Here is a 46411-nt window from a genome sequence, read left to right on the forward strand (position 1 = left end):
GCACTGGTCACCGCGGCAACCGCCAGCGTCGTCCACAGACCTTTGCGACGTGTCGAGTGTGAGTCCACCTGATTCATGGCGACGAACCTACCGTGTTACGGCTGTGAAGCAAGGGGGCCGTGCTGGCGATACGAGCCGGTTTTCGCGATGTTGCCGGAGTGCAACCTTCGGCCTGTCTGCGCAGTTCATCACGCGTCGGAGAGGCGCGGCCCGGTCGGATATAGCGCCACCTCGCGGGCTTTGACGGTGAACCACATCCGCTCTCCTGGAGTCAGCCGCAGGTCGGCAGCGGCGTCGACGGTGATCTCCGCGGCCAGTCCCGGCGAGCCGTCGGCTTGCTCGCGACCGTGGCCCCGCGAACGTCCAGCTCGGCCACGGTGACCTCGACACAGTTGCGGGGACTGCCATGTGGTGGCTCCCGGAATACCGACACCGCCGTCGGCGGGAACACCGCGACCGCGCCCTGCCCGTCGGCCAGCTCGGCACCCGCCTGCGGGGCCGGTGACCCATACCAGTGGGCACCGGAGCCGGTGTGCAGCGCGCCGTCCGGCCCGATCATTCCGCTGACCACGTTGACACCGGCGATCCGAGCCGCGAAAAGACTGCGTGGCGCGGTGAGCACCTCGGCCACCGGCCCGATTTCGGAGATCCGCCCCGACTCGAGAACCAGCACGCGATCGGAGGGAGTGAACACATCCAGCAGGTCATGCCGCGCGGTGCTGCGCGCCAGCACCAAGCCATCGTGACGCCCCCAGCACGCACAACACGGTGCTCGCGCCCGCCGTCTTCAGGCTCAGCCACAACGCCGCCTTCGACGACGAGCCGCTGATCGGCGCCCAGAAGTTCGACCAGTCGACCTTGGCCGCGATGGCCAGCAACGGCAGCACCACGAAGGCGGCCCCGATCGCGGCTGGGACAAACACCCAGTGGGGCAGGTTGGTGGGCTGGCACACAGTGACGGGTCAGGGTTTGACGAAACCCAATTGGGTCAGAACCTGCTGGCCCGCCTCGGAGGTCACCAGGGTCACAACTTGTGCGCCAGCGCCGCCTGCGGCGCGTTCTTCAGCACCCCGATTGGGTACACGTTGACCGCGCCGGCCGCCTCGGAGAAGTCGACAGTTGTCACCGACCCCTTGGCGTTTCTCGCGTCGGTGATGTAGACGAGGGCCGCGTCGGCCTGTCCGGCGGTGACCTTGTTGAGCGCGCGATGACGATCTCCAGGGTGTTGGCGGCGAAGTTGGTCGGGTTCCCGGCCAGCAGCCCGGCTTTGACTATGTTGTCCATCTGCGGTTGTCCATCTGCGCGGTGTCGGCCTAGGCGAAGACGTCGGCCGTCGCACCCTGGGTCAATTGGGGTCGCCAGTTCACCGGACCCGGCGAAGTCGAACTCGACGCCGCTACCGGGATTGTCGGTCTTGAACTGCCAGAATCCTGATCCGGAGCATGGTCAGACCATAGCCTGAGGTGGGTGACACAATGATGGCCAAAACTTTTCGAAATCGTCTGCGCGTCGTGCCCGCGGAAATTCTCCGAATAGCTACTGTCCAGTAACATTGGCTAGATCGACACCATAACACATAACACGCTGAACTCCCCGGCATGGAGCGTCATGGTCGGGAATCAGCGTCGAACGCGAGGTTGAACACGAGGAGGTCATGGCAATGGAGGTGCTGGTCACCGGTGGCGACACGGATCTGGGACGGACCTTAGCCGAGGCCTTCCGCGATGGCGGTCACAGGGTGACCCTGGTGGGCGCTCGTCGCAGCGATCTCGAGGTCAACGCCAAAGAACTCGACGTAGACCCGATCGTGTGCGACACCACCGATCCGGCCAGCCTCGAGGAAGCGCGCCCGACGTTTTCCCACCACCTGGACACCATCGTCAACGTGCCCGTCCCGACCTGGGACGCCGGCGACCCCCGCACCTATTCCATCGCCGACACCGCCAGCGCCTGGCGCAACACGCTGGACTCGACCGTGCTGTCCGCCGTGCTGACGGTGCAGGTGGTCGGCGACCACCTGCACTCCGGCGGCTCGATCATCAGCGTCGTGCCGGAGAACCCGCCGGCGGCGAGCGTCGACGCCGCGATCAAGGCAACGCTGTCGAGTTGGGTGGCCGGACAGGCCGGCATCTTCGGTACCCGCGGTATCACGGTCAACGCCGTGGCGAGTGGGCGTAGCGCGCAGCCCGGCTACGACGGTCTGTCGCGTACGCCGTCGTCTGTCGCCGACAAGGTCGCCCGCCTGGCGTTGTTCCTCACCACTCCTGCCGCCCGCCACATCACCGGTCAGACCCTGCACGTGAGCCACGGCGGCTTCGCGCAGTTTGCGTAGTACCTCGAACGTCGAGTAATCATTTAGCTTCGCGGGGCGTGGGTATACCCCAGGGTGTCATCAGCACCGCAGCCGACGCACTGCGCCCGCTTCTTGGCATGTAACCAAGGTCGCATTCAGCGCTCGACATGACGTGAATCACGTTGGTGTGACCAGGGTTATATAGCCGATGTGGTTGATTACACAGGCTTACTACCTGGGTTTGGCCGCGGCGGGGTGACTAACGTAATAGCTAACTGAAGCCGCGTGACACGAAGCCCCGCCAGGAGCATCCCAGAGCTAATGAGCCCTCAGCCAGAACCCACAGTTAAACCCAAGCGCCGGCACCGCGTTGTCATCATAGGGTCGGGGTTCGGCGGACTCAATGCGGCAAAGAAGCTCAAGCACGCCGACGTTGACATCAAGCTGATCGCGCGCACCACACACCACCTGTTCCAGCCGTTGCTCTACCAGGTCGCCACCGGGATCATCTCGGAAGGCGAAATCGCCCCGCCCACACGGGTTGTGCTGCGCAAACAGCGCAACGTCCAGGTGTTGCTCGGTAACGTCACCCACATCGATCTGGCCAACCAGCGGGTGCACTCGGAGCTGCTCGGCCACGGCTACGACACGGAATTCGACAGCTTGATCGTCGCCGCCGGCGCGGGCCAATCGTACTTCGGCAACGACCACTTCGCCGAGTTCGCCCCCGGTATGAAATCCATCGATGACGCTCTGGAATTGCGTGGCCGCATCCTGAGCGCCTTCGAACAGGCTGAGCGCTCAAGCGATCCCAAGCGCCGCAAGAAGCTGTTGACCTTCACCGTCGTCGGCGCGGGTCCTACCGGTGTCGAAATGGCTGGGCAGATAGCCGAATTGGCCGAATATACCTTGAAAGGCGCGTTCCGGCACATCGATTCGACCAAGGCGCGAGTGATCCTGCTCGACGCAGCGCCGGCGGTGCTGCCCCCGATGGGGGAAAAGCTGGGTGGGCGAGCCCGGGCACGGCTGGAGAAAATGGGCGTGGAGATTCAGCTCGGCGCTATGGTCACCGACGTCGACCGCAATGGGATCACGGTCAAGGACTCCGACGGCACCGTCCGCCGCATCGAGTCCGCGTGCAAGGTCTGGTCCGCGGGTGTGCAGGCCAGCCGGCTGGGCCGCGACATCGCCGAACAGTCGGCGGCCGAACTGGACCGGGCCGGGCGGGTCAAGGTGCTTCCCGACCTGTCGGTCCCCGGCTACTCGAACGTGTTCGTGGTGGGCGACATGGCCGCCGTCGACGGTGTGCCCAAGGTCGCGCAGGGCGCCATCCAGGGCGCGAAGTATGTCGCCAGCACGATCAAAGCCGAACTGGCCGGCGCGGATCCGACCCAGCGCGAGCCGTTCCGGTACTTCGACAAGGGTTCCATGGCCACGGTGTCGCGGTTTTCCGCGGTGGCCAAGATCGGCCCTCTCGAGTTCAGCGGCTTCATTGCCTGGCTGATGTGGCTGGTGCTGCACCTGGTCTACCTGATCGGGTTCAAGACCAAGATCACCACGCTGTTGTCCTGGACGGTGACGTTCCTGAGCACGCGACGTGGTCAGCTCACCATCACCGACCGGCAGGCGTTCGCGCGAACCCGACTCGAACAGCTGACCGAATTTGCCGCCGAAGCCCGCGAGCCGTCGCCGATACGCGCGGCGAGCTAACCGATCAGGCGGTCCGCCTGCCAGGTGCTCAGCATTCCGCCGTCCGCCAACGCCAGCACGGTGGAGTCGGCGGGCATGTCCGTGAATTCCGCTGCCGGATAGCAAAATTCGCTGACGGTGGCGCGTGGTGCCGCGATGCTGTCATCGGCCACCGAGCCCGTACCCAACTCCATGCGGTGCCGCAGCAACGGACGACCATCATGGTCGGCCCGTAGCGAACCCGACCAAAACCCCTCTCGCTCATCGCTTCTGCCGATCTGCACGCGCTCGCGGAACCGAAACCGGCCGTCGCCGCGCAGCATCACGCCCACCTCGGAAACGTGCCGAGCCTGGGCAGCCACGACCGTCGGTTCGAGGTCGACGTCAAGCGTGCCGCTCACCTCGATGACCCAGCGGGCGTGCGACGTGACGGTCGCCAGCCCGGGCAAGGCCAGCGTGCCGGCGGCACTGCGCAGCTTCAGAGCCGCGCCCGCCTCGACGATAACCGTGATGCCGATGCTGTCGCCGCCTAACGGGGTGGCCGCCGCCGACACGAGGTGCACCGTGTCCGGTGTGGTGCACCTCGCCTGGATACCGCCGCGGCATCCGATGCGCGACGAGCGGTTCCGGGCCGCGACCAGGACCACCTCGGAATGCATCAGTTCGCCAGTTGGCTGCGAACCCAGGCGACCACCTCGGTAGCGGCCGGATCTTTGGTCAACGACTGCAGGATCGTCGGCCGGCCACCACGCACGGCGTCGGCGTCGCGGGCCATCACGTCCAGGTCGGCGCCCACCAACGGGGCCAAATCAGTCTTGTTTACCACCAACAGATCTGAGTAAGTGACTCCAGGGCCGCCCTTGCGCGGCACCTTGTCGCCCCCGGCTACGTCGATGACGAAGATCTGCACGTCCACCAGGCCTGAGGAAAACATCGCCGTCAGGTTGTCGCCGCCGGACTCGACGAGAATGAGGTCCAGCGGGTCGTGGGTGCCGATCAGGTCGTCGATCGCGTCCAGGTTCGCGGTGATGTCGTCGCGGATCGCGGTGTGCGGACAGCCGCCGGTCTGCACGGCCGCGATCCGATCCAGCGGCAGCACGGCGTGTTTGCGGAGAAAGTCGGCGTCCTCGGTGGTGTAGATGTCGTTGGTGAGCACCGCCAGCGACAGCTCGTCGCGCAGCTGACGGCACAGCGCGGCCACCAGCGCGGTCTTGCCCGAGCCGACCGGGCCGCCGACACCGATGCGCAGCGGCTCCCCCGGCTGCCGTATCCGCTTCGGCCAGTCGACGGTGGGGTGGCTGTGTGAATGTGCTGGCATGTTGTCTTTCCTGCTCGCTGCGGTCTTCAGCCAGCGTATCCAGCACCGGGTCGGACGCAAGGGCGGCCCCTCGGATGGCACCGCGGCGTCGAGCCCACCGGGCAACAGCAAACCACCGGCGACCGGTAACGGCGCGGCGGGGCGGTGGCCGCGGGGGTACGCTCCGGCAACCTCACCGGCAACTCGCTGGCGTTCGGACGCCGTCCCGCGCCCGCGGTCACCACCAGCAACCAGACCAACCCAGGTCCGCCGAGGCGCTCCTCCGTCGTGTGCCCGACGGCGTAAACGGGCCGCCGCGCAGCAAACGCCCCGGGAACCGAAGCCTCGTCGCTGTGGAGCATCGACTTTTTCGTCAACCTGATGACCGCCGCGGCCATTCGGGCGGCGACGCACGGATTCGCCCTGGCACTGTCGCTAGAATCGTTGCCGCCCAACCTCTCCTACGATGGTACGGTCATCGTTGACCCCACGGCCTACGATGAGGGTCTGCTGGTGCGGGCCCATCTGCGCCGGCGTGCTGGTGGTAACCGTCGGCCGAACGTCGGGACGCCCCACTCGAGATAACCCCCGACGAACGCGGTTTCGGATTCGGCACAGGCGCGGCGGATCGCTGAAGCCGGTCTCCGGCTCCAAGGCGATGACGCTGTTCTGACCAGCACCTGATTACGATCGGTCAGCGACCCCCGGTAGATCGTCGGAAGTTCGTAGGCCCGCAGGCCCACCCAGTGCCCGATCGCATACGGGGTGGTGGGCAGCCCCTCGGAGCGCAGGTAGTCGTTCACCGCGTCATCGATAACCGACACGTTTTTCCGGTGATCCTGGGTGGTGACCATTCCATCGGATTCCCGACGGTGCGGGGGGCTGGCCCCCATATGGACGGCAACGTGGACATCATCCACTTTGATCGGCATGTCGACACCCAGGAGACCGATCTCGACGAGCGGATGCACACCACGCCGTGGTTTCATGCGACCAACATCTAAGAATGCGCCGGCGACGCACCTGGTGCAGATCGGGATCGGGGGTTGACAGGCGCCGCGGGCCTAGGTCCGGGTGGGCCGCCAGCGGGGCAGCACGGTGATCACGGTCGGCGACGTGGAGTGGGTCGGCATTGAGAAGATCGCCGAGATCGCCTTGGAGACGGCGTGGAAAGACGCCAAGTCCGTGTACCTGTCGTTTGACATCGATGTCATCGATGCCGGTTTCGTCTCCAGCACCGGCTGGCCCGAGCCGGGGGTCTGCTGCCCCGGGAGGCGCTCAACCTGATTCGGTTGATCTACGAACCCGGGCTGAACGGCATCGAGGTAGTGGAGTGCTCACCGCCGTATGACTGGCAGACCGTGTTGTTGAGCAGCCTGGTCATCCTGGACAGCCTGGCGGTCATGGTGCGCGCGGGCAAACTCGGCAAAAACCCGCCGCGCTCAAACGGCACGCCTGGGGACCCTACATCGACTGAAGGCACGCCGGTCGCGTGAGCTTTTTCAATTTTACCATCCGTCCGCACGGGTATCGAATTCACCGCCGTTGCAACGGATCTTAGGGAGCCACCGTTCGTCGATACCCCCGCAACAGCGCCCCGGAATGCCGAGGCCGAGGGCTGGATTGCCACCGAGAACGTTGTGCTCGGTGGCAACTCAGCAAACTCTTTAAAGCGGGTGAGGACACTGTTGCCGGCGCACGTAGTCCCGCATGGACCCGTGCGCCGGCAATCGTGCATGAACCGACCGATGCGCGTTGCGCGAATCACGTCAGTAACTAAAATACGTTGTAAACAAGGTAATTAGATGTCTTCTCTGCGCGCCGACCGGTGTCGCGACAAGGGGCGGCAATGCCGTCCGAGTAGTGTACCGCTTCCCCGGTCCGCGCAGTCAAAAGCCACCGTCGCGCGAATTGTCAGTAATTAACCATAGTTATTACAGGCGGACGGGCGGATATTGCTAGTTATGCATAAAGGACTGCCGAATTCGGGCCGGCTACATGGTCATTTGGCGTCGGGGAGACGCGTGACGGGGTGCACTTATGGATTTCGCGGCGCTGCCGCCGAAGGTCAACTCCGGACGGATGTACACTGGCGCGGGAGTCGGGCCCTGCTGGCCGCCACATGTCGGCCTGGAACGCGTTGGCGGCGGAGTTGAGTATTGCCCCGCTACGTCGTGTCGGTCGGTGGTGTCGGAGTTGACGGCTGGGTTATCGCCTGGCCGCCACCGAGTCGTTCGGCGGGCCGAACGGCCTACCCGCGGGGCCGGGGCGATCGAACCGGGCTTCTATGACGGTGTGCCCCTATGGGCCCGGTGGCCAGCGTGGTCAACGCGCCGCGTGGCGACCAGGGCCGACTCCGAACGAGCGCACGCCACGAGGTGATTCCGGCGGCGGGTGTGGAAGCCAACCCGGCCGTGGATCCGGCGGGACGCGGTGTCGAGCCGGCGGCGTTTGCGGACGGCGCCGGCGCGGTCAGCGAGCGCGACGAGCTCATCGCGCTGAGCAAGGCGATGGCTGACGTAACCCGGCAGCGTGACGTCCTCAAACGCACGGCCGCAAACCTGATCAAGGAGGCGACGCACAAGTAACGACAGACCGTCACCCGCGCATCTCGTTTTGACCCTCGACGATTGGAACTCAGAACAGATGTTTTTCACCAAACCGGAAACTCGTGCCGTGGCGCCACCGGTGGCCCCCGACGACGAGGACCAGGCGCAACTCGAAGCCCTGGGCTTCCAGTCCGATTTCAAACGGAACATGAGTCCCTGGGCGAACTTCTCGCTGAGGTTCACCTAATCTGTCGCCGGTGGTCGGGATCTACACGGTGTTCGCCTTCGCGCTGGCGACGGCGGGGCCGCCGATGATGTGGAGCCTGCTGATCGCCGGGGCCGGACAGTTGCTGGTTGCGCTGGTGTTCAGTGAAGTGGTCGCGCAGTTCCCGGTTGCCGGCGGCGTCTATCCCTGGGCCCGGCGGCTTCAAGCCTTCTCCGCACGCCGCCGTGCTATGCGCACTGGTCATGCTGGCGGCCACGACGATCAACATGACCGGCACCAAGATGCTGGGCTACTTCGCCATCTTCGGCTTCAGCGCCGAATTGATCGGCGCCGTGGTCGTCGGGGTCTGGCTGCTGTGCACCCAGCGCCACCACAACCTCGGCGTGCTCTTCCACAGCTTCGGCGCGCAGGGCCCACCACAGCTACACCTACGCCTTCCTGGCCGCCAGCCTGATCGCCCTCTACCAGTTCTTCGGGTTCGAAGCCTGCGGCCATGTCGCCAAGGAAGTCCGCAACCCGGGCGTCCAAATTCCAAAGGCCATGCGCCGCACCATCTACATCGGTGGCTCGGCGGCCACGTTCGTCTGCTTAAGCCTGATCCTCTCGATCCCTGACTTCGGCGCAGTAATCAGCGGTCAAGGATGCCGACCCGATTGACACCATCCTGAAGACGGCGTTCGGCAGCACGGGCGCCAAAGTCCGTTCTCTGCATCGTGCTGATCTCGTTCGTGTCGTGCGCACTGAGCCTGCAAGGAGCCGCCGGCCGGCTGATTTCTACTCCTACGGCTGCGACGACATGATCATCGGCTCGCGGTTGTTGGCGCGCTTCGACCACAAGCGCCACGTGCCGCTGTACTCGCTGCTGGTCGCGGTCATCATTCCGGTGGTGTTGATCATCGGTTCGCTAATCTCCAGCAATGCGCTGACCAAACTCGTCAGCTTCGGTTCGGTGGGAGTCTACATCGCGTTCCAGATGGTCGTGCTCGCCGCCCTGCGCGCCAGGATCAACGGCTGGGTACCCCGCGGGAAATACCGGCTTGGCCTGTGGGGAATGCCGGTCAACATCGGCGCGCTGGTTTACGGTGTGGCGGCGATCGTCAACCTGTGCTGGACACGCGAACCGTGCCGACCCTGGTATGACGACTACATCAGTCTGCTGATGTCGGTCACCATCATCGGGCTCGGCATCCTGTACCTCGCCCTGACCAGAGCGCACACCAAGAGCGATGCGCCGCATGCCGACGCCACTCCGAGCAGCTGACCGCGCCATGAAGAAATTGCGCGGCAACATGATTCACGATACGAACAGTGGCTGTTCGCGCTCAGCGTGCCGCTCGGCCAAGGTGTCGAGCAACGGATCAGACAGATCGGCGAGCCCGGCGGCCGCCTCGGCTGCGGTACTCTCGCACAGCCGTGCCAGCCGAAACGTCAGCGCCGCCACATCGGCGGGGTCGAGGGCCAGCAGTCGCTGTGCCGCTGTCGCCGAACTCGTCATCGTGGTGTAGACGATCCCGAGGGCATTCTGTTGTGGATCCAGCCCGCTCACCGCGCCCACGCGTCCGGACGCGACGGCCAGATGCGGTCGGGCACCGAGATCTGACCAGCAGGCGGTCGGCCACACCCGTCGCGCCAATCGCGTCAGCCCGCGACCCTGACTGCGCGACGCCTTCCGGGCCGCCGGGGCCGGTGTGCGGGCATCGGTTTCCTGATCGGCTTGCTCGAGACTGAGCTCGCCTCGATGGACCGCCGCCGCGATCGATGCGGTCACCAACCCGTGGCTGCGGATCCTGCGCCGTAAGAACGCCTCCAACGTGTCCACGTCGACCACCAGGCCGCCGGCCACGGCCTCCTCGACGCCGCCGGAATGCACGTGGGAACCGGCCGGCAGTCGCGAATCGGCCAGGGTCAGCAGCGTCGCCAGTACGGACATGAGCTTCAGAACAGGAAATAGCGTTGTGCCATGGGCAATTCGGCCGGGGGCTCCTCCTGCCAGACCTCACCGTTGATGCGCACCGTGAAGGTGTCCGGGTCAACCTCAATGTCCGGCAGCGAGTCGTTGAGCGGCAAGGAGGTTTTGCCGATGGCGCTGGTGTCGCGGACCGGAACCAGCCGTCGATGCACGGCCAGTTTCTCGGCCAGGCCGGCCTCGATCGCTTGTGGCGCAACGAAATGGACCGAGGTTGCGGCTGCGGCCGCCGGCGCCGCCCCGAACATCGGCCGCGGCAACACCGGCTGCGGCGTGGGGATGGACGCATTCGCGTCGCCCATCGCCGCCCAGGCGATCATGCCGCCCTTGAGCACCGCGTGCGGGCGGACGCCGAAGAATTGCGGCTCCCACAACACCAGGTCGGCGAGCTTGCCCACCTCCACCGAACCGATCTCGGCGTCGAGGCCATGCGAAATAGCCGGGCAAATGGTGTATTTGGCGATGTAGCGGCGCACTCGCAAGTTGTCCGCGGCTTGCGGACCAGAGCGGTCACCGGGCAAAGCGCCGCGCCGGCGCTTCATCACGTGCGCGGTCTGCCACGTCCGCAGCACCACCTCCCCGATGCGGCCCATCGCCTGTGAGTCGCTGCCGATCATCGAGATCGCGCCGATGTCGTGCAGCAGATCTTCGGCCGCCATGGTCGACGGCCGGATGCGGCTCTCGGCGAACGCCAAATCCTCGGGCACCTGCGGGTTGAGGTGGTGGCAGACCATCAGCATGTCCAGATGCTCGTCGAGGGTGTTGACCGAATGCGGGCGGGTGGGGTTGGTGGAACTGGGCAGCACATTCGGTTGTCCGGCCACCCGAATGATGTCGGGCGCATGGCCGCCTCCGGCACCTTCGGTGTGATACGTGTGAATCGAGCGGCCGGCGATCGCGTTGAGGGTGTCTTCGACGAACCCCATCTCGTTAAGGGTGTCGGTGTGCAGTGCCACCCGCACCCCGGCGGCTGCCGCCACGGTCAAACAGGCGTCGATGGCCGCAGGGGTCGACCCCCAGTCCTCATGCAACTTGAAACCCGAAGCGCCGCCGCGTAACTGCTCCCACAGCCCCTCGCTACTGACCGTGTTGCCCTTGCCCAGGAGCGCCACGTTGATGGGCCAGCCGTCAAGTGCCTCGAGCATCCGGGCCAGGTGCCACGAACCCGGGGTCACGGTGGTGGCCTTGCTGCCCTCGGCGGGACCGGTGCCGCCGCCGACGATCGTGGTGATTCCCGATCCCAGCGCCTCGGGCATGAGCTGCGGGCAGATCAGATGGACGTGGCAGTCCACCGCGCCCGCGGTCACGATCCGCCCGTTGCCGGCGATGATCTCGGTGGACGGTCCGACCACCAAATCCGGGTGCACACCGGTCATGATGTCGGGATTGCCGGCCTTGCCGATGGCGGTGATGCGGCCATCGCGAATGCCAATGTCTGCCTTGATGATTCCCCAATGATCGATGATCACCGCCCCGGTAATCACGGTGTCGGGCGCGCCCTCGGCGCGGGTGGCGCGGCTCTGGCCCATCGACTCACGCAACACCTTGCCGCCGCCGAACACCGCCTCGTCGCCGGCCAATCCGGGGCCGCCGCTGCGGTCTTCGGTGATCTCCACCAGCAAGTCGGTGTCGGCCAGCCGGATCCCGTCGCCGGTGGTGGGACCGTACAGCTGGGCGTAATGCTCCCGAGACAGTTGTGCCATCAGATATCCAATCGTCCAGGCGGATTCAGGGTCAGGCCGGGAACCTCGCGGCCTCCGCGCAGCGGGATCAGACCCACGGTCTTGGCCACGCCGGGCTCGAAGCGCACCGCGGTGGCCGCCGGGATGTCGAGGCGGTAACCGCGGGCCGCCGCCCGATCGAAGGACAGTGCCGCGTTGGCCTGCGGCAGGTGGACATGACTACCCACCTGAACCGGGCGGTCACCGGTGTTAACGATCGCCATCTCTAGTCGCGGGGCACCGGCGTTGATCTCGATATCGCCGCTGCCGTACAGGATTTCGCCGGGAATCATGAGATCGGCCGGTGGACGGTGACGAGCTTGGTACCGTCCGGAAAGGTCGCTTCCACCTGTACGTCGTCGAGCATCTCGGGCACGCCCTCCATCACGTCGTCGCGGCCGAGAACCCCGCAGCCGCTGGACATCAGCTCCGCGACGGTGCGGCCGTCGCGCGCGCCCTCGAGGATGTGGTCGGTGATGATCGCGACGGCTTCGGGATGGTTGAGACGTAAGCCGCGGGCACGCCGTCTGCGTGCTAATTCTGCGGCGTAGGAAACGAGGAGCAGATCATGCTCGTGCGGCGTCAGGCGCATGGTTTGGGATCCTGCCACGCCGTTCTGGAAAATTCCTGTGCAGCAAACTCATCCGTCGCGTGGCTCTAGATTCTGCAGCCGCACCTGTCCGCGCGACGACTCGATCCTCGTCGTCGGTGATGGTGACCAACCACAACTGCTGGAGCCGGCCGCGGTGGATCGGATCGGTGGCGCCGTAGACCGTGCCCGATCGGATCGACCGCAGGAAATCTGTATTGTTGTTCACGCCGACGACTTGACCGCCGCCCCGGGTCGCGAGCCAAGTGTAGGCGGACACGCTAGCCATGCTTTTCACCATCGAGCAGTACACGCCGCCGTGCACCAGACCCATCGGCTACCGCAGTTTCGGGGTGACCTCGAGCTGGGCGCGGGCGCCGTCGGGGGTGAGTTCGGTGTATCGCGGGCCCGGCTCGGTGTCGAAGGGGCTGGCGAATTCGGGAGGGATCACCCCGCCCCTGCTGGCGGTGTTGGCACGCTCTAGTGTTTACACCACCGCGGGGGGTGGCCACGGCCAGATCCGTGCCGGCGGCAGAAAACAGGCGAGTCCCGTGCGCCGGGCACGGGACTCGCCGATCGAGAAGACCGGGGGTCACTGCAGCCCTCAGGACGCTCCGACGGTCTGTTGCGCTCGATTAAATAGTATAGGCAAGGCTGCCGTAATCTTGCAAGAGGTAAGCTCGAATCCGAACCACGAGCAGGAAGTCCGCCGCGAAATTGTTAGCGGATTCGTCGGCCTCATATACGACCGTCGGTAGTAAGCAGGAGTACGCTGGTGACAAGTCTCGGGAGATGAATGAACTATGGCCAAGCTGACACGGCTGGGGGATCTCGAACGCGCGGTGATGGATCACCTCTGGTCCGCACCGGAACCACAAACGGTCCGCCAAGTCCACGAATCCCTGTCGGCGCCTCGCGACCTCGCTTACACGACAGTGATGACCGTGCTACAGCGGCTGGCCAAGAAGAATCTGGTGTCGCAGATCCGCGACGACCGGGCCCACCGGTACGCACCCGTGCACGGTCGCGACGAACTGGTGGCTGGACTCATGGTGGACGCGCTGTCTCAGGCCGAGGACTCGGGAAGCCGCCAGGCCGCGTTGGTGCATTTCGTCGAGCGCGTCGGCGCCGATGAGGCGGCAGCGCTGCGCCGCGCGCTGGCTGAATTGGAATCGAATCCACGTAATACGCGATCGGCTGGAATTTCACCTGACGCCTGAGCGACACTAGGGACGTGTCCGCGTTGGCCTTTACCATCCTCGCGGTCCTGCTGATTGGTACCGCGCCAGCCCTTCTGGCGCGGGCATCGTGGCCACTGCGGGCCCCGCGCGCGGCGATGGTGCTATGGCAAGCCATCGCCGTCGCCGCCGTACTCTCGGCTTTCAGCACGGGAATCGCGATCGCCACCCGGATCCTTATGCCCGGCCCCGACGGCCGTCCCACGGCCAGCGTCGTCGGCGCGGCCGAGCGCCTGGGCTGGCCGTTATGGACCGCATACATCACCACGTTCGCGTTGACCGTGCTCGTAGGGATGCGCCTGGTGGTCGCGGTGTTACGGGTGGTTATCGCGAATCGGCGGCGGCGGGCCCACCACCGGATGGTCGTCGATCTCGTCGGAGTCGGGCACGACGCGGCACGTGCCGAGCCGTGCGCACGCACCCGCGACCTGCGCGTCCTGGATGTCGCGGAACCGATCGCGTACTGCCTGCCGGGCGTGCGCAGTCGGGTCGTCGTCAGCGAGGGGGTGTTGAGTCAGCTGAGCGCCGATGAGGTCTCGGCCATCCTCAGCCACGAACGGGCTCATCTGCGCGCCCGCCACGACCTGGTGCTAGAGGCTTTCACCGCGGTGCACGCCGTCTTCCCGCGGCTGGTCCGCAGCTCGAACGCCCTGGGCGCCGTGCACCTGCTAGTGGAGTTGCTCGCCGACGACGCCGCGGTGCGGGCGGGCGGGCGCACTCCCCTGGCCCGGGCGCTGGTTGCCTGCGCGGCGGCGCGGGCTCCCTCGGGTGCGCTGGCCGTTGGCGGTACCAGCACCGTGGTGCGCGTCCGGCGGTTGTCCGGGCGGGGCAACAGCGCGCTGCTCGGCGCGGCCGCCTACCTGGCCGCGGCGGCCGTGCTGGTGGTGCCCACCGTCGCGCTGGCCGTGCCGTGGCTCACCGAGCTCAGGCGGCTATTCAACCTCTGACGCGGGTATGGCGAAATCCTCCGGGTGGACCGGAACGCCGCTGTGCCACAGTGTGACGGAAACCGCGTAGCAGAAGTGCAACATGAAAAGCGAGACATTTGAGTGCCCCGGGCTTCAAGGATTCATAGACTGGCACCGCACAGATCGGCGTCACTAGCCTGGCCGTGATAGGGTCGGACCTCGCCCGCCACGGCTACACGGTGGCGCTGCACAACCGGTCGGTCGCCAAGACCGACGCGCTGCTAGAAGAGCACGGCGACGAGGGCAATTTCGTCCGCTCGGAGACCATCGAGGAGTTTCTGGACGCGCTGGAAAAGCCGCGGCGGGTTCGACGTCGACCTGTCCACCGCCGACGGTGTCGGCACCACCATCCCGGTCGTCGCCAACATGACGGCGGGCGCCGGGAGGCGGATGGCCTAGACGGTCGGTCGGCGCGATGGCATCGTCATACTGCCGCAGGATCTTCCGATCACCGCCGTGCAGCACGGTCGAGTTCGTCAAGAGTTGCAATCTGGTGCTGGACACCCCGGTGGTGCTCGAGCCCGACAACTCGGTGTCCGACGCGCTGGCGCTGATCCACAAGCGGGCCCACGGCGCCGCGGCGGTGGTCTTCGAGGGTCACCCGATCGGGCTGGTCAGTGAGTCGTCGTGCGTCGACGTGGACAGTTTCGCCCGCGTCCGCGACGTGGCCGTGGTCGACTTCGTGTCCGCCCCGAGGGGCACCGAGCCGCGCAAGATCTTCGACCTGCTCGAGCATGCCTCCATCGACGTCGCGGTGGTCACCGCCGCGGACGGCAAGCTCGCCGGCGTGCTTACCCGCACCGGGGCGCTGCGCACCGGCCTGTACACACCCGCCACCGACGCCGCGGGGCCGGTTGCGGATCGGCGCCGCCATCGGCATCAGCGGAGATGTGGGAGCCAAGGCTCGGTCGCTGGTCGAGGTGGGCGTCGACGTGCTCGTCATCGACACGGCACACGGACAGACACGGCACACGGACACCAGGTTCGGATGCTGGAGGCGATCAAGACGGTGGCGTCGCTGGGCCCAAGCGGGTGGTCGCGGCGCGCACCGCCGCGGACAGTGCGTTCGACCGAGCCCGGAAAGCATTTTTGAGGAGGGCATTTCGACCTCGAAGATGGGGCTGGACCCCGACCGTGGCGGGGTGGAGGATTTGCTCGACCACATCACGTCCGGGTTGCGCAGCACCTAACACCTACGTCGGAGCCTCGGCCCTGACGGAGCCACACAAGCGAGCCGTCATCGGTGTGCAGTCCGCAGCGGGTTTCGCCGAGGACCACCCGCTGCCGTACGGCTGGTGACCCCCGGGTGGCCCCGGCGGGCACGTCGCACCTGGTTGGGCCAGATCTGTTCGCTACCATATGATTTTACGGATCTTTTCCGCGCGCAACAGCGCGACGTCAAGCGAAAGGGATGACGTGCCGCAGGCACCCGTCGAGCCCGTCGGTTTCTGGGCGAAGCGGCTACCCACAGCTACCCCGGCTCGACCCCGGCCGTCCGGCCCGGCGCGATAGCCGAGCCCGTCCATGCACTTCACCGTCATCGTCAGTGTGCTCGCTATCGCGGTGCTCATCTTCGGTAACGCCGTGTTCGTCGCCGCCGAGTTTTCGCTGACCGCGCTGGACCGCAGCACCGTCGAGGCCTACGCCCACAAGGGTAGCTGGCGCGATAGCTTCATTCAGCGCGCCCAGCACCGGCTGTCGTTCCAACTTTCGGGCGCTCAGCTGGGCATGTCGATCACCACGCTGGTGACGGGTTACTTGACCGAGCCCATGGTCGGCGATCTGCCGCACCCGTGGCTGGACGCGCTCGGCCTGCCGGACCCGATGGCCGACGGCATCACCTCGTTCGTCGTGATCGTGATCGTGACTTCGGTGTCGATGGTGTTCGGCGAGCTGGTGCCGAAGTACCTCGCCGTGGCGCGGCCGTTGTCGGCCGGCCGGGCCGTGGCGGGTTTTCAGCTGTTCTTCTCGCTGTTGCTGACCCCCGTCATCCGGCTAACGAACGGCGGGGCGAACTGGCTGGTGCGCAAGCTGGGTATCGAACCGGCCGAGGAACTGCGGTCGGCCCGCTCGCCGCAGGAATTGGTGTCGCTGGTACGCAGCTCGGCGCGCCGCGGCGCCCTCGATCCGGCCACCGCGGCGCTGGTGCGGAGGTCGCTGCAATTCGGTAGCCGCACCGCGGAAGAACTCATGACGCCACGGTCGAAGATCGTGGCGCTGCAGACTGACGAGACCGTCGCCGATCTGGTTGCCGCCGCCGAATCCGGCTTCTCCCGCTTTCCTCTCGTCGACGGGGACCTCGACGAGACGGTCGGCATCGTGCACGTCAAGCAGATCTTCCGGGTGCCACGCGAGGAGCGTGCCCAGACGCTGCTGACCACACTGGTGCAGCCGGTTCCGGTGGTGCCGTCGACGCTGGACGGCGACGCGGTGATGGCCGAGATCCGTGGCAATCCGCTGCAGACCGCGATGGTCGTCGACGAGTACGGCGGCACGGCGGGCATCGTCACCGTCGAGGACCTGATCGAGGAGATCGTCGGCGATGTCCGCGACGAACACGACGACGCCACACCCGACGTCGTGGCGGTGGGCAGCGGCTGGCGGGTCTCGGGCCTGCTGCGCATCGACGAGGTGGCGTCGGCCATTGGGTTTCGCGCTCCGGAGGGGCCCTATGAGACGATCGGCGGCCTGGTGCTGCGCGAGCTCGGCCACATCCCGACCATCGGTGAAACGGTCGAACTGCCCGCGCTGGACGGGGATAGCTTGTTGGACAACGACATTCACTGGCGTGCCGTGGTGGTGGCAATGGATGGCCGCCGCATCGACGTGGTCGAGCTGACCGAACTGACCAGCCACCGCGAGACGGCGGCGAAGCAGGGCCGGCAATGAGCGACACCCTCGGCGTGCTACTGGCGATCCTGCTGATCGGGATGAACGCCTTCTTCGTCGGCGCCGAATTCTCACTGATCTCGGCCCGACGCGACCGCCTCGAAGCACTGGCCGAACAGGGCAAGAAACGAGCGGTGACGGTGATCCGCGCCGGTGAGCAGCTGGCCTCGATGCTGGCCGGCTCGCAGTTGGGGGTGACCGTCGCCTCGCTGCTGCTGGGGCGGATCGGGGAGTCGACCGTGGCCAGCCTGCTGCGCTCGGCGTTCGGGCTGACCACGATGCCCGCGGCGGTGCTGGAGACGCTGTCGTTCGTGCTCGCTCTGGCGGTGGTGGTGACCCTGCACGTGCTGCTGGGCGAGATGGTGCCGAAGAACATCGCGCTGGCCGGACCGGAGCGCACGGCGATGCTGCTGGTGCCGCCGTATCTGACCTACGCGCGCCTCGCCCGGCCGCTGATCGTCTTCTACAACAAATGCGCGAACGCGGTACTGCGCCTGCTGCGGGTGGAACCCAAAGATGAACTCGACATCACCGTCTCGCCGGCCGAGCTCAGCGCGATGATCGCCGAATCGGTGTCCGAGGGTCTGCTGGACCAGGAGGAACACACCCGCTTGACGCGGGCCTTGCAGATCGGCAGTCGGGTCGTCGGCGATGTGGCCGTACCGCTCGCCGACATCCGGGCGGTACCGGTGGCCGCGCCCGGCTCCGGGCCGACGATCGGCGCCGTCGAGAGCGCGTTGGCCGAGACGGGTTACTCCCGCTTCCCCGTCGCCGCCGCCGACGGGCGGTTCATCGGCTATCTGCACATCAAGGACATGCTGCCGCTCGGCGACGATCCGCAGACCGTCATCGATCTCACATTGGTGCGCCCGCTGCCGCGGGTGGCCACCTCATTGCCGCTGGCCGACTCCCTGTCCCGGATGCGCCGCACCAACAGCCACCTGGCGCTGGTCACCGACGGCCTGCGCGTGGTGGCGATGGTCGCGATGGAAGACCTGGTGGAGGAGCTAGTCGGCAGCATGCGCGACGCCCAGTGAGGGCAGCCGCCGGACGCTACCGGAGTGGCCCTGGTGCAGCCCGTATGATTGAACGGCGCCGGTCCAGGACTGGGCGAGGTGCCAGCGTGCGGCGGCGGAACAGTTGCGTTACCAGGCGGCGCTCCGCCGGCCCATCGGGAAACCCGCCAAGCGCGTCGTGACCTGCTGTTGCGGGTTGAACGGATGCGATCGTTCAGGCCCGTCGGTCGGTAAGCTGACGAGGTAGCTAGATAGGGCTAGTTGAGGTCTGTCGGGAGTCGAGTGGGAACCAATGAGGCAACTATGGAGGAGAAAGATGACTGACCGCGTGTCGGCGTGGAATTTGCGAGTTGCCCGGGTGCTCTACGACTTCGTCAACAAGGAGGCCCTACCCGGCACCGGTATCGACCCGGACAGCTTCTGGGCCGGCGTGGACAAGGTCGTCACCGATCTCACCCCGCAGAACCAGGCCTTGCTGACCACCCGCGACGACCTGCAGGCGCAGATCGACAAATGGCACCGGCAGCGTGTGATCGAGCCGCTCGACCCGGAGGCCTACCGCCAGTTCCTCGGTGACATCGGGTATCTGCTGCCCGAACCCGAAGACTTCACGATCACCACCTCCGGCGTCGACGACGAAATCACCACGACCGCGGGTCCGCAGCTGGTGGTGCCCGTGCTCAACGCGCGGTTCGCGCTCAATGCCGCCAATGCCCGATGGGGCTCCCTCTACGACGCGGTGTACGGCACCGATGTCATCCCGGAGGACGACGGCGCCGAGAAGGGCACCAGTTACAACAGGGTCCGCGGCGACAAGGTCATCGCTTACGCACGCAACTTCCTCGACCAGGCGGTGCCGCTGGCGTCGGGCTCGTGGACGGACGTGACCGGCCTGAGCATCGCCGACGGACGGCTGCAGATCGCGCTCAGCGCGGAGTCCACCGAACTGGCCAGCCCGGAGAAATTCGTCGGATACAGCGGCGAGCTGGGCTCCCCCAGCTGGTCGGTGTTGCTGGTGAACCACGGGTTGCACCTCGAGATCCTGATCGACCCGGATTCGCCGGTCGGCAAAACCGACGCGGCCGGCATCAAGGACGTAGTCCTGGAAGCCGCGGTCACCACGATCATGGACTTCGAGGACTCTGTGGCCGCCGTCGACGCCGACGACAAGGTGCTGGGCTACCGCAACTGGCTGGGCCTGAACAAGGGCGACCTGGCCGAAGAGGTCACCAAGGACGGCACGACGTTCACCCGGGTGCTCAACCAGGACCGCACCTACGCCACCCCGGACGGCGGCGAGCTGACCCTGCCGGGCCGCAGCCTGCTGTTCGTGCGCAACGTCGGGCATTTGATGACCAACGACGCGATCATCGTCGGCGAAGGCGACGGCGAGCACGAGGTGTTCGAGGGTATCATGGACGCGCTTTTCACTGGGCTGTGCGCCATCCACGGGCTGAAGTCGGGCGACACCAACGGCCCGCTGATCAACAGCCGCACCGGCTCCATCTACATCGTGAAGCCGAAGATGCACGGCCCCGACGAGGTGGCGTTCACCTGTGAGTTGTTCAGCCGTGTCGAGGACGTGCTGGGCTTGCCGCAGGGCACCATGAAGGTCGGTATCATGGACGAGGAGCGCCGCACTTCGGTGAATCTCAAGGCGTGCATCAAGGCCGCCGCCGACCGGGTCGTCTTCATCAACACCGGCTTCCTGGACCGCACCGGCGACGAGATCCACACCTCGATGGAGGCCGGGCCAATGATTCGCAAGGGTGCGATGAAGAACACCACCTGGATCAAGGCCTACGAGGACGCCAACGTCGACATTGGTTTGGCCGCCGGCTTCTCCGGTAAGGCCCAGATCGGCAAGGGTATGTGGGCGATGACCGAGCTGATGGCCGATATGGTCGAGCAGAAGATCGGCCAGCCCAAGACCGGCGCCACCACCGCGTGGGTGCCCTCCCCGACCGCCGCCACGCTGCACGCGATGCACTACCACCAGGTCGACGTGTTCGCCGTACAGAAGGAGCTCGCGGGCAAGAAGCGGGCGACCATCGACGAACTGCTTACGATCCCTCTGGCCAAGGAACTCGCCTGGGCTCCCGAGGAGATCCGCGAGGAGGTCGACAACAACTGTCAGTCGATCCTGGGCTACGTGGTGCGCTGGATCGACGCCGGTGTCGGCTGCTCGAAGGTGCCGGACATCCACAACGTCGCGCTGATGGAGGACCGCGCCACGCTGCGCATCTCCAGCCAGCTGCTGGCCAACTGGCTGCGGCACGGCATCATCACCAGCAAGGATGTCCGAGCCAGCCTGGAGCGGATGGCCCCGCTGGTCGACGCGCAGAACGCCGGTGACCGCGCGTACCGGCCGATGGCGCCCAACTTCGACGACAGTATCGCGTTCCTAGCCGCCCAGGAACTGATTCTGACCGGCGGGCAGCAGCCCAGCGGTTACACCGAGCCGATCCTGCATCGGCGCCGGCGTGAGCTCACGGCACGTGCCGGTGTCTGATTCGGGCGCGATGCTCCCAGCCAAGAACGATGACGAGCCGACGGAAGGTTAGTGGGCGCTGGCATGGGTAGGCACAGCATGCCCGACCGCGGGAAGTCGCCCGACGAGCCGTCCGACGAGTCCGACACCGCCCGCTTCACCGCCCGCGACCTGGTCTCTCGCTACCGGGAGGAACGCGACAACCCGCGCGGCTTCGCCGAGCCTGACCCCGGCTCGGATGACAACGACTACGCGGAGGGCTTCGGCGACGACGAGTACGGCGCCGAGGACGGGGACGACTTCCCCGCCGACGAGGAGTTCGGCGAGAGGAGTTCCGCCGCCGACCGCTATGGCGCCGTCGAGGACCCGGACGCGTGGTTCGCGGATGACGCGGACTACCCCGAATTCCCGCACCGTTCGGACACCGCGCCGTCCGAGCCGCGTCCGGGCCCGGCCCAGGCGGGCCGTCGCGTCCTCGGCGAGTGGCGGGGTGGCCACCGTAGTGCCAGCGGCCGCCGCGGTGTCAGCATCGGCGTGATCGTGGCCCTGGTCGCGGTCATCGTTGTCATGGGCACGATCATCCTCTGGCGGTTCTTCGGCGACGCGTTGTCGAATCGCTCGCGTACGGCCGCGGCACGTTGCGTGGGAGGCAAGGAGGACGTCGCCGTCATCGTCGACCCGTCGATGACCGACCAGGTGCAGCAATTCGCCGAAAGCTACAACTCCACCGCCGGCCCCGTCGGCGACCACTGCATGGTGGTGAACGTTAAACCCGCCGGTTCCGACGCGGTCATCAACGGCTTCATCGGCAAATGGCCCGCGGAGCTGGGAGCCAAGCCGGCGCTGTGGATCCCGGGGAGTTCGGTGTCGGCCGCGCGATTGACCGCGGCGGCGGGCCAGAAGACCATCAGCGACAACCGTTCGCTGGTGACATCCCCCGTGGTGCTGGCGATCCGTCCCGAACTTCAGTCCGCGCTGACTGATCAGGACTGGGGTGCGCTGCCCGGCCTGCAAACCAACCCGAACGCGTTGGCCGGATTGAAGTTGCCCGGTTGGGGCGCGTTGCGGCTGGCGATACCGACGAGTGGCAACGGTGACGCCGCCTACCTGGCGGGCGAAGCGGTGGCGGCGGCGTCAGTGCCGCCCGGCGCCCCGGTCACCCAGGGCACCACCGCGCTGCGGGCGCTGACCAACGCTCAACCCAAACTGGCCGACAATACGCTGACCGAGGCGATGAACGCGCTGTTGAAGCCCGGCGATGTGGCGACCGCGCCGGTGCACGCCGTAATCAGTACCGAGCAGCAGCTGTTTCAGCGTGGTCAGTCGCTGCCCGATGCTGACAAGACCTTGACTTCCTGGCTGCCGCAAGGGCCCGCGCCGGTCGCGGACTACCCGACCGTCCTGCTCAGCGGTTCGTGGCTGACCCCGGAACAGGCCTCGGCGGCGAGCGAGTTCGCCCACTTCATCCGCAAGCCCGAGCAACTCGCGAAGCTGGCCAAGGCCGGTTTCCGGGTCAACGGCGTCAAGCCGCCGAGTAGTCCGGTGACGAGCTTCGCGCCCGTGGCCGCCACGCTGTCCGTGGGTGACGACACCGTGCGCGCCACCCTGGCCGACGCGATGTCCGCGCCGTCCAGCGGCGTGGCCGCGACGATCATGCTGGATCAGTCGCTGCCCGGGAAGTCGCGATTGGCCAACGTGATCGCGGCGCTGCAGGACCGGATCAAGGCGCTGCCGCCGACCGCGATCGTGGGGCTGTGGACGTTCGACGGCCACGAAGGCCGCTCCGAGGTGACGGCCGGCGCACTGACCGACCCGGTCAACGGCCAGCCGCGGTCGGCCGCCCTGGTGGCCGCGCTCGACAAGCAGTACTCGTCGGCCGGCGGTGCGGTGTCGTTCACCACGTTGCGCCTGATCTACCAGGATATGCAGACGAATTACCGCGCCGGGCAGAGCAATTCGATCCTGGTGGTCACCTCCGGGCCGCACACGGACCAGACCCTGGATGGGCAGGGGCTGCAGAACTTCATCCGCACCAACGCCGACCCGACCAAACCGATCGCGGTCAACGTCGTCGACTTGGGTGCCGACCCGGACCGGGCGACCTGGGAAGCGGTCGCCCAACTCAGCGGCGGCGGTTACCAGAATGTGGCCACCTTGGCTTCGCCCGACCTGGCGACCGCGATCAGCACGTTTTTGAGCTGATGCCGCGAGCCTGACAGGCACCGCGCAGGGGTGCGCTCCGCTCAGGAATGACTCGACCTGTTCCGCCGGCCGCGTGCGGCAGACAACACGGGAAGTCTTCGCCGATCCGTTTTGCGGAGGCACGGCCAATGATCTTGATGCCACGTATCGTCGGGACTGCGGTAGTCCGGCAGCAACGCCGCAATACCGATCGCGGACGCCAACCCTACGTGAGGACAACGAATTGTAATGCGAGAGTATCCATTTCAGGGCATGCGCACGCGAACGACCTAGTCGATCGACGTCAACGGGCGACGCACTCGGCTGCTCATCGACGGTCGAGCTGAGCAACCGCCGTTCCTATTACTGCACGGTATCGGTCGCAGCCTCGAGGACTGGGAGCCGCAAGTCGGCAGCTTATGCCGGGCCGGTTATCGCGTGCTCGCCCCAGACCTACCCGGATCGGGTTTCCGACCGCCTGCCGGCCGTCACTTTGTCCGGTTCGAAGAGCGGTGCTGGAGACCCTTGATGCAGTGGGAGAAACCCGGCTCCTGCACGTGATGGGCCACTCGATGGGCGGTGCGGTCGCGCTGCAGCTGTTGGCGCTGCAGCCGACCGGGTGGCCACCTTGAATCTGGTGGGCAGCGCCGGGTTCCATCCGATCCTGCGGTTGGCGGCCACCCCGGTCGTGGGTGCCCTGCGACCCGGCACGTCAGCCGGGCCGGTGCCCAGATGCACGAACGGCGGCTCTACGTCGACCGGTCGTTGGTCACCGACGAGCGGATCGACCGGGCGCTGACGCTCGCGCGACAGTCCGGGACGGCCGCGGTCCTGCACGAGACCGCGCTGGGGTGTCAGCATTAGAGGTGTCCGGCCCCAATGGCGAAATGAGTTGCTGCGCAGCGTCTCCCGCCATGTTCGCCCCACGCTCATCGGCTGGGGCGACCACGACCGCATCCGGCCCGTACACCACGTCAGGGCGGCGCAGCGCTGTTTCCCGCACGCTCGGGTGCACCTGTTTCACAGGGTCGGGCATCTACCGCAAGTGTAGGCGGCCCAGGAATTCACGGAACTGACGTTGGATTTCCTGCGGTCTGAACCCGCCGTGTGCGCCTAGTCGGCACCGTATCGCGACCGGAGAGGATGATTTTACGGGCATGCTCGACGGTGGGGTCGCCTTCATCACGCGCGCGAATGTCGTGGCCGTCGAGCTGCGTGCCCAGATCGACTTCACCACGAAATCGCCTAAGCAGCAGGCAGTTTGACCTACCGCGGTGCGGCTAGGCGAACGCCTCCACCGGCGGGCACGAGCACATCAGGTTGCGGTCGCCGTAGGCTCCGTCAATACGGCGCACCGGCGGCCACACCTTCGGCCGGAAGGCCTTGCCCAGCGGGTACGCGGCCTCTTCCCGCGTGTACGGGTGATTCCAATCGGCAACCAGCAGGCATTCGGCCGTGTGCGGCGCGCCGCGCAGCGGGTTGTCATCAACGGGCCAGCGTCCGGCCGCCACCTTGTCGATCTCGGCGCGGATGGCGATCATCGCGTCGCAGAACGCGTTGACCTCGTTCAGGTCTTCGCTCTCAGTCGGCTCCACCATCAACGTGCCCGCCACCGGGAAGCTCATGGTCGAAGCATGGAAGCCGTAGTCCGACAACCGTTTTGCCACATCGTCGACGGTTACGCCGGTCGCCTTGGTGATACCACGCAGATCCAGGATGCATTCGTGGGCGACCATGCCGTTCGCGCCTGTGTAGAGCACCGGGAAGTATTCGTCGAGACGACGCGCGATGTAGTTGGCCGAAGCGATCGCGGTGAGTGAGGCCGCCCGCAGTCCGTCGCCGCCCATCATCCTGATGTAGGCCCAGCTGATCGGCAGGATCGATGCGGAGCCGTACGGCGCCGACGAGACCGGCTGTCCGCCGGGAAGTTCGGGCGCGTACGGGTGCCCCGGCAGGAACGGGGCAAGATGCGACCGTGCGGCGACGGGACCCACTCCGGGCCCGCCACCGCCGTGCGGGATGCAGAAGGTCTTGTGCAGGTTCAAATGGCTCACGTCGCCACCGAACTTGCCCGGCCGCGCCAGACCCACCAGCGCGTTGAGGTTGGCGCCGTCGACGTACACCTGGCCGCCCGCATCGTGAACGGCCGCGCAGATCTCGGCGATGTCCTGCTCGTACACCCCGTGCGTGGACGGGTAGGTGATCATCAGCGCGGAGAGCCGGTCGGCGTGCTCGGCGACCTTGGCCCGCAAGTCGTCGAGATCGACGTCGCCGTTGTCGTGGCAGCCCACCACGACCACCCGCATCCCCGCCAGGGCGGCCGAAGCCGCATTGGTGCCGTGCGCGCTGGACGGGATCAGGCAGATGTCGCGGTGCGGCTCGCCCCGGCTGACGTGGTAGGCGTGGATCGCCAACAAGCCCGCGTACTCCCCTTGCGAGCCCGCGTTCGGTTGCAGCGACACCGCGTCATAGCCTGTGATCGCCACCAGCCAGGCCTGAAGGTCGCTGATCAGGCGGCGCAGTCCCGGAGTGTCGTCGGCGGGGGCGAACGGATGCAGCCGCGAGAACTCCGGCCAGGTGATCGGCTCCATCTCCGCGGCGGCGTTGAGTTTCATAGTGCACGATCCGAGCGGAATCATGCTGCGGTCCAACGCGATGTCCTTGTCCGCCAAGGTGCGCAGATAGCGCATCATTGCCGTCTCGGTGCGGTACTGCGTAAAAGTCGGGTGGGTGAGGAACTCCGTGGTGCGCGTCGCGATATCGGAGTGTGCGGGCTCGGCGGCCGACACCCCGAAGGCGTCCAGGACCTCTTCCACGTGGATGTCGGTGGTGCGTTCATCGCACGCCACCGACACATGGTCCTTGTCGACACGCCAGAGGTTGATGCCCTTGGCCTTGGCCTTGGCCACCACCTCGTCCGCGCATCCGGGCACGTGCGCCAGCACGGTGTCGAAGTAGGTGTCGTGCACCAGCGCGTCGCCTAGCGCCGCCGCGATGGTGCGGGCATGCTGATGCACCCTGCGTGCGATGGCCCGGAGCCCATCGGCGCCGTGGTAGCTCGCGTACATCGCAGTCATCACCGCCAGGAGCACCTGCGCGGTACAGATGTTGCTGGTTGCCTTGTCGCGGCGGATGTGTTGTTCGCGGGTCTGCAGCGCCAGCCGATAGGCTGGTGAACCGTCGCTGTCGACGGAGACACCGACCAGCCTGCCCGGCAACTGACGCGCGTGTTTGGCGTGCACCGCCAGGTAACCGGCGTGCGGACCACCGAATCCCATTGGAACACCGAATCTCTGGGAGCTACCGAAGGCGGCGTCGGCGCCGATCTCGCCGGGCGGGGCGACCAACGTGCAGGCCAACAGGTCAGCGCCGATCGCGACCAGTGCGCCACGCTCATGCGCCTCGCCCACCAGCCCGGACCAGTCGGTGATCCGGCCGCTGGCACCGGGCAACTGGGCGATCACGCCGAAGAAGTTGCCCTCGGGGAGACCCTTGCGCAGATCAGCGGTGACGATCTCGATGCCCAGCGGTTCGGCGCGGGTCGCCAGGACCGCGGCGGTCTGCGCGAAGAGGTCGACGTCGGCGACCAGCCGGTTGGCGCCCGCACCGGCGCGACGCGCTACCGACCGGTGCATCAGCGTCATCGCCTCCGCCGCGGCGGTGCCCTCGTCCAGCATCGAGGCGTTGGCAATCTCGAGCCCGGTCAGATCGGTGATCATGGTCTGGAAATTCAGCAGGGCTTCCAGCCGGCCCTGGCTGATCTCCGGCTGGTAGGGCGTGTACGCAGTGTACCACGCCGGGTTCTCTAGGATGTTGCGCAGCAACACCGGCGGGGTGAACGTGTCGTAGTAACCCTGACCGATCATCGACACGGCCACGGTGTTGATGTCGGCCAGTGCGCGCAGCTCGGCGAGCGCGTCGGCCTCGGTGGCCGCCGGCGGCAGCGAAGCCAGACCCGGGGCGACCCCGGTGTCGGAGAGTTTGTCCAAAATCCGCTGCGGAACCGCCTTGCCTGCCAGCTCGTCGAGCGAGCCGACACCGATCACGTCCAGCATTGTTGAGACGGCGGCCGCATCCGGTCCGATGTGTCGAACGGAGAAAGGTCCTTGGGAAGGCATCGGGACTCCTGATAGTAGGCAGAGGGACTAATTGGCCCTCCCCCTCTGTCCCCACCCAGTCATCGAGCGCCTGAGAGATTCGGCGCGCAGTCCCCCGTGCGCCTTTCCCCATCGGCGGGTGGACCATCACGGTCGCACCGCTTTCCAGAGGCATCCTTACCGGCGCGCGGTCCTGGTGCCTGAGAGGTTGTCGGAGAGGTATTGCTCCTTCGGCATCCGTGACTGGCAGCCACGAAACTCTCCCGCGCGGGCTCAATGCGGAGTCGAGTTTACCCTCCAGTAACCCGAAAACGGGCTTATCCGATTTTGCGGTCGCGATGTTTGCGCCGGGAAGCCAGCTCGTCCTCCGGGGCTGCGATCGACTCCCCGCCGTCGGCGCGCTCACCTGGGAAATCGGTGATTACGCCGGTCAGCTCGCGCATGGCGCCGGACACCGCGATGCCGAACACACCCTGCCCGCCCTGCAGCAGGTCGACCACTTCTTCGGCCGACGTGCACTCGTAGACGGTGGTGCCATCCGAGAACAGCGTGATGTTGGCCAGATCTTCGACCCCGCGCTGGCGCAGATGGTCGACCGCGACCCTGATGTTATGCAGCGAGATGCCGGTGTCCAGCAGCCGCTTGACGATCTTGAGAACCAGAATGTCCTTGAAGGAATACAGGCGCTGGCTGCCCGACCCCGCCGCGCTGCGGATCGACGGCACCACCAGCGAGGTGCGGGCCCAGTAGTCCAGCTGGCGGTAGGTGATCCCGGCGATCTGACACGCACTGGGACCCCGGTAGCCGACCAACTCGTCGGGCACCGAGTCGTCAGGAAACAGCCCCGGCTGCACGGGTCCGCTGGCCACGGCGATGCTCAGCTCACCTGGGTTCGCGGCATCCGACTGGCCGGCAAGATCCAGCTGTTCTTGACATTGCTGGTCGCTCACAGTGGTTCCTCTCGCCGATCGCGCTCTTGTCACTAGCTGCGTCCATTGGCTGCCTGCACAGCCACGTTGGCTAAGGCCCAAGTGCTAGAGAGCTTACGCTGTTCGATCACTACCGTGCCTTAACTTGCTCTCAAAGTATGGCCGCCGCAACGGCGAGGGGCCCGCTATCCGACAGGCGTGTCGAGATCACAGTGTCAGGTGAGACGCATCCGTGATATCGGGGTCCAGCTTAACGCCCGATCGCCAGCCCGCTGACCCGCAGTTTTCGCACCGCGGCTCAGGTGGCCTTGAAATCGTCGGGAGACACGCTGTCGAGAAACTCTTTGAACTTCTCCACCTCGTCCTCGCGCACGGCGCTGCTGGATTCCTCGTCGCTCTCGTCCGGAATCAGCAGACCCGCCTGGGCCAGCACCGCTTCCTCGACGTAGATGGGGACGCCCACGCGCAGTGCGATCGCCACCGAATCCGACGGACGCGCCGACACGGTGATGTTGCGGTCAAACACCAGGTCGGCGTAGAAGGTGCCTTCCTGCAGATCGACGATCCGCACTTCCTTCAGCGAATGTCCAAGCGCCGCAATGAGATCACGGATGAGATCGTGGGTCAGCGGCCGGGGCGGTTCGACGCCTTGCTGTTCGAGCGCGATCGCAGCAGCCTCAGACTGCCCGATCCAAATCGGCAGGTAACGGTCACCATTGGCCTCACGCAGCAACAGCACCGGCTGGTTTTGCGGCTGCTCGACGCGAATGCCGACAACACGTACTTCACCCATTTGTGTCTGCCCTCCGCATATGCCGCCGTATCCGACTTTCACTCAGAGCGACGACCCGGTGGTACACCGCTCCTCTCCGTGCCGCCGAACACCAAGCTGTTCAACGAAGTCTAGTCCTCAGCGTCGCAGAACGTCGCGAACGGCCGACTTGATCAACGACGTGTGCAAGGTAATTGCCAGCGCGGCGATCTCACGTGCCAGATCGTCGGCGCGATCCCGGGCACCGGCCTTGTCCGCCTTGATCAACGGTCCGGCGATCTGCGCGATCAGATCGGATTGCCGGTCGGCCGCCGACCGGAACGCCCGCAAATGCCGCGGTTCGACGCCGTAATCGGACAGAGCCCGGGCGCATTGCAGGATCACCACGGTGTGCTCGTCGAAGAAGCCGGCCGTGCCGCGGCTGATCACCCCGGCTTTGAGCAGGGCGGTGAGGAGGTCGTCGTCGACCCCCGAGCGTTCCAGCACCTCTTCGCGACTCAGCCGGACGCGGGTGGGTGCGACGGCGGCGGCATCGGGGGCGGTGGCGTGGCCGGTGGAGAGGTCGCTGTCGGTCACCGACACCAATCGTGGTACGCCGTAAGGCGATCCGAACGGTGGCAACTCACCATCGGGCTGGGCGTCCAGCTGCGCCCGGATCACCTTCAGTGGCAGGTAGTGGTCGCGCTGCGCGGTGAGGATGAAACGCAACCGCGCGCAGTCGTACGCGGTGAATCTGCGGTATCCCGACGCGGCGCGCTGGGGCGTCACCAGACCTTCGGCTTCCAAGAAGCGGATCTTAGAAATCGTGACATCAGGGAAATCCGGTCTCAGTAGGTCCAAGACCGCCCCAATCGACATCCCGGCCAGGGCCGGGCTATCGGGTGCGCTCACTAGCCGCCAGATCCTCCATTGTCGTCACCCTTGGGGCCGGTCAAAAACACCAGCCGGAACTTGCCGATCTGTACCTCGTCACCGTTGGCCAGCACTGCCGAGTCCACTGGCTCGCGGTTAACGTAGGTGCCGTTGAGGCTACCCACATCGACGACGTGGAAGTCGTTGTTTTCCAACCTGAATTCGGCGTGGCGCCGGCTAACCGTGACGTCGTCCAGGAAGACGTCGCTGTCCGGATGCCGGCCGGCCGAGGTGATGGGCTGGTCAAGGAGGAAGCGCGACCCCGCATTGGGGCCCCGTTTGACGACCAGCAACGCCGAGCCGGCTGGGAGCCCTTCGACCCCAGAGACCGTGCTCTCGGCGCCCGACTGGGCGGGCGCGTCCAGTTCGTTGAGGAAGTCGGCGCGGAAGACCGAGGTCGTTTCCACGGTGACTTCTTCCGAATTCTGGTCTTGCGAACTTCCTGAGTCCATGTCCGTCACCCGCTGCTCCTCACTGGCCGCTGTGGCGTTGTCTGACCGGGCCGTTCGGCCGGCTTTCCCACGCTAGGTTGTCGACCCTGTATTGCCGATTGCTGCCTTGTTACGCTGTTGTGTTGACCGTACCGCGCGGGGGTTCCGAATGCGGCAACCACCGGCAGGATCGAAAACCGATTGGTCGGCCGGCCCCCGTTGCCCCGCGTGCCGCGCCGTGGCAAATGCTGCAGCCACCGGCAGTGCTGGCAGGCACATTAGCAACCGTCACTCGGTCAGCGTGCCGCGGTAGGCGTCAGCATCCAGCAGAGCCGAAATCGCCGATGCCAGGTCCTCGCCGTCGGCGACCTGGACGTCGACCAGCCAGCCATCCCCGTACGGGTCGGAGTTGACCAACTGCGGGCTGTCCTCCAGCTCGCCGTTGACGGCGGTCACCGTGCCGGTCACCGGCGCGTACAGGTCCGACACGGATTTCGTCGACTCGACCTCGCCGAAAGATTCGCCCGCGGTCACCTGAGCGCCCACCTCGGGCAGCTGCACGAACACGACGTCGCCCAGTGCCGATTGCGCAAAGTCGGTGATCCCGACCCGCACGGTATCGTCACCGCTCCGGCGCACCCACTCGTGTTCGGCGGTGTAGTGCAAATCGGCCGGGATATCGCTCACAGTAATCCTGTTCTGGTCGGTGTGGCTCACTTGACGGGCTGAGCGTATTGGTGCGGTTTTGGTTGTCGCAAGGTGCGGACGTTCACGCGGTCGCTCTGTGGGCGGATCGCCAATCGCCAGAATCGAATACGGCGACGACAGGGTCTTGGTGTCGAGGGTCAGCGAGCCCGGCGACCCGACCACTCAGGTGTCGACACCGACTCGCACGGACTGGCCGCCGCCGTTGACCTCGATCGCCTTGGCGCCGGCGGCCCGCAGATCGTTGATCACGTCGAGCATCACCTCGGGTGATATCCCGGGGCCGGGGTCTTCGATGGTGATGCCGGGGCCGGTGGCGCCCACCGCGCCGACCAGAATGGACAGCGCGGCCAGCCTCGCCTGCGCGCTCTTGATCGCGGCCTGGTCGTTATTGCCGGACGCCTGCAGCGAATTCAGGGTGTTCTACAGTCCATTGACTTCACTGTTTAGGGTGGCCTCGCACTGACGCAGCGAGTCCAGCAGCACCAGCAGGTCCGCCGGGCGGGCCGTGTCCAGTGAGTCACCCGATCGCGTCTGGCCAACCTGGATGACGATAGCGATCCCCAGGACGCGGCACAACAGGACCGCCAGCGCGCCGAACATCAGCCGCGACCGGCCGCCGCGCAGCAGGCCGGACAATCCGGTGCGGCCCTCCGTGCCGATCTACGGTCGCGGGTTGTTGCCGGGCAATTCGTGGCGACCGTGCTGCGCGGCCGCTGGTCCGGCCTGGTGCGCGTCGGCTGCGGAATCGTCGTGCCGCGTTGGGGCGTCACGACTTTCGTCGGGTGTGCCGGTCGGCTGATCCTGGCTCACGCTGACCCCATCTCGCTTTGCTCCTAGGCTCCGAACAGGCGGCGCCGCAGCGCGGCGGCGTTGCCGAAGATTCCGGATGCCAACACCACATATGGATGCCCAACACCACAATGAGGGCCGTCGACAGCTGCGTACCGACAACCAGCTGGTCGCCGACGTAGACGATCAGCGCCGCCACGACGACATTGAACACGAACGACACCACGAAGACCTTGGGATCGAAGATCCGCTCCAGGTAAGCGCGCAGGCCGCCGAAGACCGCGTCCAACGTCGCGACGACGGCAATCGGTAACGTCGCGACGACGGCAATCGGTAACGTCGCGACGACGGCAATCGGTAACGTCGCGACGACGGCAATCGGTTAGGTACGGCTGAACGATCTCGGGCACAGCGGGGTGGAAAACCAAGCCCAACACGATGCCAACCGCAAGCGCCGCGATGCCGATCATGCGCGCTCCCGTCCGGGGCAGCTGATTTGTCACGAAGGCCCAATCTCTTTGGCGAACTTGACTTCTCGTATCGATCCGGCCTGCAGGGACAGACCGTCGGAAACGGTCACCGTGATGCCGACACCAAAGGAAACCTCTAGCAGCCTAAGCCGCTGCAGCCCGGGGCTGTTGTCGAACACGTCTCGCATCGCGTGTGGCGGCCCGACGGCGAGAATCGTGTAGGGCTGCTGGTGGGGTTGTTGTCGACCAGGATCGCTCCTCCGGCCTGGCGGATGGTCACTTCGGCCCGACCCGCACGCCACCGACCGAGATGGCCTCCGCACCGCAGGCCCACAGCGAGTTGACGACGAGCTGCAGGTCGCGATCCAGGATGATCTGCTGACTGCCATTCACCCGCTGCTTGGACACGTCGGAGAGGTTCGGGCAGTTGCTATGCGGTACGCACGCCGGGTTCGACCGAACGCGCCTGGGCGACCGCGGCGGCATAACCGGGATCGATGTGCTCGGAGAGCAGCGCACGCAGCAGGGACGGCACCGGGATGAGGGTCGGGCGCGTCGCGGCGTGCGCGCTGCGGCCCGCGTTGGGGTCGTAGTCGCCGAGCAGGCGATCCGGTTCAGCCATGTTCAGCCGCCTGGGTGACCTTCGGCATCCGGCGCAGCACCAGAACCATTTGCACCACGTACAGGACGAACGACCACAGGTATGCGTACAGGCCCCAGATCAGAAAGCCCCACCCGCACGCGCCGATGACGCGGCTCCACAGAGCGTCCCATGTTCCCAGCAAAACGAGTGGGAAGCCGGACATCAAGGCAAACGTGGCGGCCTTGCCGATGTAGGTGACGGACAGCGCAGTCAATCCGCGGCTGCGCAGCAGAGGCAGCGAGGCCGCCAGCAGTCCGTCGCGCACCAGCAACGTGATGACGAACCACCATGGCACGGTGCCGCTCAGCGCCAGCGCAACCGGGACCGTCACCATGTACAGGCGGTCGACCGCGGGATCAAGCAGGACACCCAGCCGCGATGACTGGTTCAGCGTGCGAGCGATTTTGCCGTCGGCCCAGTCGGAGGCGCCGCTGAACACCAGGATGGCCACGGCCCACGCGTTGGCGTGGGCAAACACTAGCAGGTAGACGAACACCGGGACGAGCAGCAGGCGGACGGCGCTCAACATGTTGGGCACTGTCAGCACCCGGTCTGGTAGCTGATCCTGCTCCATGAACCGTGACACTAGCCCGGTGACGATGCAGTGAGCGATGGGGACTATGCGGGGAGGCGGGTCGAGCTAGCGGAACACCCCGGGCAGGCTCAGCGTGGACAGCGTGTCGTCGGACAGCGGATTGTCGTTGACCATGTACGTCCACGTCGATGTTGGCCGCGCCAGCTTGGACAAATCCAGGCCCGGCTCTTCGTCGAGGACGTTCGCGGTTTCGAACGTATGCTGAGCCGCCTCGATGGCGTCGGCGGCCAGCGACGCGAAAGCGTCGACGGCCAACCGGTGGAATTCGTCAAGCGGGTTCTGCCGGCCCAGCGCGCGCAGGTGGATGCTCTCCCGAATGTCGGCGCGGTAGGCCAGATGGTCGGCCCAGCCGCGGTCCAGGTGATAGAGCATGATCTGCCGGCAGATCGTTTCCAGCCGCTCCTCGGAGAGACCCTCCGTCTCGGCCAGCTCCTGGTAGCGCTTCGGTGCCAGCTCGGTGAGTTCTTCACGCGCAGTTGCCGTGCACAGCAACGTGTTACGCCGGTCTACGATGATCGCACGCTGCTGCGCGGTCAGCTGGTTGTAACGCCAGGTGTTCGCGTGCACGTCCAGCATCCGGCCCTCGGCTACGCGCTGCGCATGGTCGAGCAGCCCAGCGGCCTTGGGGCTCAGTATCTTTCCGTCCTCGTCGGTCTGCTCGGGCAGTTTGTTGCGGTCGAGGTTGGCGGCGACGACGTCGTCCTCCCAACTCGAGAAGAACACCGACGAGCCCGGGTCGCCCTGGCGGCCGGCGCGTCCGCGCAGTTGATTGTCCAGTCGCTGAGTGTGATGGCGACCGGTGCCGACGACATGCAACCCGCCCAACTCGGCGACGCGGTCATGGTCCGCCTCGTCGGATCCGCCGAGGCGGATATCCGTTCCGCGCCCGGCCATTTGGGTTGACACGGTGACCGCGCCGTACTTGCCCGCCTCGGCGATCACCTGGGCTTCCTCGGCGTCGTTCTTGGCGTTGAGCACGACCGCTGGAACGCCGCGGCGCACCAGGCGCTCGTGCAACTCCTCGGACTCCGCCACATCGCGGGTACCGACCAAAACCGGCTGTCCCGTCTCGTGCACGGCCGCGATGTGCTCGACGATCGCGTCGTTCTTTGCCGCGGCCGTGATGTAGACGTGGTCCGGCTCGTCCTCGCGAATGTTGGGAGTATTCGGCGGAATTGGCGAAACACCGAGCTGATAGAACTGGCGCAGCTGCTCGCCGGCGGCCAGCGCTGTACCGGTCATCCCGCACACGGTGGCGTAGCGCTTGATCAGCGCCTGCACCGTGATGGTATCGAGCACCTCGCCCGTCTCGGTGATCTCGATGCCCTCCTTGGCCTCGACGGCCGCCTGCAACCCGTCCGGCCAGCGCTGCAGCTGCGCGATGCGGCCCCGGGAGGCGTTGATCAGATGGACCGCGTTGTCCCGCACGATGTAGTGCACGTCACGCTGCAACAGCACGTAGGCGTGCAGCGCGACGTTGATCTCGGTGAGCGTGGTGACGACGTGTTCCTCGGAGTACAGGTCGATACCGCCCAGCGCCTTCTCGACCTTGCGTGCTCCGGCCTCGGTGAGGTGCACGTTGCGGCTGTCGGCGTCGGTGTCGAAGTACTCGTCGGCGTTAGGGGCGCTGACCAGTTCGCCGACCAGTTTGATGATCTCCAGGCGCGGCGTCTCGCGATGCGTGGTCCCGGCCAGCACCAACGGCACCAGCGCCTCGTCGACCAGCACGGAGTCGGCCTCATCGATCAGGGCCACATCGGGATTGGGTGACACCAAGTCGTTGACATCGGTCACCAGCTGATCGCGCAGCACGTCGAAACCGATCTCGTTGACCGAGGCGTAGGTGACGTCGCAACCGTAGGCCGCGCGGCGCTCCTCGCTCGTCGACTCCCCGGTGATCCAGCCGACCGTCAGCCCCATCGCCTCCAGCAGCGGGCCCATCCACTCCGCGTCGCGGCGGGCCAGGTAGTCGTTGATGGTGACGACGTGCACGTGCCGTCCGGCCAGCGCGTACCCGGCGGCCGCAATCGCGCCGGCGAGCGTTTTACCCTCGCCGGTCGCCATCTCGATCACATCGCCGTCGAGCATGCGCAGCGCGCCCAGCAGCTGAACATCGAAGGGCCGCAGGCCGGTTGTCCGTTCAGCGGCCTCCCGGGCGAGCGCCAGGAACTGTGCGATGTCTTCGGAGTTGGCGAGAGCGTCGAGGTTGAGCAGGCCGGCCGCTTTGCGCAACTGTTCGTCTTTGAGGCCAGCGGCTTTATCGTCGTATTCCGACGAGGCGCTGACCTGGGACAGCGAGCGAGAGCGGTTCTTTTCCGTACTTGCGCCGAGCAGTCGCCAGAATCTGCTGCTCAGTCGGCCAGGTTGGATGCGGGTCGTCTTTGGCACAGGTCAACGGTACGCGGTGAGCAGATGACGATTCATCAAGCGAGGTTGGATCGGCGCGGATACGCTACGGCCGGGTCGGTGAGCACGTAGACCACCGTGGGCAGGCCGCTGGCAAACGCGCGCTCCAGCGCGGACCGCAGCTCGCCGGGCGCGGACACCAGTTCGCCGTGGCCGCCCAGCGCGCGCACCACCTCGTCGTAGCGGGTGCTCGGGCGTAGCTCGGCCACCACCGAGTAGCCGTAAATCGCCTCCATCGGTGCTTCTCCAGACCCCAGATGCCGTTGTTGCCGATCACCGACACGACCGGCACCTGATGGCGCACCAAGGTGTCCCATTCCATGCCGCTGAAGCCGAAGGCGCCGTCGCCCTGTAGCAGCACAACCTGGCGCCGCGGGTGGGCCAGTTTGGCGGCCAGCGCATAGCCGGGCCCCGAGCCGAGGCAGCCGAACGGGCCGCTGTCCAGCCAGCACCCCGGCTGGTAGCTGTCGATCACCCGGACGGCGTAGGAACCGAAGTCGCCGGCGTCGACGACGATGATGGCGTCGCGGTCCAGCATCGGTGCCAATTCGGCGTAGATCCGCATTGGGTGCAGCGGGATTCGGTCGTCGCCCAGCTCGCGCGCCTCCCGGCGGCAGGCCCCGGTTTCGGTCGTGCGCAGCGTCTCGATCCAGCCGCGGTGGCCGGCGCCGGCCGGGCCGGACAGCGCCGGGAGGATGGTGCCCAGATCGCCGTACACGCCCGCGGCGATCGGCCCGGGCATGCTCCCGTTCGGGCGAACACGACCGACCACGATGAGCGCAGTGTCGGGGCCGAACACCGTGCCGAAGCCGAGCCGAAAGTCCATCGGGACGACGACGGCGACATCGGCCTCGAGCCAGGGCCTGGGACCGCGCCCGCGAGAACGCCAACGGGTGATCGGCGGGCACGACACCGTGGGCCATCCCGTTAATCAGCACCGGGACCTGCCGCTGTTCGGCGAGCCGCAGTAACGCCGTCTCTCCGTGCCCCCACCAGACGTTGGTGCCGGCCATGATGACCGCTCGCTGCGCCCCGGACAACAGCGCGGCGGCTTGGTCGAGCGCCTCACTGTCCGGAGCCGGGGCCGGGGGCAGCGTGTGCAGCGCGCCCGCCCGGGCGTCGTCCTCGGACACGGAGAACACGTGATCGATCGGAAATTCAACGAACCCGACGCCCGAGGGGCCCCGACCGCGGTCCGCAGGGCATCGTCGACGAGACGGCCGGCGTCTTCGGTGGACGCGGCGGTGGCCACGAAGCGGCTCAATGGAGCCACGACCGGCACGTGGTCGATTTCCTGCAGCGACCCCATGCCCCAGCGCTGTACGGGCGCCCGGCCACCGAGCACGACCAGCGGTGACTGGTTCTGCTGTGCGGCGGCCATCGCGCTCATGCCGTTGGTGACCGCCGGGGCCCGCGGTCAGCGCGGCCACGCCCGGAATCCGCGTGATCTTCGACCAGCCCTCGGCGGCGAAGGTCGCGGTTTGCTCGTGCCGGGTGTCGATGAGACGAATGCCCTCTGCACGGCAGCCGTCGTAGATGGAGAACAGGTGGCCGCCCGACAACGTGAATAGGGTGTTGATGCGTGAATAGGGTGTTGATGCCGCTGGCCTTGAGTCGGCGGACGACGAGACGGCCGGCGTGGACGATCTGACTGGATGGAGCGTCGATACTCATAACCGCAACCTATCGACCGTCTCGGGTACCTTCGCGGGGAAGCATTCGCCCAGAGGCTCCCCGGGATGCCTCGATAGCCAGGAGACATCGACGTTGGGTCCCACGCTATTCAAGCCATCTATCGACTGGTCGTCAGCGCTGACCGATTCCCTGCAATGGGTCGCCATCGCTTGGGTGGTGGGCGCCGTGTGCCTGCTGATCGTGCTGGCCGCATTCAGGTATTTCACGCCGTGGGGTCGGCAGTTCTGGCGCATCACCCGCGGCTACTTCGTCGGCGCGGACAGTGTGAAGGTGTGGGTGATGCTCGGCGTGCTGCTGCTCTCGGTGCTGCTCTCGGTGCGGCTCACGGTGATGCTCAGTTACCAGGGCAACGATCTGTACACCGCGGTGCAGAAGGCGGTGCAGGGCATGGCCGCGGGCGACGTCGCCATCAAACGGTCTGGCGTTCATGGCTTTTGGATGTCACTGGTGATTTTCAGTGCGCTGGCGACGCTGTATGTAGCGCGGTTCATGGCCGATATCTACCTGACCCAGCGCTTTATCATCGCCTGGCGCATGTGGCTGACCACTCACCTGACCGACGACTGGCTGGACGGCCGCGCCTACTACCGGGATCTGTTCATCGACCACACGATTGACAACCCGGACCAGCGTATCCAGCAGGACATCGACATCTTCACCGCCAACGCCGGCGCGACCCCGAACATCCCGTCCAACGGGACGGGCAGCACCCTGCTGTTCGGGGCGGTCAACGCGGTCGCCTCGGTGATCTCGTTCGCCGCGATCCTGTGGAATTTGTCCGGCGATCTAACGCTGTTCGGGGTGACGTTGCCGCGCGCCATGTTCTGGACGGTGCTGGTGTATGTGCTGATCGCGACGGTGGTCGCGTTCTGGCTGGGGCGCCCGCTGATTTGGCTGAGCTTCAACAACGAAAAACTCAACGCCGCATTCCGTTACGCCCTGGTGAGGCTGCGGGATGCCGCCGAGGCGGTCGGTTTCTATCGGGGCGAGCAAGTCGAACGGAGCCAGTTGTGGCGGCGCTTTACCCCAATCATCGACAACTACCGCAAGTTCGTCCGCCGGACCATCATTTTCAACGGCTGGAACTGGTCGGTGTCGCAGGCGATCGTCCCGCTGCCGTGGGTGATTCAGGCGCCGCGGCTGTTCGCCGGCAAGATCGACTTCGGCGATGTGGGCCAGACGGCAACCGCGTTCGGCAACATTCACGACTCGCTGTCGTTCTTCCGGAACAACTACGACGCGTTCGCCTCGTTCCGGGCCGCAATCCTGCGTCTGCACGGGTTGGTCGACGCCAACGCCCAGGGCCGTGCCCTGCCGGCACTGCTGGTCAAGCCGAGTGAGGACACTGCCGTGGAACTCGCCCACGTGGAGGCGCGCACGCCGGACGGCGATCAGCTGATCGACTCGCTCGACGTGCAGTTGGACACCGGCGATTCGCTGGTGATCACCGGACGATCCGGCGCGGGCAAGACCACGCTGCTGCGCAGCCTGGCCGAGTTGTGGCCGTATGCCTCGGGAACGCTGTGCCGCCCGGACGGCGACAACGCGACGATGTTCCTGTCGCAGTTGCCGTACGTGCCGCTGGGCACCCTGCGAACCGTTGTGTGCTACCCGAATTCGCCGGAAGACATTCGGGAAGACATGTTGCGGGAAACCCTGAACAAGGTGGCGTTGGCCCCGCTCATCGAGCGGCTCGACGAAGAGCGCGACTGGGCCAAGGTGCTTTCCCCCGGTGAGCAGCAGCGCGTCGCGTTCGCCCGAATACTGCTGACCAAGCCGCGGGCGGTCTTCCTTGATGAGGCCACCTCCGCGCTCGACGAGGGCCTGGAGTTCGCGCTGTATCAGCTGCTGCGCAGCGAACTACCGGACTGCGTGGTGGTCAGCGTCAGCCACCGCCACACCGTCGAGCAGCACCACGACCAAGAGCTGCAATTGCTCGGCGGCGGGCAATGGCGCCTCGGGCCGGTCGGCTCGCGGCCCAGGGAGGTTTAGCGCGCCTTCGCTGCCGCGGCGGCGTGCGCTCCGGCGCGGCGCCCGAAGAACGACCCCTCGCCCAGCTGCGTGCCGCTGGCATAGCCCTTGCCGTCCTAGGCAATGTTGGATGCGCACGCCGCCGTCGCGTACAGGCCCGGCACCACCGTGCCGTCCACACGCAACACCTCGCCGTCCACCGAGGTGGCCAACCCGCCGATGGTGAACCCCGAGTACATGGCCCGCCCCAGCGACAGGTCGAAAACCGCCCACGGTCCATGATCTTGCGGCGCAAGGTATTCCGGTTGCTTGTGGAAGTCCGGATCTTCACCCTGCGAATTCGTTGTAGCGATCCGGTGTCGCCTTGAGGTTGCCGCTAGGAATGCCCAGCGCCTCCTCGATTTCGGCGACGGTCTCATATCCGTCCAGGAACCGGATCAACGGCATCTCGGGCATCTCGGTGTGCGCTTCGTCGACGATCAGGTACGCGGTTTGGTCCGGCTGCTCCAGCACGAACGCGGAGGTGCGCTAGTGGTAGGAGTCTTCGGTGACAAAACGCTTACCGTCCTTGTTGACGATCACCCCCGTCAGCAGGACGGCGAGCGGATAGGCCGCCGCCGTGATGAACAGTTCGTCCATGTACTTGGCCGCGCCGCCCGTGGAGATGCCCATCCGGATGCCCAGCCCGTCGTCGTTCGGGTTGCCCAGGATGTAGGGCGCCAACCGTGCCGTGATGCTTGGTTTTCCGCTCCTGAGCCAGCGCGGGCGTGTGCTCGGCGACCATCTCGGCGTTCATCGCGAAGCCGCCCGCGGCAATGATGACCGACTTTGCTTTGATCGCAGCGGTTTCGGCGAAATGCTTCCACACGACGCCGACCACCGCGCCGGCGTCGTCGAGCACCAGATTGGTCGCCCCGGTCTCGTAGCGCACCTGCACGCCCAGATCGGCGGCACGCTTGACCAACAGGTCGATCACTATGGCGGCGCCAACCAGCTCGCCGGGCACCGGCACCGAGTAACCGCGTGGCGCGGGCTTGGCCTGTTCGCAGAAGGGCCAGACCTTCTCGTTGCCGGTGTAGCTCAAGCCCTCGGTTCCCGGCGGCACCAACACCTTGCCCGGATAGTAGCTGCGCTCGAACTGAAAGCGCAGATCCTCCAGCCAGTTGAAATGCTCGACGCTGCCGTCGCAGTACGCGCGAATCTTCTCGTGATCGGGCGCGCGGGAGACCGCGACAAGGTACTTGTACATCTCCTCGGGCGAGTCGTCGTGCCCGGTGGCCTGCTGCACCGCCGTGCCCCGCCCAGGTAGAAATGGCTCCCGGCCATGGCGGTGGTGCCACCGGCCGCGGCGGCCCGCTCGAGCACCAACACCCACGCGCCTGCGGCCGCCGCGCATCCACCGCCGATGCCGAAGCCGATCACCAGGACGTCGACGTCGTCCGACCAGGACTGCACGCTGTCCACCGGAACGGTTGCCGGGATTTCGGTGCTCATGGGCGCCACTCCATTCTCATCGCCGGGCCGGGCATCGTAGCCGGCAGGGCTCACCGTTGCTGCTCCTGCTTGATGTGGTCGTAGAACGCCTTCATGTCGGGCGAGATGTAGGCGATCTCCAGGTACGGAACACCGGACTGTGGCGTTCGTCAATGCTGGGCGAGCATGTCCACCAGCAGCCGCAGCTGGATGTCGAAGACCGCTTCCGGGTCGGTCAGCGTGCCGGCGTCGTATTGTCCGAACACCTCGAAGCTGATCGCACCCACCACCCCCGCCCAGAACAAAAAGCACTTGGCCATGACGGCGTCGTCGCACGGAAACCCGAATTCGTGCCGAATTCGATCGAAGTCCGACGACATAGGTTGTGGCACAACGACATTCGCCAGCCTTGTGTCGCCGGTGGTGATTCCCGCGGCGATCGTGTCGAAGACGGCGCCGATCACGCGGGTGCCGACCGCTACGGTGCGCTCGGGTGGTGCGTGATATCCGGGCACCGGACTGCCGTCTGACACAAACGAGAACACTGCTCTTGCTTTTGCGCGTGGCACCATTACCAGCAATGAGAGCACTGCTCTCAAATCGTCGCGGGAGCATGCGGAAAGGACCCTCAATGTCCACGCGCTACGAAGACCCCAACCGGGTGGCGCGGGGAGGTAACGCTGTCATTCGCTGGCTCGTCGAGTCCGTGGTCAGCGTCGCGGGGACATGCGCGCTTCGGGTTCGCGACCGTAAGACGGGCAAGCCACGCTCGGTAGTGATCAACCTGCTGACCATCGGCGGCGTGGAGTACCTCGTCTCCCCCGCGGCAACACCCAATGGGCACGCAACGTGCGGGCCGCGGGCGAGGTCGAGATGGGACCCACGCTGGCGACAGCAATGTCGGCTGGCCGCAGCGGTCGAGGACGCGGCCAAGCCGGAGCTGCTGAAGCGCTACCTCGACCGGTGGTATTGGCAGGTCAAGGGGCACGTGGCCGGGTTGACGCCGCATTCCATCGACGAGGAATTCCGTGCCGCGGCGCCGTCAATCCCGGTGTTCGTGCTGGGGTCACGCTGACGGCCTAGCTTTCCCCTGGCCCTCCCCTAGCCGTCCTTTAGCTGTCCCCGACGCGGCCCGCGAGATCTTGGTGGACCTGCTCCGAGGTGGTCCGCCACGACACCGCGGCAGGCAGGTCACCCCAGACGCTGTTGAAGATCCCGACGATCTGTCCCGGGCCGCCCGGCGAGGCCAGGTAAACCGGCCCGCCGGAGTCGCCCGGGTGGCTCTGGACGCCGTGCGACATGATGAACCAGCCGTTGTTCACGGCTTCGACGGTTCCGCAAGTCTCGCCGGTCGACACCCCGAAGTGGCAGACCGACTGCCCGGGCGCGACCACCACGTTCGGGCTCGACACCAGCGGCCGCCCGTCCGGCAGGATGTTGTTCGCCGGGATGTTGGGGTCGAGTACAATGGCCTCGTAGTCGCTGATCGCCCGGTCCACCGCCACCGTCGAGCCGCTGGGCGTGTCGTCGCGGAAGGTCACCAGGTGGCCGATGGCGTTACGGTTCTTGTCGGTCACGACCGTTGCCAACCCACTGCGGCAATGGCCGGCGGTGTAGGCGAGCCGCTGGCCCGGGTCGACGTAACCCAGCGTGCATAGTCGGTTTTCCTGCAGGATCTCCATTCCCGGATACACCGTGACGAGGTTGGCGTGGGCGGCCGGCAGGCCGGGACCCAACCCTAGGACGACAACTGACGCGGCCACCGCGCGAAACATCATGGACAGACTCCGTTTCTCCGTCGAGGCCGACGCGCGCCGACCAAGTTGAGATTACGTCGTTACTGTTTCGACATCGACCTATTCGGCGCAGCCGGCTCCGGCGTTACATCGAGGTGGCCAGGCGTACTCCTTCGTCGGACCGGGCAACGGGGCGCGGGGTCCATCCCGGCAGGCAGAACAGGTAACCCAGCCGGTCGCGAAAACGCTTCGCCGAGCGCCAGTCCCGCGCGATCGCGACGTACTCGTGCGTCTGCAGCTTCCAGATGTTGAAGGTGTCCACCTGCTTGGTAAGGCCGTAGTGCGGGCGGAACAGTTCGGCCTGGAAGCTGCTGAGCATCCGGTCCCACACGATGAAGATGCCGCCGTAGTCCTTGTCCAGGCACAGCTGGTCCATGCCGTGGTGCACCCGGTGGTGAGACGGGGTGTTGAAGACGAACTAGATCGGGCGGGGCAACTTGCCGATGCGCTCGGTGTGCACCCAGTACTGGTAGATCAGGTTCGGTGACCAGCTGAAAAACACCATCCACGGCAGAAGCCCCAACAGCGGCAACGGGACCCACATCAGGATCTCGCCGCTGTTGTTGCATTTCTGCCGAAGCGCGGTCGCTCCATCGAGATTCTTGCGATCGATCACGGGTCCGATAGACGCCGCGAAGGCGGGCCGGGCATCTTCGTTTGCTGCCTGCTTGAGGCGTTCCAGCTTGCGCGCCGCCGTCCACTCCAGAGTCAGGAACAGCAGGAAGAATAGGATCGCGAACAACACGGGATCCCGCATCGGTTACGGCAGCCTGAATCAGAATCCGGTGACGGCATTCACACGGATAGATTACGACGGTTGGTCGCGGATGCCGGCGCCCCGACCGGACAAGGGATGTACAGGTGACCGCTGTGCTGGTGGTCGGGGCGGGGTTTGCGGGCTGTGGACGGCGCTGGGCGCCGCCCGCCGGCTCGACGAACTCGCGGTGCCGGCGGGAACGGTCAACATCACGGTCGTGAGCCCGATGCCGTTCCACGACATCCGGGTCCGCAACTATGAGGCAGACCTGAGCCCGTGCCGCATCCCGATCGCCGACCTGCTCGACCCGGTCGGCATAGCGCACATCGCCGCCGAGGTGCGGCCCGTCATCGAACAGGCGTTATCCGACAACGGGGTCGAGACCAGAACGGGAGTGAACGTCACCGCCGCCAGTCCGCGCGGCGTGGCGCTGTCGTCCGGCGAGCAACTAGAGGCCGCCACGGTGGTGTGGTGTGCCGGGGTACGCGCCCACCCGTTGACCGCGCAGCTGCCAGTGGTTCGCGATCCGCTCGGCCGGTTGCCGGTCGACGATTATCTGCGGGTGGTCGGCGTCGAGTCGGTGTTCGCCGTGGGTGATGTGGCGGCCGCCCGCATGGACGATGAGCACCTGCCGGTGATGTTGTGCCAGCATGGCCGGCCCATGGGCCGTTACGCCGGCTACAACGTGATCAGCGACCTGCTCGGTGAGCCCATGCTGGAGCTGCGGATCCCTTGGTACGTCACGGTTCTCGCTCTCGGTCCGCCGACGCGGTCTACACCGAGGGTTGGGACCGTATGGTGATCGCCACCGGCGAGAACGCCAAAACGACCAAACGAACCATCAACTGCGAGCGGATCTATACCCCACCTGACCGGCGCCCGGGAAGACCTGCTGGCCACCGCGCAGGCGCTGCAGGCCCGCCACTAGGGTTCAGTCCGGCTGGCCTTCGTCGGCGGCGTACCACTGCACCGCGCGCACCCCGGGTTGCAAGGACAGTTCGGCGACCAGTCGCTCGAGTTTGGCCGGGGTGTGGCCGTCGACGAGTACGTGTGCGGTCAAGGTGATCTCGTCGTCGCCGGCATGGCCGGTCTGGATGCCGCGCAGAGTCAGGTCGTTGCTGCTGGCGTGCTGGACCAGCTGAGCGCGGGCGTACTTTTCCGCCTTCGGGCGGCAGATCGCCTGCACCAGAAAGGGTTGACGGCCCTCGTCGTCCTCGGTGTTGTCGTCGTGGTCGATCACCCGGCCGAGCGGGCGGCCCACCACGTGGATCGCGATGACGGTGAAGGTGGCGATCAGGGTGAACACCAGGTGCCCGGAGGCGGCCAGCACCCCGATCGCCGCCGAGCACCAGAGCGTGGCCGCGGTGTTGAGGCCCCGAACGTTGACGCCTTCGCGCAGGATCACACCACCGCCGAGGAAGCCGACCCCGGAGACGACATAGGACGCGACCCGGGTCGGGCTGCTGTCCTCGGCGGCCACGGCATACAGCACGAACAGCGTGGCACCAGCGGCTACCAGTGCATTGGTGCGCAAACCGGCCCGCCGGGCCCGCCACTGCCGTTCGACGCCGACCAACGCACCACAGCCGACGCCGACGCCTAGCCGGAGCGCGAAATCGGCGACGGTCAGCGTCTGCGCCACATCGCACTCCTTACCCCGACGGCACGCTCAAGCGAGTAATGGCCAGCCAACCACACCGAGGTGAACGGCAGGTGGCAGGCCGGAAGTGGTACACCGGTACCGCGTGCCGGCCAGATTATTGCCGAGTTGGCGCGGCAGAAGTACTTCACCGAGATGCCGACGAATCGGATGGCCTGGGCGGTGGTCAGTCGAGGGTTGTTGCGGGTTAGGTCATCGACCAGTTCCGCGCCGAGTCTACCGTCACCGATCAGCTCGCAGACGGCATTTCCCGTCGCGACGGTCTTGGCCGGGTCGGTGTAGCCGACGCCGGGCGCCGCGCACGGTGGCCAGAAACGAGGTGTCGTCGGAGCCATCCGTGGTATCGGCACGAACCGGCGGACCCGGCACCACCAAGAGCGTGGTGATGCCCAGCAGCGCCAGCCAGAGGTCGAGCGCCATCCGACTACGCCTTAGAGAGTTGTTGTGGGCAGTAGTACTTCGCGGAGATCAACGCGAAGTTGGAGGCCATCTCCATGTCCATGCCGGGGTTGTGCAGTTTGACATCGTGGACGAGTTCCAGGCCGTTCTCGCCGTTGTTCAGGCACGAGCAGACGGCGCGGCCGGCGGTGACGGCCGACCCGTCACTGGAGAAGCTGAAACCGGCTTGGTGCAGGGCGGCGACGAAGCCTGCGTCGTCGCCGTCGGGTTCTGGCACCGGGGTGGCGTGGGCGGGTGCTGCCAGCGCGATCATAGCGGTGGCCCCTCGCAGCGTGATGAGCCGTTTCATCGGCGATGCCACCACCCCGCGTCAATGGCGCCAACGCACCCGAGATGAATTTCGGCCCAGCCAAGTACGCTCCCAAACCCTGCCCGTTTTGACCAAAGGCGTAGGACTGACCGAACACCAGGAACGGCCCACCCGGGATGTTCGACCAGGACTGTGGACGAATAGACGACGAATAGACCCCGGTGATGGCGGACCAGATGGTGTTCCAATTGGTGATGGCCGGTGGCACCGTCAGTCCCGATGACCCGCCCTGTTGGCCGCTGGCCAGTGTTTGGATTCCGGTAGTGGCGGCGAGGTGGGACAGGGTCACCGCAGTGTTGCCGCTGGAGGTGCCCGTCGATTGGGCCACCGCGGCGGCCATTGCGATCGACGACGGCCCACCCCACACGGCCCGGCGACCAAGCTCTCGATCGTCGAACCATAGGCGGCCGCCGTGGAATGCAACT

Annotated in this window: 39 protein-coding genes, 14 pseudogenes and 1 riboswitch; of the genes and pseudogenes, 23 read left to right on the top strand and 30 right to left on the bottom strand. The window is 66.3% G+C overall.

The features are described 5' to 3' along the window. Window positions 1-188: 188 nt before the first annotated feature. The 3 genes and pseudogenes from FQ389_RS11310 to FQ389_RS11315 form a co-directional block, all read right to left on the bottom strand. Window positions 189-709: pseudogene (locus FQ389_RS11310) on the bottom strand (TOBE domain-containing protein); the annotation flags it as partial. After that, window positions 705-923: a hypothetical protein gene (locus FQ389_RS18005; RefSeq protein WP_186296375.1), complete on the bottom strand. Its 219-nt coding sequence runs from the start codon at window positions 921-923 to the stop codon at window positions 705-707. The pseudogene FQ389_RS11310 and the gene FQ389_RS18005, both read right to left, overlap by 5 nt. 39 nt (window positions 924-962) lie before the next feature. After that, window positions 963-1422, bottom strand: a pseudogene (locus FQ389_RS11315) (extracellular solute-binding protein); the annotation flags it as partial. 232 nt (window positions 1423-1654) lie between these two features. Between FQ389_RS11315 and FQ389_RS11320 the strand changes: the two are divergent. Both FQ389_RS11320 and FQ389_RS11325 read left to right on the top strand, forming a co-directional pair. Continuing rightward, window positions 1655-2332, top strand: a complete 678-nt coding sequence (locus FQ389_RS11320; RefSeq protein WP_144207689.1) for an SDR family oxidoreductase — start codon at window positions 1655-1657, stop codon at window positions 2330-2332. 282 nt (window positions 2333-2614) lie between these two features. After that, entirely contained in the window at window positions 2615-4003 is a 1389-nt protein-coding gene (locus FQ389_RS11325) for an NAD(P)/FAD-dependent oxidoreductase (RefSeq protein WP_144207692.1), read from the top strand. Here FQ389_RS11325 and FQ389_RS11330 read toward each other — a convergent pair. From FQ389_RS11330 to FQ389_RS18015, 3 genes are all read right to left on the bottom strand, one after another. Continuing rightward, the gene (locus FQ389_RS11330; protein WP_144207695.1) at window positions 4000-4641 is read right to left on the bottom strand and encodes an urease accessory protein UreD; all 642 of its coding nucleotides are present in this window, start codon (window positions 4639-4641) and stop codon (window positions 4000-4002) included. The two genes, FQ389_RS11325 and FQ389_RS11330, sit on opposite strands and share 4 nt — an antisense overlap. Beyond that, window positions 4641-5300: an urease accessory protein UreG gene (gene ureG / locus FQ389_RS11335; RefSeq protein ID WP_144207698.1), complete on the bottom strand. Its 660-nt coding sequence runs from the start codon at window positions 5298-5300 to the stop codon at window positions 4641-4643. The genes FQ389_RS11330 and ureG overlap by 1 nt, the downstream gene beginning before the upstream one ends. 473 nt (window positions 5301-5773) lie before the next feature. Then, entirely contained in the window at window positions 5774-6103 is a 330-nt protein-coding gene (locus FQ389_RS18015; RefSeq protein ID WP_186296379.1) for a M24 family metallopeptidase, read from the bottom strand. 9 nt (window positions 6104-6112) lie between these two features. Here FQ389_RS18015 and FQ389_RS23105 point away from each other — a divergent pair, with 9 nt between their 5' ends. The 7 genes and pseudogenes from FQ389_RS23105 (at window position 6113) to FQ389_RS20010 (ending at window position 9315) form a co-directional block, all read left to right on the top strand. Beyond that, on the top strand, window positions 6113-6283 hold the full coding sequence (locus FQ389_RS23105) for an arginase family protein (RefSeq protein ID WP_260860688.1): 171 nt from the start codon (window positions 6113-6115) through the stop codon (window positions 6281-6283). 112 nt (window positions 6284-6395) lie between these two features. Continuing rightward, a pseudogene (locus tag FQ389_RS23110) lies at window positions 6396-6775 on the top strand (arginase family protein). Window positions 6776-7361: 586 nt separating this feature from the next. After that, a complete protein-coding gene (locus FQ389_RS23115) occupies window positions 7362-7661 on the top strand; it encodes a hypothetical protein (RefSeq protein ID WP_456085324.1) in 300 nt (99 codons plus the stop codon). Next, on the top strand, window positions 7583-7867 hold the full coding sequence (locus tag FQ389_RS11345; RefSeq protein WP_144207701.1) for a hypothetical protein: 285 nt from the start codon (window positions 7583-7585) through the stop codon (window positions 7865-7867). Before FQ389_RS23115 ends, FQ389_RS11345 begins: the two co-directional genes overlap by 79 nt. A 28-nt stretch (window positions 7868-7895) precedes the next feature. Then, the gene (locus FQ389_RS20000) at window positions 7896-8075 is read left to right on the top strand and encodes a hypothetical protein (RefSeq protein WP_260860689.1); all 180 of its coding nucleotides are present in this window, start codon (window positions 7896-7898) and stop codon (window positions 8073-8075) included. A gap of 432 nt (window positions 8076-8507) precedes the next feature. Beyond that, the gene (locus FQ389_RS20005) at window positions 8508-8711 is read left to right on the top strand and encodes a hypothetical protein (protein WP_260860693.1); all 204 of its coding nucleotides are present in this window, start codon (window positions 8508-8510) and stop codon (window positions 8709-8711) included. Window positions 8712-8787: 76 nt separating this feature from the next. Then, a complete protein-coding gene (locus FQ389_RS20010; protein ID WP_260860690.1) occupies window positions 8788-9315 on the top strand; it encodes an amino acid permease in 528 nt (175 codons plus the stop codon). A 33-nt stretch (window positions 9316-9348) separates the two neighbouring features. Here the strand turns inward: FQ389_RS20010 and FQ389_RS11355 are convergent, their stop codons facing one another. The 5 genes and pseudogenes from FQ389_RS11355 to FQ389_RS11375 all read right to left on the bottom strand — a co-directional run bounded on the left by FQ389_RS11355 (window position 9349) and on the right by FQ389_RS11375 (window position 12781). Further along, window positions 9349-9984, bottom strand: a complete 636-nt coding sequence (locus FQ389_RS11355; RefSeq protein WP_144207704.1) for an urease accessory protein UreF — start codon at window positions 9982-9984, stop codon at window positions 9349-9351. 5 nt (window positions 9985-9989) lie between these two features. Continuing rightward, on the bottom strand, window positions 9990-11723 hold the full coding sequence (locus tag FQ389_RS11360) for an urease subunit alpha (RefSeq protein WP_144207707.1): 1734 nt from the start codon (window positions 11721-11723) through the stop codon (window positions 9990-9992). Beyond that, window positions 11723-12034: an urease subunit beta gene (locus FQ389_RS11365; RefSeq protein ID WP_144207708.1), complete on the bottom strand. Its 312-nt coding sequence runs from the start codon at window positions 12032-12034 to the stop codon at window positions 11723-11725. Before FQ389_RS11365 ends, FQ389_RS11360 begins: the two co-directional genes overlap by 1 nt. Beyond that, window positions 12031-12333, bottom strand: coding sequence for an urease subunit gamma (locus FQ389_RS11370; RefSeq protein WP_144207710.1), 303 nt, complete (start codon window positions 12331-12333; stop codon window positions 12031-12033). Before FQ389_RS11370 ends, FQ389_RS11365 begins: the two co-directional genes overlap by 4 nt. A gap of 48 nt (window positions 12334-12381) precedes the next feature. After that, window positions 12382-12781 (bottom strand): annotated as a pseudogene (locus FQ389_RS11375) (PaaI family thioesterase). Window positions 12782-13133: 352 nt separating this feature from the next. Here FQ389_RS11375 and FQ389_RS11380 point away from each other — a divergent pair. The 10 genes and pseudogenes from FQ389_RS11380 (at window position 13134) to FQ389_RS20015 (ending at window position 23977) form a co-directional block, all read left to right on the top strand. Continuing rightward, complete coding sequence (locus FQ389_RS11380; RefSeq protein WP_144207711.1) at window positions 13134-13550, top strand: BlaI/MecI/CopY family transcriptional regulator; 417 nt, start codon at window positions 13134-13136, stop codon at window positions 13548-13550. Window positions 13551-13564: 14 nt separating this feature from the next. Beyond that, complete coding sequence (locus tag FQ389_RS11385) at window positions 13565-14515, top strand: M56 family metallopeptidase (RefSeq protein ID WP_144207713.1); 951 nt, start codon at window positions 13565-13567, stop codon at window positions 14513-14515. Window positions 14516-14658: 143 nt separating this feature from the next. Next, window positions 14659-14844 (top strand): annotated as a pseudogene (locus FQ389_RS11390) (NADP-dependent phosphogluconate dehydrogenase); the annotation flags it as partial. Then, window positions 14843-15835 (top strand): annotated as a pseudogene (locus FQ389_RS18020) (IMP dehydrogenase); the annotation flags it as partial. The pseudogenes FQ389_RS11390 and FQ389_RS18020, both read left to right, overlap by 2 nt. 225 nt (window positions 15836-16060) lie before the next feature. Next, complete coding sequence (locus FQ389_RS11405; protein ID WP_144207715.1) at window positions 16061-17425, top strand: hemolysin family protein; 1365 nt, start codon at window positions 16061-16063, stop codon at window positions 17423-17425. Further along, window positions 17422-18462 carry a hemolysin family protein gene (locus tag FQ389_RS11410; RefSeq protein WP_144207717.1) on the top strand — a complete coding sequence of 347 codons (1041 nt, stop codon included), beginning with the start codon at window positions 17422-17424 and terminating at the stop codon, window positions 18460-18462. Before FQ389_RS11405 ends, FQ389_RS11410 begins: the two co-directional genes overlap by 4 nt. 295 nt (window positions 18463-18757) lie before the next feature. After that, window positions 18758-20953 carry a malate synthase G gene (locus tag FQ389_RS11415; RefSeq protein ID WP_144207719.1) on the top strand — a complete coding sequence of 732 codons (2196 nt, stop codon included), beginning with the start codon at window positions 18758-18760 and terminating at the stop codon, window positions 20951-20953. Between the two features lie 63 nt (window positions 20954-21016). Then, window positions 21017-23134: a substrate-binding domain-containing protein gene (locus FQ389_RS11420; protein ID WP_144207721.1), complete on the top strand. Its 2118-nt coding sequence runs from the start codon at window positions 21017-21019 to the stop codon at window positions 23132-23134. Window positions 23135-23488: 354 nt separating this feature from the next. Next, window positions 23489-23674, top strand: coding sequence for an alpha/beta fold hydrolase (locus FQ389_RS22455; RefSeq protein ID WP_407662854.1), 186 nt, complete (start codon window positions 23489-23491; stop codon window positions 23672-23674). A 171-nt stretch (window positions 23675-23845) separates the two neighbouring features. Next, on the top strand, window positions 23846-23977 hold the full coding sequence (locus FQ389_RS20015) for a hypothetical protein (RefSeq protein WP_260860691.1): 132 nt from the start codon (window positions 23846-23848) through the stop codon (window positions 23975-23977). Between the two features lie 416 nt (window positions 23978-24393). Here the strand turns inward: FQ389_RS20015 and gcvP are convergent, their stop codons facing one another. From gcvP to FQ389_RS11485, 12 genes and pseudogenes are all read right to left on the bottom strand, one after another. Next, window positions 24394-27231, bottom strand: a complete 2838-nt coding sequence (gene gcvP, locus FQ389_RS11430; RefSeq protein WP_144207723.1) for an aminomethyl-transferring glycine dehydrogenase — start codon at window positions 27229-27231, stop codon at window positions 24394-24396. A gap of 157 nt (window positions 27232-27388) precedes the next feature. Beyond that, a riboswitch (glycine riboswitch) is annotated at window positions 27389-27486 on the bottom strand. Between the two features lie 41 nt (window positions 27487-27527). Beyond that, window positions 27528-28160, bottom strand: coding sequence for a MerR family transcriptional regulator (locus tag FQ389_RS11435; protein ID WP_144207725.1), 633 nt, complete (start codon window positions 28158-28160; stop codon window positions 27528-27530). 277 nt (window positions 28161-28437) lie between these two features. Continuing rightward, complete coding sequence (locus FQ389_RS11440; protein WP_144207760.1) at window positions 28438-28932, bottom strand: bifunctional nuclease family protein; 495 nt, start codon at window positions 28930-28932, stop codon at window positions 28438-28440. A gap of 117 nt (window positions 28933-29049) precedes the next feature. Beyond that, window positions 29050-29802 carry a transcriptional regulator FtsR gene (gene ftsR / locus FQ389_RS11445; protein ID WP_144207728.1) on the bottom strand — a complete coding sequence of 251 codons (753 nt, stop codon included), beginning with the start codon at window positions 29800-29802 and terminating at the stop codon, window positions 29050-29052. Further along, window positions 29802-30275, bottom strand: a complete 474-nt coding sequence (gene garA, locus FQ389_RS11450) for a glycogen accumulation regulator GarA (protein ID WP_407662855.1) — start codon at window positions 30273-30275, stop codon at window positions 29802-29804. The genes ftsR and garA overlap by 1 nt, the downstream gene beginning before the upstream one ends. Before the next feature lie 267 nt (window positions 30276-30542). Then, window positions 30543-30941 carry a glycine cleavage system protein GcvH gene (gcvH, locus tag FQ389_RS11455; RefSeq protein WP_144207733.1) on the bottom strand — a complete coding sequence of 133 codons (399 nt, stop codon included), beginning with the start codon at window positions 30939-30941 and terminating at the stop codon, window positions 30543-30545. A 26-nt stretch (window positions 30942-30967) separates the two neighbouring features. Further along, window positions 30968-31622, bottom strand: a pseudogene (locus tag FQ389_RS11460) (DUF881 domain-containing protein). 173 nt (window positions 31623-31795) lie between these two features. Further along, a pseudogene (locus tag FQ389_RS11465) lies at window positions 31796-32221 on the bottom strand (small basic family protein). A gap of 29 nt (window positions 32222-32250) precedes the next feature. After that, window positions 32251-32843: pseudogene (locus tag FQ389_RS11470) on the bottom strand (DUF881 domain-containing protein). Beyond that, window positions 32836-33438 carry a CDP-alcohol phosphatidyltransferase family protein gene (locus FQ389_RS11475; RefSeq protein WP_144207736.1) on the bottom strand — a complete coding sequence of 201 codons (603 nt, stop codon included), beginning with the start codon at window positions 33436-33438 and terminating at the stop codon, window positions 32836-32838. The pseudogene FQ389_RS11470 and the gene FQ389_RS11475 overlap by 8 nt, the downstream one beginning before the upstream one ends. Before the next feature lie 66 nt (window positions 33439-33504). After that, window positions 33505-35847, bottom strand: coding sequence for an accessory Sec system translocase SecA2 (secA2, locus tag FQ389_RS11480; RefSeq protein WP_144207739.1), 2343 nt, complete (start codon window positions 35845-35847; stop codon window positions 33505-33507). A gap of 35 nt (window positions 35848-35882) precedes the next feature. Then, window positions 35883-37539, bottom strand: a pseudogene (locus FQ389_RS11485) (acetolactate synthase). A gap of 93 nt (window positions 37540-37632) precedes the next feature. Here FQ389_RS11485 and FQ389_RS11490 point away from each other — a divergent pair. Next, entirely contained in the window at window positions 37633-39552 is a 1920-nt protein-coding gene (locus FQ389_RS11490) for an ABC transporter ATP-binding protein/permease (protein ID WP_144207742.1), read from the top strand. Here FQ389_RS11490 and FQ389_RS11495 read toward each other — a convergent pair. After that, a pseudogene (locus tag FQ389_RS11495) lies at window positions 39549-41025 on the bottom strand (FAD-binding protein). The gene FQ389_RS11490 and the pseudogene FQ389_RS11495 sit on opposite strands and share 4 nt — an antisense overlap. A 149-nt stretch (window positions 41026-41174) precedes the next feature. Further along, window positions 41175-41576 (bottom strand): TetR-like C-terminal domain-containing protein, encoded by a 402-nt coding sequence (locus FQ389_RS11505; protein ID WP_186296378.1) that lies wholly within the window; start codon window positions 41574-41576, stop codon window positions 41175-41177. Between the two features lie 59 nt (window positions 41577-41635). Between FQ389_RS11505 and FQ389_RS11510 the strand changes: the two are divergent. Beyond that, window positions 41636-42079: pseudogene (locus FQ389_RS11510) on the top strand (nitroreductase family deazaflavin-dependent oxidoreductase). A 37-nt stretch (window positions 42080-42116) separates the two neighbouring features. Here the strand turns inward: FQ389_RS11510 and FQ389_RS11515 are convergent. Together FQ389_RS11515 and FQ389_RS11520 are read right to left on the bottom strand one after the other, a co-directional pair. Further along, a complete protein-coding gene (locus FQ389_RS11515) occupies window positions 42117-42782 on the bottom strand; it encodes an Rv1815 family serine proteinase (protein WP_144207745.1) in 666 nt (221 codons plus the stop codon). Between the two features lie 103 nt (window positions 42783-42885). After that, window positions 42886-43557, bottom strand: a pseudogene (locus FQ389_RS11520) (sterol desaturase family protein). A gap of 104 nt (window positions 43558-43661) precedes the next feature. Here FQ389_RS11520 and FQ389_RS11525 point away from each other — a divergent pair. Next, window positions 43662-44485: pseudogene (locus FQ389_RS11525) on the top strand (FAD-dependent oxidoreductase). A gap of 3 nt (window positions 44486-44488) precedes the next feature. Here FQ389_RS11525 and FQ389_RS11530 read toward each other — a convergent pair. The 3 genes from FQ389_RS11530 to FQ389_RS11540 form a co-directional block, all read right to left on the bottom strand. Further along, window positions 44489-45199 (bottom strand): MgtC/SapB family protein, encoded by a 711-nt coding sequence (locus FQ389_RS11530; RefSeq protein WP_144207748.1) that lies wholly within the window; start codon window positions 45197-45199, stop codon window positions 44489-44491. Continuing rightward, the gene (locus tag FQ389_RS11535) at window positions 45184-45552 is read right to left on the bottom strand and encodes a DUF732 domain-containing protein (protein WP_144207751.1); all 369 of its coding nucleotides are present in this window, start codon (window positions 45550-45552) and stop codon (window positions 45184-45186) included. Before FQ389_RS11535 ends, FQ389_RS11530 begins: the two co-directional genes overlap by 16 nt. Window positions 45553-45641: 89 nt before the next feature. Beyond that, window positions 45642-45965 (bottom strand): DUF732 domain-containing protein, encoded by a 324-nt coding sequence (locus FQ389_RS11540; protein ID WP_144207754.1) that lies wholly within the window; start codon window positions 45963-45965, stop codon window positions 45642-45644. Between the two features lie 185 nt (window positions 45966-46150). Between FQ389_RS11540 and FQ389_RS20020 the strand changes: the two genes are divergently transcribed. Continuing rightward, on the top strand, window positions 46151-46411 hold a 261-nt coding region (locus FQ389_RS20020; protein ID WP_260860692.1), incomplete at its 3' end, for a hypothetical protein.

It is taken from the genome of Mycobacterium tilburgii (assembly GCF_902168065.1).
Taxonomy (GTDB): Bacteria; Actinomycetota; Actinomycetes; order Mycobacteriales; family Mycobacteriaceae; genus Mycobacterium; species Mycobacterium tilburgii.

What these genes read in the sequence shown, in the direction of transcription:
- FQ389_RS11320 (WP_144207689.1), top strand. Translation starts at nt 1,655, where the DNA reads ATGGCAATGGAGGTGCTGGTCACCGGTGGCGACACGGATCTGGGACGG.
- FQ389_RS11325 (WP_144207692.1), top strand. Translation starts at nt 2,615, where the DNA reads ATGAGCCCTCAGCCAGAACCCACAGTTAAACCCAAGCGCCGGCACCGC.
- FQ389_RS11330 (WP_144207695.1), bottom strand. Translation starts at nt 4,641, where the DNA reads ATGCATTCCGAGGTGGTCCTGGTCGCGGCCCGGAACCGCTCGTCGCGC.
- ureG (WP_144207698.1), bottom strand. Translation starts at nt 5,300, where the DNA reads ATGCCAGCACATTCACACAGCCACCCCACCGTCGACTGGCCGAAGCGG.
- FQ389_RS23115 (WP_456085324.1), top strand. Translation starts at nt 7,362, where the DNA reads ATGTACACTGGCGCGGGAGTCGGGCCCTGCTGGCCGCCACATGTCGGC.
- FQ389_RS11345 (WP_144207701.1), top strand. Translation starts at nt 7,583, where the DNA reads ATGGGCCCGGTGGCCAGCGTGGTCAACGCGCCGCGTGGCGACCAGGGC.
- FQ389_RS11355 (WP_144207704.1), bottom strand. Translation starts at nt 9,984, where the DNA reads ATGTCCGTACTGGCGACGCTGCTGACCCTGGCCGATTCGCGACTGCCG.
- FQ389_RS11360 (WP_144207707.1), bottom strand. Translation starts at nt 11,723, where the DNA reads ATGGCACAACTGTCTCGGGAGCATTACGCCCAGCTGTACGGTCCCACC.
- FQ389_RS11365 (WP_144207708.1), bottom strand. Translation starts at nt 12,034, where the DNA reads ATGATTCCCGGCGAAATCCTGTACGGCAGCGGCGATATCGAGATCAAC.
- FQ389_RS11370 (WP_144207710.1), bottom strand. Translation starts at nt 12,333, where the DNA reads ATGCGCCTGACGCCGCACGAGCATGATCTGCTCCTCGTTTCCTACGCC.
- FQ389_RS11380 (WP_144207711.1), top strand. Translation starts at nt 13,134, where the DNA reads ATGGCCAAGCTGACACGGCTGGGGGATCTCGAACGCGCGGTGATGGAT.
- FQ389_RS11405 (WP_144207715.1), top strand. Translation starts at nt 16,061, where the DNA reads ATGCACTTCACCGTCATCGTCAGTGTGCTCGCTATCGCGGTGCTCATC.
- FQ389_RS11410 (WP_144207717.1), top strand. Translation starts at nt 17,422, where the DNA reads ATGAGCGACACCCTCGGCGTGCTACTGGCGATCCTGCTGATCGGGATG.
- FQ389_RS11415 (WP_144207719.1), top strand. Translation starts at nt 18,758, where the DNA reads ATGACTGACCGCGTGTCGGCGTGGAATTTGCGAGTTGCCCGGGTGCTC.
- FQ389_RS11420 (WP_144207721.1), top strand. Translation starts at nt 21,017, where the DNA reads ATGGGTAGGCACAGCATGCCCGACCGCGGGAAGTCGCCCGACGAGCCG.
- FQ389_RS20015 (WP_260860691.1), top strand. Translation starts at nt 23,846, where the DNA reads ATGCACGAACGGCGGCTCTACGTCGACCGGTCGTTGGTCACCGACGAG.
- gcvP (WP_144207723.1), bottom strand. Translation starts at nt 27,231, where the DNA reads ATGCCTTCCCAAGGACCTTTCTCCGTTCGACACATCGGACCGGATGCG.
- FQ389_RS11440 (WP_144207760.1), bottom strand. Translation starts at nt 28,932, where the DNA reads ATGGGTGAAGTACGTGTTGTCGGCATTCGCGTCGAGCAGCCGCAAAAC.
- garA (WP_407662855.1), bottom strand. Translation starts at nt 30,275, where the DNA reads ATGGACTCAGGAAGTTCGCAAGACCAGAATTCGGAAGAAGTCACCGTG.
- FQ389_RS11475 (WP_144207736.1), bottom strand. Translation starts at nt 33,438, where the DNA reads ATGGAGCAGGATCAGCTACCAGACCGGGTGCTGACAGTGCCCAACATG.
- FQ389_RS11505 (WP_186296378.1), bottom strand. Translation starts at nt 41,576, where the DNA reads ATGGTGCCACGCGCAAAAGCAAGAGCAGTGTTCTCGTTTGTGTCAGAC.
- FQ389_RS11515 (WP_144207745.1), bottom strand. Translation starts at nt 42,782, where the DNA reads ATGATGTTTCGCGCGGTGGCCGCGTCAGTTGTCGTCCTAGGGTTGGGT.
- FQ389_RS11535 (WP_144207751.1), bottom strand. Translation starts at nt 45,552, where the DNA reads ATGGCTCCGACGACACCTCGTTTCTGGCCACCGTGCGCGGCGCCCGGC.
- FQ389_RS11540 (WP_144207754.1), bottom strand. Translation starts at nt 45,965, where the DNA reads ATGAAACGGCTCATCACGCTGCGAGGGGCCACCGCTATGATCGCGCTG.